This window comes from Candidatus Phyllobacterium onerii (assembly GCF_028331445.1).
GTDB classification, from domain to species: Bacteria; Pseudomonadota; Alphaproteobacteria; order Rhizobiales; family Rhizobiaceae; genus Phyllobacterium; species Phyllobacterium onerii.
Genome location: NZ_JAQMHX010000017.1, coordinates 56,433 through 98,404, shown reverse-complemented (window position 1 = coordinate 98,404; position 41,972 = coordinate 56,433). Strand labels below are relative to the sequence as shown.

The window sequence follows — 41,972 nt, the reverse complement described above, 5'->3', positions numbered from 1 at the left end:
CTCCCAAACCCCCCACCCCCGTTCCCCCCCCCCCCCGCGGCCCCGTTGCGGGCGCCGTAAAACTAAAACTCTCAGCCACACACCCCCCGCTAACCCGGCTAAAATCCCCCGGGCGGGCGGTTGCCCCCCCCACGACTGACCCTCATCGAATTGTAAACGGTTCGACTGCGGCATAGACCGCGTCCGGTACCCCCACCTTTAACAGTTCCATGTTCCGGGTGAGGCTCGAGGGCTTGGCCGTGCCGATCAGAACGTTGGCGACGACCGGCTCCCGCAACGGGAATTGCATTGCCGCAGCGGCGAGCGGAATTGAATTAGCTTCTGCAATTTTCTGCATGGCGCGAACGCGACCGAGAATATCGTCTGAGGCAGGACCATAGTCGAAATTCGCGCCCGGAACCGGCCCCGTTGCGAGAATGCCGGAATTGAAGACACCGCCGATCACCAGCGAAATCTGTTGTTTACGACAGACTTCGAGCAATCCACGCTCTGCGGAGCGATCCAACAGTGAATAACGGCCTGCAAGCAGGATGCAGTCAATCGGGTGCCTGGCGATCACGTCGAGACAGACTTCCACCTCGTTGACACCGAGACCACAAGCCGAGATCGCGCCTGATGATTTCAGTTCGTCCAGTGCGCGCATGCCGCTGTCCAGCAATTGCGCCAGATAGATCGTGTTCTTTTCTGCGCCGTGCGTATAGACGCCAATATCGTGAACATAGAGTATGTCGATCTTGTTCAGGCCAAGCCGTGCATAACTGAACTCAAACGAACGCATGATCCCGTCATAACTGTAATCGTAGTCAACCGTGAAGGGCAGCGGATTGACGTAGGAATAATCCGGAATCTGATCGTCCGGTACGGGGCGCAGAAGACGACCGACCTTAGTGGAAAGCACATAGGTCTGACGCGGCTTGCTGCGCAGAAAATCGCCGGTCCGCCGTTCGGATAGACCGAAGCCGTAAAAGGGCGCGGTGTCGAAATAACGCATTCCCGCATCCCACGCCGCCTGCAACGTTTCCATCGCGGCTTCCTGAGGACATTCCCGGTACAATCCGCCGATCGCCGCGCCACCAAATCCGAATTGCGTTACTGCGAGCGGCGTCTTGCCTATTGTGCAGATATCCACGGTTGTTCTCCTAGAATTTTTTCCAGCTATTTCTTGCGCAACGCGTCTGCCAGAGCTGCGCCGAAAGCGCCTTGTGGCGAAGGTTGCGCCTTCTGGCCGCCTGACGCTGGAGCAGGGGTGCGCGATGGCTTGTCGACGGGACGGGGACTGCGTGACGACTCGCTTCCCCCACCATCCTTGCGCATTGTCAGGCTGATGCGGTTGCGTTTGGGATCAACATCGACAACGCGTACTTTGACGACATCCCCAGCCTTGACGACTTCGTGTGCGTCTTTGACAAAGCGATCCGCCAGTTGCGACAAGTGAACAAGGCCGTCCTGGTGCACGCCGATATCGACGAACGCACCGAAGGCGGCAACATTGGTAACCGTTCCCTCCAAGAGCATTCCGGGCTTCAAATCCTTTATGTTGTCGATGCCGTCGGCAAACGACGCAGTTTTGAATTCCGGCCGGGGATCTCGGCCAGGCTTTTCCAGTTCTGCAATGATATCCCGCACTGTCGGCAGGCCAAAGCGCTCGTCGACAAAGACGCGGGGATCAAGCGCCTTCAATGCGCTGCTGTCGTTCATCAGTGACCTCACATCGCGGCCGCAAGCGCTGACGATCTTCTTGGCAACACCATAGGCCTCCGGATGCACCGCGGACGCATCCAGCGGTTCGGTGCCGTCGGGAATGCGCAGGAAGCCGGCGCATTGTTCAAAGGCGCGTGGCCCGAGGCGTGCGACTTTCAGGAGGTCGCGACGGGTTTTGAATGGGCCAACATCGTCGCGATAGGCGATAATCGCTTCAGCAAGTGACGTCCCGAGGCCGGAAATCCGCGCGAGCAAAGAAGCCGAAGCGGTGTTAAGATCAACACCCACGGCATTCACCGCATCTTCGACGACGCCTTCGAGCGAACGCGCAAGACGGTACTGGTCGACATCGTGCTGGTACTGGCCGACGCCGATGGATTTTGGCTCAATCTTGACGAGTTCCGCCAGCGGATCCTGCAAGCGGCGGGCAATGGAGACAGCACCGCGAAGCGACACGTCGAGCCCGGGGAATTCGGCAGCCGCAGTGGCCGATGCGGAATAGACCGAAGCTCCGGCTTCACTGACGATCACTTTCAGCGGTTTGGGCGCTGGCATGTCCGTCAACATATCGGCGACGAGACGTTCGGTCTCGCGGCTACCTGTACCGTTGCCAATCGCGATGAGTTCGATCTTGTGTTTGAAGACGAGCTTTGCCAGCTCGGCCTGTGTTCCGCGCACATCGTTGCGCGGAGGGAAGGGATAAACTGTTGCGGTATCCAGCAGTTTGCCTGTGCCGTCGATGACAGCAACCTTCACGCCTGTACGAATGCCTGGATCGAGACCCATTGTTGCGCGCGAGCCTGCAGGCGCCGCCAACAGCAAATCCTTCAGATTGCGGGCGAAGACGTGGATTGCTTCTTCCTCGGCACGTTCACGCAATGCAGTCATAAGATCGACGGAGAGATTGAGTGACAGGCGAATGCGCCATGTCCAGCGTACCACTTCCATCAACCAGTTGTCAGCCGCAGTGCCATTGGCGTGGACTGAATAGGCGTCGGCGATCATTCGCTCGACTGGTTTAGTCGCGGCGGTATCTTCAGCGTCGACCTCGAGGTCGAGCGACAGCACCTCTTCGTTGCGGCCCCGGAGCATAGCCAGAGCTCGGTGGCTCGGCACGATTGCCCAGCGCTCAAAGTGATTGAAGTAGTCGGAAAACTTCGCTCCGACCTCCTGTTTGCCGTCTACTACTTTGGCACGGAGAACCGCACGATCCTGCATGTACTTGCGCAAACGACCGACGAGTTCGGCATTCTCCGAAAAGGTCTCGACAAGAATATCCCGGGCCCCGTCGAGCGCGGCTTTCACATCGGGAACGTCGTCGTTCAGGAAACTCTTGGCCAGCTCGGAAGGAATGGTACGCCGGTCTGACAAGATTGTTTCTGCCAGTGGACCAAGCCCGCGTTCGCGGGCAATCTCGGCCTTTGTTCGCCGCTTGGGCTTGTAGGGCAGATAAATATCCTCCAGCTCCGCCTTGGTGACTGCGCCGGCAATCTTGCCTTCAAGATCGTCGGTCAGCTTGCCCTGGCTGCGGATGGACTCGATGATCGTGTCACGGCGCGCATCGAGTTCGCGCAGGTAGATGAGCCGTTCGTCGAGCGTGCGCAGCTGCGTATCGTCGAGCCCGCCCGTAACTTCCTTGCGATAGCGGGCAATGAAAGGGACGGTTGCTCCGCCATCGAGAAGTTCTATCGCCGCATTGGCTTGTTCGGGCCGCGCGTGTATCTCGGTGGCGATGAGACGAGCGATACGGGCGGTATTGGCGGCACTGACAGTCACGAGGCATTCCCATAAATCATGATCGGGCGGCGACCATAGGACCGCCCGCGCATGACCGCAATCGCTTCGAGGCTGAGAGTTACGTCTTTTTCAACAGCGATTTGGCTTCCTTGATACCGAGCGCCTCGGGCCGTGAGCAATCTGTCTTGATGTCGATGAACTTCTTCTCCTCACCGGAGCGGAGAATGGAGACCATCACATCGACCCCGTGCAAGGCACGCTCCAGCGAACAGCGTATGTCGCGCCCCTGCAGGATTGCGACGGCCATGTCGGCAAGTCCGGCTGTGCGGTAATTGGCCATCATGCCGGCGGGATGCTTTTGGTTGGGTGTACCGAAAGGATGCGCCCAGGGCTTGGCCGGTTTGGCCTTCTTTCCTGGCTTTGCCAACTTGACCTCTCCGCCGAAGAAGTTCGGATCTGGCAGGAAGATCGAGCCGTCAGTGCCGTAAAGCTCCATGTTGGGATGATGGTGAGCCCAGACATCCCAACTGGCTGACAGGGTCACCGAAGCGCCGCTTTCGAATTCAAGCAGAGCTTGGATTGTCGTTGGCGTCGTCACCTTTATTGTCTCGCCCCTGCGTGGTTCGCTGGAGATTGTGCGCGTTGGCGTGGCCATCGAAGTCAGGGCTGCGACGCGCCGCACCGGGCCGATGAGGTTGATCAGATTGGCGATGTAGTACGGACCGAGATCGAGGATGGGGCCGCCACCCGGACGGAAGAAAAAGTCAGGATTTGGATGCCAGTGCTCCATGCCGTGGCTCATAACGTGTGCCGTGCCCGAAGTGATGGTGCCGACCTGTCCATCATCGATCAGTTTGCGTGCCAATTGGTGCGCGCCGCCGAGATAAGTGTCGGGCGCGCAACCTGCTTTCAGGTTTTTCTTTGCGGCGAGCCTTTGCAATTCCAGCCCGTCCTTCAGCGATAGCGTTAGCGGCTTTTCTGAATAAAGATGTTTGCCGGCGGAGAGGATTTGCTTCGAGACGTCAAAGTGCGCGTCCGGTACGGTCAGGTTGACTACGAGATCGATATCGTCGCTGGAAAGCAGGCCATCAATAGTGCGCGCCTCGATTCCATATTCGGAAGCGCGAGCGGTGGCTGCAGTGTTGTTGATGTCGGCGATGGCGCGTATTTCAATACCCTTGAAGAGAGGGGCTAGTCGCAAATAGGTCGCTGAGATATTGCCGGCGCCAATGATGCCGATGCCTAATGTCTTGGCCATGTCGGTTTCTTTCTTCAGAACGCTTTCAGGGTACCGATGGAGCGGCGGGCGAATCGCTCATCGTCCGATGGATTGTCATGTTCCATGATGAAGTACTGCGCCGGCGTATCTCTGAGTGTTGATGTCAGCGCCTTCCAGTCGACAGTTCCATACCCTACGTCAGCCCAGCCATCCTCGTTGGTATTCTGGCCCGGAACAGCGATATCCTTGACATGCACGGCACTGATGCGTGAGCCATAGCTCTCGATCCACTGGAACGGATCGGCGCTGGCACGGATGATCCAGGCAATGTCAGCTTCCCATGAAATGCTGGGTGCTGCGTCGAAGATCAGTTTTTGCGGAATAGAGCCATCGGGCAGCGCCTTGAACTCGAAGTCGTGATTGTGCCAGCCGAAAATATATCCGGCTTTGCTGTAGGTGGCATATGCCGCTTCCAGCCGCTCGCCGAAGGTTGACCAGCCCGCCGCATCCTTTGGGCGAAGGTCCAAGGCGAGGTGCGGACAATAGATAGCCTTGATGCCAAGCGTACCTGCAATATCGAGGACCTTTTGCTGTTCTTTTTCCAGAAGGTCGATGCTGAAATGGCCCGAAGGCATTATCAGCCCATTGGCATCAAGTGCGGCTCTCGTTGCCTTAGGGTCGGCATAAACGCCGCCATAGCCTTCTACCTGCGCATAACCATTGCGTCTCAACATTTCGAGCGTCTGGTCGAGTGGTGGAAAATTGCGAGAGCTGTAGAGCTGATAGGAAAAGTCGGTCACTTCATTTCTCCATGATGCTTGGGAAGTTCAAAGGCGATTTTCTGTTCCGGCGTCGAAGAGCGAGGCCATGGCGGGATTGAATGTCAGGAATACCTTTTCACCGGGCTGGTAGCGCCTGCCGGAATCGACGCGAACCGAGATGGCTTTTCCTGCTACCTTCAACCAGACGAGGCTGTCGGCGCCCATTGGCTCATCGAGATCCACGACTGCCTCGCAGGAGCGGCCCGCGGGACCGGACTGGTCACTGATAGCGATGTGTTCCGGTCGGAAGCCGAAAATGACGGAATGGCCGGATGCGAGTTTGTCCTGTGCAGCGTAGTCGGCGAGTGACACCTTGAGATCGGCTGCCTTGAACACCGGTTTGCCGTTGTCGGTCGCAATCTCGCCTTTGACGAAGTTCATGGCGGGTGAGCCGATGAAGCTTGCGACAAAGAGGTTACGCGGCTTGTTATAGATCGTCAGCGGATCATCAAGCTGCTGGATCAGGCCACCCTTCATGACCGCAATGCGATCCGCCAAGGTCAAGGCCTCGATCTGGTCATGGGTGACGTAGATCATTGTATTGGCGAGTTTGTGGTGCAGCCGCTTGATCTCGACGCGGAGTTCCGAGCGCAACTTCGCATCAAGATTAGAAAGAGGCTCATCGAAAAGGAACACGTCGACATCGCGTACCAATGCGCGACCGATGGCAACGCGCTGCCGTTGGCCACCGGACAATTCGGCAGGCTTTCGTTGTAGCAGTGGCCCGATCTGCAGGATTTCAGCCGCATGCGCGATGCGTTTCTGGATTTCCGCAGCGGGCAGCCCAGCCACGCGCAACCCGAATGAAAGGTTCTTCTCGACAGTCATTTGCGGGTAGAGCGCATAGGACTGGAACACCATGCCTATACCGCGATCCTTGGGCTCCTCCCACGTCACATTTTTGCCCTTGATGAAAATTTGTCCGTCGGAGATTTCGAGCAGTCCGGCGATGCAATTCAGCAAAGTGGATTTTCCGCAACCGGACGGCCCGAGAAGCACGAGAAATTCGCCGTCTGCGACCTCGATATTGAGGTTTTTCAAAACGCTGATCGAGCCGAAATTGAGCGAGAGATCCTTGATTGAAACACTGTGCACTGAGGTCACCCTTTTACGGCGCCAGCGGCGATGCCTCTGACGAAATACTTGCCTGAAAAGAAATAAACGAGGAGCGGCACTGCACCGGTGAGAATGGTCGCGGCCATGTTGACGTTGTATTCCTTCACCCCTTGCGTCGAGTTGACGATGTTATTGAGCTGAACGGTCATCGGGAAATTCTTGGTGCCGGCAAAGATCACGCCGAAGAGGAAGTCGTTCCAGATGCCGGTCACCTGGAGGATCACTGCGACGACGAAAATCGGTAGGGACATCGGCAGCATGATCTGCAGGAAGATGCGCCAGAACCCGGCTCCGTCCACGCGTGCTGCCTTGAACAGCTCTGGCGGCAGGGAAACGAAATAATTGCGGAAGAGGAGGGTAAGGATCGGCATGCCGAAGATGGTATGGATGACGATGACACCCGTCAGAGTTCCGAAGATGCCGAGTTGTCGCGTGATGATGACGAGGGGATAGAGCATCACCTGATAGGGGATAAAGGCGCCGAAAATCAGCGCCGTGAAGAACAGCTCCGAGCCTTTGAAGCGCCAGTTGGAGAGGGCATAGCCATTCACCGAAGCGATGATGATCGAGAAGATCACACTTGGGACCAGGATCTTCATCGAGTTGAAGAAGCCGACCTTGATACCTTCGCAGTAAAGACCCGTGCAAGCACTGTTCCACGCCGTCGCCCAAGGTTGGAAGGTGACCTCGACCGGCGGCGAGAAGATGTTGCCCAGTCGTATCTCGGGCATACCCTTCAGTGAAGTCATGACCATCACATAGAGGGGAATGAGGTAGTAAATGGCTGCAACAAGGAGCGCTGAATAAATCATGATCGATGTCGGTGACAGGAAACGCTTGGGGCGACTTCCTCGCGGTTCGGTACTGGAGAGGCTTGAGCTCATTTCGAGACTTCTCCCTTGCGATACCGGGGTCGGAATTCCAGTAGCGCCCAAGGCACGAGGATAATCAGCACTGTGGTGAGCATTATCGTCGAGGCGGCGAGGCCCTGACCCAGATTGCCGCGCGAGAACATCAGGTCGTAGACGTATTTCGCGGGGACCTCCGACGATATGCCTGGCCCGCCATTTGTCAGGGCGACGACGAGATCATAGACCTTGACGATAGTCGCCGAAATGATGACGAGCGTGGTGATGAAGACAGGTCGCATCATCGGAATGACAATAAAAAGATAGGTCTTCCACGCCGGTATCCCGTCAACGCGCGCTGCTTTCCAGATTTCATCGTCAATGTTGCGCAGACCCGCGAGCATCAGTGCCATGACAAGGCCTGTGCCCTGCCACAGACCCGCAATCACAATGGCATAGATGGCAAAACGGCCATCAGTCAGGATAGGGAAATTGAAGGTTTCAAAACCGAGGTCTCGAACGACCTTTTGCACGCCATAGGCCGGAGTGAGTATCCACTGCCAGACAAGGCCGGTAACGATGAACGATAGAGCGTGCGGGTAGAGAAATATGGTGCGGAAGGTATTTTCGAAGCGGATTTTCTGATCCATCAGGGCGGCGAGGATAAATCCGAGTACCAGCGAAAAGCTCAAAGACAAAACACCAAAGATGGCAAGGTTCTTCAGGGAAACGGTCCAGCGCGACGTCCGGAAAAGCCGCACATATTGATCCATCCCGACGAAATCCAGCGTTGGCAGTGAACGCGAGGATGTGAAGGAATAAACGACGGTCCACAATGTGCAGCCGATGAAGACAACAAGCACCGTGACGATCATCGGCACCGCCGCGATTTTGGCATTCAGATTGCGTAAGGGGGCAAACGGGCGCCGGCTCCCAGCCATCGAAGTCTCCAGTCCTGTCACTGGATGCCGGACCCGAGAGACCGGCACCGCTGCTACGGTGGTTGTTCGCGCTATTTGGCTTCGCCGATGATCTCGACGTAGCGGGCCTGCGCATCCTCCACCGTCATGTTCTTGTCGGCGAAGAACTCCGTCGTCAGATCTTCGATCTGGCCTTGCGTATCGGAGGAGAAAGCCTGTTCGTATGAAGGCAGCACATTGTTGTTGTCCGCCAATATCTTGATGCCTTTCTGCATGCATGCATTGGCTGTTTGCATGTCGACGTCGCCACGGATGGGCAGGGAGCCCTTGGCGAGATTGAATGCAACCTGCGTCTCCTTGGAGACAAGCATGCTTGCAAGCTTCAGTTGGGCTTTTGTGATCTCGGGGTTCGCGTTTTTCGGGAAATAGAAGGCGTCGCCTCCAGTATCGAGGACGGGATGAACACCGAGGCCCGGGAGGCAGTCATAGTCTGTGCCCGCAACCTTTCCGGCCACACCGAATTCGCCCTGTGCCCAATCGCCCATGATTTGGCCGGCGGCTTTTCCCGTTAGAACGAGAGACGTCGCTTCGTTCCACTGCCGTCCGACGTAGCCGGGGTCAGCAAGGTCTCGCGCGTCGGCAAAAGCCTGCCAAACGGCTTTCATTTCGGGACTGCCGGCGGCTTCGGTGCTCTTTTCATCCATGATCTTGAGATAAAGGTCCTTGCCGCCAAGGTTGGCCAGCATCACGCGGAATACGCCGTCGATCTGCCACGCATCACCGGTCGCAAGCGGGATGATGCCTTTTTCCTTCAGCTTGGGTGCTGCAGCGACGAATTCGTTCCAGTTTGTGGGGACCACGGCGCCGGCTTCCTTGAACGCGTTGGGATTGATCCACATCCATTGCCAGGAGTGTATATTGACCGGAACGCAATAAATCTTGCCCTCATATTTGCAGGCATCGAGCAGCTTGGCGGGGCGAATGAAATCGGCCCAACCTTCTTTGGTAGCAAGCTCGGTCAGGTCCGTCATCAAGCCGGCCTTGACCAGATCTTCGGCATCGCGGCCGGTATTCAACTGGGTGGCACCCATTGGATTTCCGCCAAGAATGCGACTGACGATGATTGGGCGGGCTGTGCTGCCGCTGCCGGCGATCGCGCCGTCCACCCATTTGTCGCCGCCCAATTTGTCATAGGATTCGGCTAGAACCTTGGCAGCTGCCGCTTCACCGCCAGAAGTCCACCAGTGGGTGACTTCCAAGTCAGCGGCACCAGCCTGGCTAGCTGCGAAAAGAAATGTCGACGTGGCAAGAGCGGTCAAGACAGAACGGTAACGCATCGTATCCTCCCAAATCTGAAACGTTACAGGTAGGCTAATGTAAAGAGCCATCAAGTGCAATCGCCGAAAGCCAATTTTTTCGAGATTGATGTTGCGGATTTGTTGATTGGCCAAATAATGCTGCAAATTCAGAGTAGTAAACAATTGTGACTACGCTGTGCGATTGCCAAGTGGCGGCAATATCGTCTAGGATCACGTTGTGCCACCAGTCAAAAAATTTCGGACTGCAGTATTTTTTGTAAAACGATACAGATACCGTCAAAGGAAGGCTTGGATAGCCGATTGAATATGAAGACGACAGAAGGCGATCAGAAACCGGTAAGCGGTATGGCCGAACCCGTTGAGGGCGAGAGGCCGACGTTGAAGACGATTGCCTTCATGGCAGGCCTTGGTGTCACCACTGTTTCGCGTGCGCTGAAGGATGCGCCGGAAATTGGCCAGGCGACCAAGAACCGGGTTCAGCTGATCGCCAAGCAGATTGGATACCGGCCCAACCGTGCCGGTGTGCGTCTTCGCACCGGCAAGACCAATGTCATCAGCCTCGTGCTCAATGCTCAGTCGGAGATCATGGGACTTACCTCCAACATGGTCTATGGAATTTCCGAAGTGCTTTCGGAGACGCCCTACCATCTGACCGTCACGCCCTATTCGGTGAAAAATGACCCAATGCAGCCGATACGCTACATCGTCGAAACAGGCTCGGCGGACGGGATCATCATGTCACGTACGGAGCCGAATGACGCGCGCGTCCGCTACCTCACCGAACATGGCATTCCGTTCGCTACACATGGTCGAACAGAGATGGGCATTGAGCATCCGTTCCACGATTTCGACAACGAGACCTTCGCCTATCTCTCGGTGAAGAGCTTGTTGGCGAGGGGACGTCGCAGGATCGCCATGCTTGCGGGCCCGTCGCCTTCGGTCACTTACTACCGGCATCTCCATCGGGGTTTCTCGCGTGCGGTGGAGGAGGGAGGCGCGAGTACGGTTGCTGTGTCCGATATTGATGTCGATACCTCGCTGGGCCGTATGCGGAACCGGATGGAGGAGATCATGTCGGCCTCAAACGGCCCCGACGGCATTGTCTGCTGTAGTGGCAGCGCGGCCATTGCGCTGGTTGCAGGTATTGAAGCCGCTGGACTGAAGATTGGCGGCGATGTCGACCTTGTCTCGAAGCAGTCGACCGATGTGCTGCAATGGTTCCGCCCGCAAATCATCGTGTTCAATGAGGATGTTCGCCATGCCGGGCGTGAACTGGCGCGAGCAGTGTTGCGAAGGATAGCCGGGGTCGATGCGCGGGAACTGCAGAGTCTCAGTTACCCTGATGAACACGATCTGCGCTCGTGAAGTGTCACCGATCGTTCAGGCTTCTTCCAGGCATAGCTCGAATGTGATGCAGACGGGGTTTTCACCGCGAAGGAGCTCCCCGCGTGTGACATTGCCCTCGGTGTCGACCATAACGATATCAACACGTGTTCGGGTTGACTGGTGTGTTACGAAGCCCTGGGTAACGAAGACTTCGGTTGCGATATCGTCTACTCTTGAACCATCCGCATAGCGTGCGCCGATGAGGCTGCCTATGCCACCGCGCAATATTGCTGCTGCGAAGCCATGTTTCCGGCAGATAGCCTCCAGGGCAAGGATGATGTCCTCATTTGGACCAACACGCGCGATCACCGTGCGCGGACCATTGTTGGCGGTAATTGCCGTTTTTAAAGGTACCGGATGAAAGAGCGTGAAGGCGGTCTCTTCATCGGGCTCCGAAACCATTCGCACCTCTTCGACACCCCAGGCAATTGCATGCATGGGCCGGCTGATGATCGTTTCCTGCGGTAGGACATGCCCAGCACCGCGCCTGCCGTCTTGTTCGGTCCAGATGGCATGGCAATGGATAAAGGCGGCACCGTCACGCTCGCCAAAGGTGACATTACCATTCTCAAATCGCGTTTCGCCAGCCGGTGAGAATATGTCGCTGTACCAGGCAGCGTGATGCTCGTCAGTCGCAAGAGCCGGCATAAGATAGTGGAATGGATTGAAAGCCCCGCCGGTAAGAACAAGTGAAGCCGCTGTAACGCCGGCCGCCCGAAGCGGCCTGGCAATGGCGTCATTAATGCTTTGGCCAGGTTCAAGAGTGAATTCCAGGCGTCGGCCGACGCCCTCAAAACTCTCGAAGCGGGTAAATTTTGGAGGCCCAGGTTGCCGTAAAGATCGTTCAGACACCGGTCACCGCCGAAGGCCATCGCAGGATGAGTAGCATATTAATTCCAAATTCCGTTCACAGGGTGCCAAGTTGTGGCATAGTTCCACAAACGAATAAAATGATCCACAATATGGATCAATAAGAGGAATTGGGATGGAGCAAGAGGTCAGACCGATAACAGGTCTCAATGGTTCGCAAAGCGTCGACAGGGCGCTCGGTCTCTTGAGCCTTGTCAGCTATTCCGGCGATGACGGCAGCACCCTGACTGATATCGTGGAACAAAGCGGCCTCAACAAACCAACTGCGCGTCGTTTACTTCTGGCGCTCATACGCTCGGGCCTGCTGGAACAGGACACTTTGACCCGACGATACTATCTTGGTCAGGAAGCTTACGTACTTGGCACCCTCGCGACACGGCGTTACGGCCTTTTACAGATATCCCGCGACAGCCTTGGTTTTCTGTCGGCGAAAACGCAGGACACCAGCTTCCTTTCCATCCAGCGCGATAGCTACGCCGTTTGTCTGCATCGCGAGGAAGGCACCTATCCGATTCGCACCCATGCATTGCAGGCTGGCTATCGCCACCCCTTGGGTGTGGGCGCCGGGTCACTGGCGATCCTGGCTGCGATGCCGGATGACGAGGTTGAAGCAATTTTAGCCGTGAACGAAGCCACCCTCCTGGCCGACTATCCAAATCTTTATCCCGACCGCATTCGCGCTGACGTTGCAGCGGCGCGGGAAAACGGCTTTGCCCTCAATCCCGGGCTTATTCTCACCAATTCCTGGGGCATCGGCCTCGCCATTCGCTATCCGGATGGGCGACCAGCCGGCGCCCTTAGCATTGCGGCGATCGACAGCCGCATGCAGCCTGCACGTCAAGCGGAGCTCGCTGTTTTTATGGAAGGTGAGACCAGAAAAATCGAAGCGAGACTGGCCCATCTCCAACCTCCCAATGATCGGCCAAAACGGCCTTACGCTTCGAAGGTGGCGCCATGACTGCGAAACATGGATTGGTTGTCGAACCCATGTCCAAGCGGGTGATGAATCTCTACGGATTTCTCGCCCAATCGGCACACCGCTTTCCGAAGGAGATTGCACTTGTCTGGGGCGAAAAAAAATGGACATGGGCGCAACTGCAGCGCCGTGTCAACGCCATGGCCGCAGCGTTGCAAAAAGAATTCGGCGTGGTCAAGGGCGACCGGATTCTCATTCAATCACAGAATTGCAACCAGATGTTCGAATCCATGTTCGCCTGTTTCCAACTTGGAGCGGTGTGGGTTCCGACTAATTTCAGGCAGACATCCGATGAAGTGGCCTATCTGGCGGCAACAAGCGGCGCAAAAGGTATGATTTGCGAGCGTTCATTTCCAGCGCATGTCGAAGCCTGCCGGCAAACGTGCGGGGAGATGGAATTCGTCATCGCGATCGGAAAAACCGATTTTGCTGAGGATTACGACGATATCGTAGATCGGTTCGATAGTGAAACGGCGCCAGCTGCCCCTGTGGATCATGATGATCCGTGCTGGTTCTTTTTCACCTCTGGCACCACTGGCCGGCCAAAGGCTGCCGTGCTGACCCACGGTCAGATGGCATTCGTCGTAACCAATCATTTGTGCGACTTGATGCCGGGCACGACACATCACGATGCCTCGCTCGTGGTCGCCCCCTTGTCTCACGGCGCGGGGATTCATCAGCTGACGCAGGTTGCTAGAGGTGCAAAAACTATTCTGCTGCCAACAGAGAAGCTTGATGTTGCCGAAGCCTGGCGGCTTGTCGCAAAATGGCGCGTGAGCAACATGTTTACCGTGCCGACGATCCTTAAAATGCTGATCGAACATCCCGCTGTACAGGAGCAGGATCATTCGTCATTGCGTTATGTAATCTATGCGGGCGCACCCATGTACCGGACCGATCAGATCAATGCCCTGAAGACGCTGGGGCGGGTGATCGTGCAGTATTTTGGACTGGGAGAGGTGACCGGCAATATTACTGTGTTACCGGCCGCCGAGCACCACTTGGAACACAGCGAAGATACGCGCCCGGGCACCTGCGGTTATGCGCGCACCGCAATGCAAATATCGATCCAGGATGATAACGGAAATGAAGTTCCGTCCGGCGTAACCGGCGAGATTTGCGTGATCGGTCCAGCCGTTTTCGCCGGCTACTACAATAATCCGGAGGCCAATGCGAAAGCGTTTCGCAATGGCTGGTTCCGCACCGGCGATCTCGGACACATGGATGAGACGGGATTTCTCTTCATCACGGGACGGGCCTCGGACATGTATATTTCTGGCGGCTCCAACATTTATCCGCGGGAGATCGAGGAGAAGATGTTGACGCATCCGGACATCCGCGAAGTGGCGTTACTGGGTATTCCGGATCCGGTGTGGGGCGAGGTCGGTCTTGCTGTCTGTGTTGCTCGCCCCGGTACTGCGCCGGAATCCGAAGAGATCATTGCCTGGCTTGGCGACAAGATAGCTCGCTACAAAATACCGAAGCGGCTCGTGTTCTGGCCGGAGATGCCGAAATCCGCCTATGGCAAGGTCGCCAAGAAACTGATCCGGGAAGAGCTCATCAAGCGCCGCGAACTCGATGAACCGGCGGAACAGTAATCAGCAGAGCGTATTTTTCCTTTAGGAACCATCGATTTTATTGCGTTGCAGCAAATTGGTTGCATTGCAACAAAACTTCCGTACTCTTGCAAGGATCGGGAGGAGCCACTGTTTGCAAAGGATGCCAGCATGCTCCAGGTTGTAATTCTCATATGCTCAACAAGTCTGTCGCCGATGGATTGCCAATCGAACACGGCGCTGGATGTGATTTACGGGCCACAGACCAGCAACGCCATGATGTGCGGGATGCAGGGACAGGCTTTCGTGGCACGCACAGCCATTGTCGGACGTTCGCCTAACGAGTTCATCAAAATCAGATGCTCCCCGTTGAAGCCAATCAAAGCTGCTCTGCGACAATAGCATTCGATGCGCGTGCCTCAGCCGGTGTCCCTGTTGACGTTGAGGATTTCGCGCTTGCCGACATGATTGGCAGGGCCAACCAGCCCTTCCTTTTCCATCCGCTCGACCAGGGAAGCGGCGCGATTGTAGCCGATCTGCAGCCGTCTCTGGATGTATGAGGTCGAGCATTTTTTGTCACGCAGGATGACCTTGACCGCCTGATCGTAGAGCTCGTTACCATCTTCTGCGGCCATGGCGCCCTTGTCGAAGACTGCGCTATCGTCAGTATCCGCGTCGTCTTCCTCGCTTTCGTCGGCCGTCACGGTATCGAGATAGTCAGGCTGCCCTTGAGTCTTCAGATGCGCAACGACCTTTTCGACTTCTTCGTCTGAAACGAAAGGCCCATGGACGCGCGAAATACGGCCGCCACCGACCATATGCAACATGTCGCCCTGGCCAAGCAGCTGCTCAGCACCCTGCTCGCCGAGAATGGTGCGACTGTCGATCTTGGATGTGACCTGAAACGAGATGCGGGTCGGGAAGTTCGCCTTGATGGTTCCGGTGATCACATCGACCGATGGACGTTGAGTCGCCATGATGAGATGGATGCCGGCGGCACGCGCCATCTGGGCGAGGCGCTGGATCGCTCCTTCGATATCCTTGCCTGCCACCATCATCAGGTCGGCCATTTCATCGACAATGATGACGATATACGGCATCGGCGTGAGGTCCATCGCCTCCTGCTGGTATTGCGCTTCGCCGGTCCCCTTGTCGAAGCCGGTTTGCACGGTGCACATCACCGTCTCGCCCTTCTCCTTCGCGCTGACAATGCGGGCGTTGAAACCATCGATGTTACGCACGCCGAGCTTTGACATTTTTCTGTAGCGGTCTTCCATCTCGCGCACAGCCCATTTTAGAGCCATGACTGCCTTCTTTGGATCAGTGACGACCGGGGTAAGAAGATGCGGGATGCCGTCATAGATGGACAGTTCAAGCATTTTTGGGTCGACCATGATCAGACGGCACTCGTCCGGAGTCAGTCGGTAGAGCAGCGATAGAATCATCGTATTGATGGCGACTGATTTCCCGGAGCCGGTCGTACCGGCTACGAGCAGATGCGGCATCTTGGCGAGTTCGGCAATCACAGGCTCACCACCAATGGTCTTGCCAAGGCAAAGTGCGAGTTTGAATCTGGTCTTGTCGAAATTCTCGGATGCGACCATCTCGCGAAGGTAGACTGTCTCTCGCGTCGTATTGGGCAATTCGATACCGATGACGTTGCGTCCGGGAACAACAGCCACACGAGCGGACAGCGCCGACATGGAGCGGGCGATATCGTCGGCAAGACCGATAACACGCGAGGATTTCACACCCGGTGCCGGTTCGAATTCATAGAGCGTGACGACAGGGCCGGGACGCACATGGATGATCTCGCCGCGAATGCCGAAATCTTCCAGTACGCTTTCAAGAAGCCCGGCGTTCTGCTCGAGCGTTTCCTGCGAAATGGTAACGACATCATGCGTGACCGTTTCTTGCAACAGGGCTATCGGAGGCTTTTCGTAAGTGCCGCGCGGGACCGGAAAAATGCGTGGTTTAACGGGATTCGCTATCGCAATCTGCCGTGGAGGGAGCGGGGCTTGGACCGGGGCAATTTCTCGGCGTCTGGTGATGGTGAGCTGGGGAGTGACAGCGGGAACAGGTTCGGGAATTGCGTTCAAACCTGCATCAACGGTATCGCTCTCCCCCAGTCGCTGTTCAGGCGTCGGCGCCGCATGGTGGTTCACCTCCACGCGCACTGCGTCGAGTGGTGGCGACATGAGCGGCGGTTTTAGTGTCGTAAAGGGCTCCACCACGCGGAAGCGGGCCGTGACTTCGTCTGGGCTGAATCTGGGCATTGGTCTGACAGGGGAAGCAGCTGCAACTAATGCAATCCCCCCTATAAAGTCAGCGGATTCGAAGAAAGCGTAGTCCGACACATAAGCCAATGGCGAGCGTTCGGGCGCCGGAGTTTTGATGTTCGTGTGGGCCTCGGCAACAGTGGGGCCTTGCGGCACGACAACCGCGAGAGGTTGAGCTGGTATTAGCGTCTGGCCGAAGAGGAGGGACCCTCCGGACTCAGGGTCGCGAACACGCGGGGGTACGACGATTGCTTCCACGTTCCTTGCCGGTTTTGCAGAAGCCGGACGTTTCGCATCCGCCTTCGGTGCCATAGTAACTTCTGTCGGTGCCGGGCCCTTGTTTTTCAAGAGTTCGCTGTCGGGTGTCCGGGTGAAACGGACATTCTCGGATAGTGAAAACATACGCTTCGAAATCGGCGCAAACGATGCGCCTGCATCAAATCCGCCTGGCGGTACTGGTACCGGCGTTGCCGCCGACGCTGACCCGGGTGTCGCAGGAGCGATCGGCCGTTTGACCGTAACGCTCTCATAAAGGGTGCCTGAATTTGCGTTGGTAAGGTCTACCGGACGCGACGGTGGAAGCGGCACGTGGACCAACCCTTCACCGCCGCTGTTTTCAAACTCATATTCATCTGCTTTTACTGGAAAATTTGTTCTGGGGATACGCATGATGCCTGCAGCGGAACGATGTGAGATTACCCAAGGGGTGCTCATCTGAATAGAAAACCAAGGTTAACAACTTGCTACTTTTGGCGAGAGCGTCTCGATTTCATGCGCAAATTGTCTGCCATTCATGCTAGGAACTTACATTCTGTAGTTCACGCAAATTTCACATCAGAAAGCAGTTTGTAATGGCGATCAAATTCGCATTGAAAGATACCACTTCGAAGTCCCCGACCGAGACAAAATCCATCGCATCAAAATCAGCAGAAATGCAGGCATCGGATACCAAGGATGCACCCGATAGCGATCTGTTCGAGCCCAAGCCGGCCGACCAAAAACGCAAAAAGAAGAAGTGGTAAAATAGTGCGGTTGCCCCAATAAATTGGTTAAATTGCGTTAACTATAAAGTTCTTGACGCGACTCGGTCCTTCCCTCAATTTGGTTACGGTTTTTGAGGGTAACAGGCCAAATAGGCGTTACACAGATTTTGCGGTGTTAGTATCGAGCTGCAGCGTTAAATTGTTGTCCAGCGTTACCCTTTTGGTTTTTCTGTCGAATCGGCGCATCATCCCAGAGCGCGGTCAGGCAGTCTATTAACAGGCGCACAGGATCAACACGTGACTTTATTGAATACAGCGCAGACAAACCGGACTGTTGATGCCCAGTTACAAGGCGTTTCATCCCTGCCTGTCGCCTTGCCGGCCGACCGCGCGATCGCGGCGGATGCCGAGATGCTCTCAGCGCAGTTACAGGCGATGCGCAATCGGTTGTTTCCGCCGACTGCCCAGAAGACTTTGCGTAAGTTCACCAGTGGCGAGGCTGCGAAGCTGATTGGTGTATCCGACGGTTATCTGCGGCAGCTCTCGATTGCGGGCGAGGGGCCACAGCCGGAAACTGGAAGCGGCGGTCGCCGGCTTTATACGCTTGCCGAGATCAATGCGCTGCGCCGGCATCTTGCCGAGGCTGGCGGTGCCAAGGCGAAAACGTATCTTCCCCATCGCGATCCAAGCGCAAACGAGCATATGCAGGTTATCGCGGTCACCAATTTCAAGGGCGGCTCTGGCAAGACAACGACGAGTGCACATCTTGCGCAACATCTGGCCATGGCCGGGTTTCGGGTGCTGGCTGTTGATCTTGATCCACAGGCATCGATGTCGGCGCTTTTCGGTTACCAGCCGGAACTCGACCTCACCGGCAATGATACGCTCTATGGCGCAATTCGTTATGATGGCGAACGCAGGCTGCTGCGCGATATCATCTGCAAGACCTATTTCGATGGTCTCGATCTTATCCCTGGTAATCTCGAACTACAGGAATTCGAACACACGACACCGCAAATGCTGGCGGATCGGCAGCATGGCACGCAGAGTGTCGAGCAGCAATTGTTCTTCGCGCGTGTTCAGGCCGCGCTGGATACGGTGGCGGATGATTATGATGTCGTCGTCATCGACTGTCCCCCGCAGCTCGGGTTCCTGACGCTTTCGGCGCTTTGTGCGGCTACATCGGTGCTGGTGACGGTTCATCCGCAGATGCTTGATGTTGCCTCTATGAGCCAGTTCCTGTTCATGACAGCGGATCTTCTCGCCGTCGTGCGCGAAGCGGGCGGCGACCTAAACTTCGATTTCATGCGCTATCTCATTACGCGCTTTGAGCCCAATGATGCGCCTCAGCAACAAATCGCAGGTTTCCTGCGCTCCTTGTTCGGCGAGCGCGTGCTGACGAACTCGGTTGTCAAATCGACGGCTTTCTCGGATGCGGGCCTGACCAAGCAGACGCTTTATGAGGTTTCTCGCGACAGCTTCACTCGCGCTACCTATGACCGCGCGTTTGAATCGCTGACTTCCGTCAACTCTGAAATCCAGGGCCTGATCTTCAAGGCCTGGAACCGGCCGGGGTGAGGGCGCGATGATGGCCGACAAAAACCGTAGGGATCAGCTCAAGGCGCTGTTTGAGACAGTAGAGACTAATTCGGCGCCCGAGCAGCAGCCAGCCGAGCTCGCCCCAACGCGGCAGAGCGCTTCGGTCGAGCCGTTGAAGCCGCGTGCCGCTTCTGGTGCGATCAAGGCGATGGGCCTGTCGCTGGGTGGAATATCGAAGGAGATCGAGGATGCACGACGACTGAAGGAGAGCTTCGAGGGTAGCGAGCGCGTCGTCGAGCTCGATCCGGCGCTTGTGGAGAGCTCATTTATCGAAGATCGGCTCAGCCACGATTCCGGATCGGATGACAGTTTCGAGGAGCTGGTCGAAAGTATCCGGCAGAATGGACAGCAGGTTCCTATCCTTGTTCGCCCGCATCCGGAAAAGCAGGGCCATTACCAGACAGCTTATGGCCATCGCCGCCTGCGCGCTGCTCGACGTGTCGCTAAGCCCGTGCAGGCGATTGTCCGCAATCTCACCGATGTGCAGCTTGTCCTGGCGCAGGGCAAGGAAAACACCGAGCGGCGCGATCTATCCTTCATCGAACGTGCTTTCTTTGCCCGCAATCTTGTCGAGCGGGGCTTCGAGCGCGGCCTTGTGCAGGATGCACTATCCCTGGATAAGGCAGAGATGACGCGGTTTCTTCAGGTCGCGGCAGCTGTACCAGCACTGGTGGTTCGCGCTATCGGACCCGCGCCAAAGATCGGCCGCCCACGCTGGGTCCGGTTTGCTGAATTGCTCAAATCCGGTGACGCGCAGGCTGCTGCACTGAATGAAATCGCGCTGGAGCCGTTCAGTGCCGCTGACAGCAACGCACGCTTCAACCGCGTCTTCGAGCGGCTCCTGAAAAACGTCGAGCCTGTCGCACTGGCGCCGCGCAATACGCCGTCGGTCGTTGGCAATAAAACCTCAAGCCCCAGCGCAATCGCGCAGTTGAATTCAGACAAAGGAAGACAAGTTCTGACCTTTGCCGATCATATTCCGCAAGATTTTGCGGTATTCGTAACAGGAGAGCTCGAGACTTTGCTTGCCCGCTACAATAGCCGGTCACGTGATAAATAGCGCTGCGACTTCAGTCGCTACAAGGCCGGTTGGTTGAGTAAGCACTAGCCCAAAACCGGATTGCGGTTCTGGACAGTTTAAAAGGACGAGAGAGAAGGAAACAACGGCAAGAAAAAAGGCCCCCAGAACGTTACCGCCCCGGAAGCCCTCTTCAATGTAGCAATTTTAGAGAATCACTTCCACCCAGACTTGTCAAGAGTCGGACGCGTTTCGGCACGCCTTTTCATTGCCTCAACTTGAGGTAAAGGACCATGACTGATCGTTTTGCAACGACGCCATTTGGCGGTCGTTCGTTGTCGCACGCCATGTTTGCTGTGCAAGAAAAGACAGCACGGGCTCGCGAAAAACTGGCGGGTACGGACAGAAACCACCCGGAGAAGTGGGCGCTGTTGCGGTCATTGACCGAGGCTCGTACCGCGTTTTTCCTTTCGGACCGCACAATTGCGGTTCTCGAAGCATTGCTGAGCTTCTATCCCGAGACACTGCTGGACGGCAGTGCAGCACTGATTGTCTTTCCGTCCAATGCGGAGCTTTCCATGCGGACCCGCGGCATGTCCTCCGCGACAATTCGCAGGCACCTTTCAGCACTCGTCGAGACCGGCCTGATCATTCGTCGTGACAGTCCCAATGGCAAACGTTATGCGCGGCGCGGCGAAACCGGCGAGATCGAACATGCTTTTGGCTTTGACCTCTCACCATTGGCGCTACGAGCGGGCGAAATCGAAGCTCATGCGGTTCAGGCAAGGGACCTGGCGCGAGCCGTTCATCGTGTACGCAGCGAAATCACCATCCATCTTCGAGATGTATCCAAGACCATCGATGCCGGGCTCAGCGAGGAACGTGCGGGTGACTGGGAAACATACGCTGATGAGCTGGCAGCGCTTTCGGGACGAGTAAGCAGGCATCTGCCACTGGAGACGCTTCGGGTGCGATGCGATGCCCTTGCAAGCTTGAGAGAGAGAGTTGAGAAAACTTACCTGGCATCGCTTTCAGACAAAGAGATGAGCGCCAGTGACTCTTCTTTTGAGCACCATATTCAGAATTCAAATATAGACCACCAATTTGAAAGGGCCCCCGAAACAGGCCAGAAGCAATCCGACGAGCTACAACCCCAAAACAACGCGCCCGGGCGGATAGTTGCGCTGAGCAAAATGAGAAATCGCTTGGAAGCGGCGCGGCGAAATAGAAACCGTGGTGACGGCGGTTTGACCGGTGACAGGCCGAACCTTGAAACGAGATCGGTGCCAATGTCACTGGAGGCAGTGTTGAGTGCTTGCCCGCAGATCATCGATTATTCCCGTGACGGTATCGAGGACTGGCGCGAGCTTGTGAATACGGCGGGACTGGTTCGCTCGATGCTCGGTGTATCACCCGATGCCTGGCAAAGGGCGCGCGATACCATGGGTGATATCAACGCGTCGATCACGATTGCTGCCATTCTTGAACGTATCGGTGATATCCGTTCGCCCGGAGGCTATCTCAGGGCACTGACCGATCGCGCCGAAATCGGCCAATATTCAGTGCTTCCGGTGATCAAGGCGTTGGATGGAGAAAAGCGGGCGTGAGTGGCTTCTCTACCTTGCCAGCCGCCCGCCAGTCGCACCGTTGGCAAAGACGTTGCAATTCAGCCTTGCAAAAGGGGTTGTTGTCGAGAATGGGAATGGCGGTTTTGCCGCTTCGGATGGCTCTATTCTGAGGTCAATATGCTGGCCGGAATATTAGCCTCACCATCTCAAGTCGCATCCATTTTTGAACATTGCGACTGTGATGATGGATATGGTCAACTGAGGCTCTGGCTGCGTCGCGTTGCCTTCATTTTTTGTACTTGTAATTACTACCGGTTGCCCGCTCTTATCGTTGATTTCGACGTCGATACTTTATGAATTTTTAGAAGCGTTCCATGGATGTTATGGGCCCGAAAATATCTGAGAAGCTTGGTCCGGATGAAGACAAACTTGGCATTCCCGTTATTGCCATCATCGGTCTCCCGCTTCCAGCTCTGTTGATTGTGCCGTTTTTGTGACTTGGCTTTGCTTTGCAGCGTCAGCAGGCCGACTTGACCAAAACGTATTCCGAACACACAGCCGAGTTTCTCGCCCGGGACCTGGCCGATTGGGACAATTGCTACCTGCGGCTGGACTTATGGGATGGCACCATGGTTCGGGAATGCGGCTTCAGAGCAAGAGTTTCTGGATGCTTATGCGCAGGACGCTGCGCTGCCTGCCGTGCCCGGCAATGGGTTGACGGCCTGAAGAAACCCGTCCTTGCGGCCCGCGCGCTTAATCGACGCGGCCCCGTGCGGCGACAGGCTCAATCTCAACCACTTCGTTGCCTGAAATCAGCATGACCTGATCGAACAGGTTCGAGACGACACAGGCGTGATTGGGAATGATACGAAGCCGATCTCCGATCCGGGGCTTCTCCTCACAGGCTGAAAAATCGATCGCGCCATGTTCCTCGCTGAGCGAGGTAATCACTGCATCCGGATAGCCAACAATATACCCGAACCCATCCATTCCAAACGTATCGCTGGTAAGGGCTTTAGAACCGGCATCGACAATTACTCGATTCTCCGTTGGGCGGCTGACCACCGTCGTGAGTACTGTAAGCGCGCAATCATCCCATGTGCCGACCCCTTTCGCGACCTGAAAGCGGTCCATGTAGATATACGTGCCAGGCCGATGTTCCGTTGCGCTCGTGACTTCGTGTGCCCGCCACATATCCGGAGAACCGCCATTGGAAATGATGCGCGGATCAAGTCCGGCGGCAATGGCCTTTTGTTTGGCGGCAGACAGGAAAGCTTCATTTTCGACAATCGCACCGGTCTTCGGATAAGTCATGAAGCCTGCGAAACGCAGGCCCCTGGCCACATCGATCAGTTTTGCCAGCGCAACAGCTTCATCAGGCGATTGTACGCCGCAACGTCCCATGCCGGTGTCGCATTCTACCAGTACGGTGAGCGGCTTTGCCGCATCGTTGAACGTTTCGGAAAGCCCGCGGATGGTAACTTCACTGTCAGCGGTGACAGCGAGCGTGACGCGTTTATTCAGCGCCATCAGCCTGCCGAGTTTCGCTTCGCCAATGATGTTATAGGGCAGAAAGATATCCGTCAGTCCTGCATCGGCCATGACTTCTGCCTCACCAAGTTTCTGGCAGGTTATCCCGACTGCGCCCAACTCGACCTGGCGCTTGGCAAAACGCGGCAATTTATGCGTCTTGATGTGCGGACGCACCGCCAGTTTATGTTTGTCGGCATAGGCTTGGAAGCGCTGCATGTTGGTCTCGGCGCGATCGATATCAATGAGGACGGCCGGTGTGTCGATTTCGGACAGTTTCATTTCAATCTCCAAGCACGTCGTTGATGAAACGCAGATTTCCGGCGGTTAGTCCGCCATCGACGTTAAGTGTAGCACCTGTGATACCCGATGCAGCACTCGAGCTGAGGAATACTGCTGCCTGCGCCACTTCCTCCGGTGTCACCATTCGCCCAAGTGGATAGTGCGGCAGAACTTTTGCCAGAAGCTCGGGCTCCCTTTGCAGCCGGTGATCCCATGCCGGTGTTCGTACGGAACCTGGACAGACTGCATTTGCTCGTATGCCAAATCGCCCACGCTCGACAGCAAGCGCTTTCATATAGGAGATCAATCCCGCCTTGGCCGCCGAATAGGCCGGATTGCCGTAGTGGCCGAGCGCATTGACCGACGAGATAAATACGATATTGCCGCTGCCGCGTTTGTTCATGTTAGCGACGATGGGGGCCGTGACGTGGAATACGCCGTTCAGATTGGTGGCGATTTCCTGTTCCCATACATCGGCATCGACTTGATCGAGCGTTTCGCCGCGGGTGAAACCGGCATTGTTGATCAATACATCCGGAACGCCATGATCTGCGATGAAAACATCGATCGCCTTGGATGTAGCCGCTTTGTCATTGAGATCGAAAACCAGACGGTTTGAGAGAGGAAGGCTTTCAATCAGACTTCGTTGCTGATCGGCGCCGGACACAATAGCGCCCAAGTCATTGTAAGCTTCGATAAGTGCTTGGCCGATACCCCCACCGGCGCCGGTGATGAGCACGTGTTTGCCTTTGAGGCCAGGTTCACCATGCGATGTTGGAGAAGTCATGGGCGTCGCATCCAGTTGATTTTTTGCTCATTAATGGCTGCAGGTGGAAAAAAGCAATATCGAGTTTCGCCATTGTAACCAAGACAACCACCCGCGTCCTTTCGTTTGCGGCCGGTGCTGTACCGTGGATTGGCACTATGGTATGGCCGAGCCTTCGCCGTATTTCGAGTCTGGCTACAATGAGCAGTCTGGACACAGGATAGGATTACGATCATGACCAAACAACATTTCGGCCATGCACATGTGCCGTTGTCGCCCGCAGTGCGCGCTGGGGATTTCATCTATATTTCAGGGCAGGTTCCGGTGGGCGCTGACGGCACGGTCATCGTCGGCGGTATCGAAGCCCAGACGCGACAGGTGATGGAGAACGTCAAATCCGCTTTGGCACTCGCGGGCGCAGACCTTTCCGACGTGGTCAAGACCTTCGTCATTCTCGAAGACGCCCGCGAATTCGGGGCATTCAACAAGACCTACGCCACATACTTTCCCGCGAATCCGCCTGCTCGCACCACCATCGAATCCCGGCTGATGATCGACATCAAGATTGAAATAGAAGCCATCGCCTATAAGCCTCTCTGAGATCACATTCATGCGCATTTTTACCGCGTCGCTCGCGACGGAAACCAACACTTTTTCCCCTGTGCCAACAGACCGTGCCAGCTTTGAAATGGCGTTCTATGCGGGTCCGGGTGAACATCCGGAGACGCCCACCTTGTGCTCGGCGCCAATGGTGGTTTTACGGCGCAAGGCGCGCAAGGAAGGGTTCACCCTGATCGAAGGAACCGCGACCTGGGCCGAGCCCGGAGGATTGTTGCAGCGGCAGGCCTATGAGGGTCTGCGTGATGAAATCCTTGACCAGCTCAAGGCTGCGCTGCCCGTCGATGGGGTCATCCTTGGCTTGCATGGTGCCATGGTTGCGCAGGGCTATGATGACTGCGAGGGCGATCTTCTCGAGCAAATTCGCAATCTCGTCGGGCCGGATGTGCTTATCGCATCTGAACTCGATCCGCACAGCCACCTCACGACGAAGCGCGTTGCCAATGCAAATATACTTGCTGCCTTCCTCGAGTTTCCGCACACGGACTTCTACGAACGCGGCGAGCATGTAGTCGACCTTGCCATGCGCGCGCTGCGCGGCGAGATCAAGCCGGTCATTTCTACCTTCGATTGCCGTATGATCGGCGTTTATCCGACCAGCCGCGAGCCGATGCGTTCTTATGTCGATCGTCTGAAGGCCCTGCAGGGCCGCGATGGCATCCTGTCTGTCTCGCTCATTCATGGCTTCATGGCTGGAGATGTCCCCGAGCTCGGCACTCAGCTTATGGTTATCACCGATAATGAGCCGGCAAAGGGTGCGGCGCTTGCAAAGAAATTGGGTATGGAGCTGTTCGCGATGCGTGGAACGACGGCAATGCCCATGTTCGACACGGAAGCCGGCCTGAACAAGGCCATTTCGCTCGTTGCGCAGAAGCCGGATAAGCCGGTCGTCGTTGCAGACGTCTGGGATAATCCAGGGGGCGGGGTTGCCGGAGATGGCACACTGGTTCTGCGAAGGATCATCGAACGCGGTATTGGCAACGTCGCCGTGGCGACGATCTGGGATCCGATCGCAGTGACCTTCTGTCTGGCAGCAGGCGAGGGAGCGCACATCCAGTTGCGCTTTGGCGGCAAGGCCGGGCCGGATGGCGGAGCTCCAATCGATGCGCGTGTCGAAGTGCTCAAGGCCGTGCACGAAGGCTGGCAGAGTTTCGGCAAGAGCCGGGTTACGCTTGGACCCGCAGCAGTCATTCGCCTCGAGGGCACGGATATCGAGATCATCCTCAACACCAACCGGACGCAAACCTTCGAGCCGGACATTTTCTCCAATCTCGGTATCGACCCCGGGTCGAAGGACATTCTGCTCGTCAAGTCGACGAATCATTTTCACGCGGGTTTCGAGCCTGTGGCTGCGGAAATTATTTATATCGATGCGGGCGCGCCCTATCCCTCCAATCCCAGAAAGACCGACTATCGCAAACTTTCGCGTGAAATCTGGCCTCGGGTGGAGATGCCGTTCTGAATCGAACCGGGTGTGGATTTCCCTTGCCACGCCCGCTTTCGCGTCTGGCCATTGCTTGCATGCTGGGAAGACGGGCGGTCGTCGAAGCGCGTCTTTGTAGATAAGTAATGCGATCCGAAGACCGCCCGTCCGGCGTTTTTTGATCCCGTCCGTTCCGCTTGGGAGGCCTTCCGCTTTGGGTGAATTGCTTCGCCCGCTGCCGAAAGCCCCTTTCGAACTGCTCGTCCAGCATACGCCAGTCGTAGTACCGGCAGGGGAACCCCTTGGACAGAACTTCCCCGGACAGCGGGCCCGTTACCCGCCATCGGAGGCGCCGATCCTCTCCCCACTTCGAACGGCTCCGGAAGCAGTTCCCGTGGAAAGGACGGGGATAGAATAACCGAGGTTTGGAGGTGTTGGATAAGTTTGTGGGATTTTGTTTGGAGTGGTCTTTCGGAAGCCGTCGCCAGGTAGTTCGCCAGCCAGTGCAACGCCGCTTTTCCATACTGGTAGAGTCAGCTTGCATTTACTAGACGACTGGTCTATTATCTACGATATGAGTAAAATGGATACACGAGCAGTTTTGATCGACGAGGGCCTGAAAGCGCTTCTTTCCCACGGTTATGAAGGGGCGGGCATCGGCCCGATTCTTAAATCGGCGGGCGTGCCGAAGGGTTCGTTCTATCACTTCTTCGCAAGCAAGGAAGAGTTCGCTTCTGCGGTACTCGCTTCCTATTGTAACAACAACCAGAAGGTGCGAACGCAACTTCTGTTGGAGGACAAGACGAGATCGCCGCTGCGGCGTCTGCGCGACTATTTCGAATATTATGAAAAGGAATACGGGTCGGGCGATCCAACCTGTGGTTGCCTTTTGGGCAATCTATCCCAATCCATTGCGGCACATAGCGAGGTGCTCCAGCGTGAGTTGCATCGCTCGTTCACCGCTTGGCAGGATGATTTCAGGGCGGTGCTGCGCGAAGCGCGTGATGCCGGGGAATTGCCGGAATATCTTGATCCGGATGAAACCGCTGCCTTTTTGATCGACGCCTATGAGGGCGCGCTGGTCAGGATGAAGGCAGAGGGAAGCATCAAGCCCCTTCAACGGTTCAGCACCATGACACTTGATGGCCTGCTGGCACAGAAAGCATAGGAGCCGATATTATGACATATTCAGAGACGACTGGTCTACTAGAAATCCGTCGCCATCGTCAGGGCCGGAGCTCTTCTGCCAGGGACGTTGGCACGCCACCCGATCTTCTAGAGCGTCTGTTGGGCCTCATCCGCAAGGTCTTTGCTTCTGGCCTACACGCCGAACCGACGGGTGATCCGCTGACAAAGCTGAGTGATCGCCTGCTTCAGGATATCGGGCTGACACGAGCCGAGGCAATTGAACTTGATAAGCGACGGCAGGCGTGAAATCCGGGCCGCCGGCGCCGTAGGTATTCGACAAGGCAACGTCTGTGCCGAATGGCGTGAGACCATTTTCGCAGCGGTGAAGATCCAGGCAATGCGAGGAAGAAATTGCCAGACGGATCTCCAGGTCCTGCAATCAGAATGATTTTGGAAAGACTCCTGGGAGCATTTGACTCCTCCTTCCATTCATGCTGAATTGGCACAATGGTCCAACCAATTCAGGTGATGCTTCGTTGATCAGTCCGATCCTTTCCCCGGTTCATACCGCATCCCGCGATGACGCGGTGTTGCATGCGCTGGTGGATTTCGTGACGGGAGAGGGCTTGAAGCCGGGAGACCGCTTACCGACCGAGCGTTTGCTTGCAGAACACCTGAGAGTCAGCCGTACAACCGTGCGTGAGGCGCTGACCCGCTGGCAAGAACTCGGCCTTGTCGAGAGGCGCCAGGGCAGTGGCACCTATCTGAAGGCTGCCGTTACGCCCAATATGCTGCATATGCCGCTGACGCTGCCCTCCGGCAATGATTTCAACAGTCTGATGCACACACTGGAAATTCGCCGTGGTCTCGAGGCGGAAGCCGCCGTTCTCTGTGCGGAGCGCGCTACCGATGCCGATATTGCCCTGATCGAGCAGAAGCTGATCATCATGGAAGAGGCGTTCCACGTACACCACGGCATGTCTGCCGATGAAGATTGGGACTTTCATCTTGCTGTGTTCCGCACCTCGGGCAATCCGCTGTTCGAACAGATCATTGCAGCCATGTACGAGATGTTCCACCGGTTCTGGGAGCATCCGCTGGGGGTGCGGGATTTTGGCCACGCCAGCTTTCCCTACCATCGGACCCTTTTCAATGCGATCGCCGCGCGCGACCCGATTGCCGCACGCGGCGAGGCATTGAAGCTGATTGCCACCGTCGAGGATGACCTCAAGCGCGGGGCGGCAAACCTGAAAAAGCAGAACAAGAAGAGCCAAGCATGAGCGACAACCCGTATTTTCACGACCAGGATATGATGGCGCAAGCTGCAACACTGCTCGCGCATGACGAGCCTTTCCCAGGCGGTTCCGTCGTTCCCCCGATCTACCAGACGTCGCTTTTCACCTTCGATAATTATGCGGCGATGGCCGATGCATTCGCCGGACGCAAGCGCCAACCGATGTATTCGCGTGGTGACAACCCGACCGTCATGGAGTTTGAGGCCAAGATTGCTGCACTTGAAGGGGCGGAGGCCGCGCGAGCCTTTTCCAGTGGCATGGGCGCCATCAGCGCCATGGTCCTTGCCTTTGTCGGCGCAGGCGATCGTATCGTCGCGGTGCGCAATTGCTATGGCGATGCTTATCGTTTGTTCGAACGGCTGTTACCGCATCTCGGCATCAAGGTCGACTATGTGGACGGCTCCGATCCCGATGCAGTGGCTGCCGCCTTGCCGGGGGCCAAACTGCTCTATCTCGAAAGCCCAAGTTCGATGATGTTCGAGCTGCAGGACATCGCGCATTATGCGAAGCTTGCCAAGCAACAGGGCATTGTAACCACGATTGACAATTCCTGGGCGACGCCGCTGTTCCAGCAGCCGATTGCCCACGGCATCGATCTGGTCATGCATTCTGCTTCGAAATATCTCGGAGGGCATAGTGACACTGTTGCCGGTGTCGTCGCCGGATCGCGCGAAATGATCGAACGGATCAATGGCCGCACCTATTCTTACCTCGGCGCCAAGCTATCGCCGTTCGAGGCATGGCTTCTGCTGCGCGGTCTGCGAACGCTGACCCTCCGGCTGCCACATCACATGAAAAGCGGCCTCACCATAGCCGAACGCCTCAAGGCGCATGGTGATGTGGAGCGCGTGATGCACCCGGTCTATTCCAATCATCCGGGCAAGGCGACGCTCAGCGGCTATTCGGGCCTGTTTTCCTTCGAAGTTACCGAGGACATCGACGTGCCGACCTTTGTCGACGCGCTGCAGCTGTTCCGCATCGGCGTCAGCTGGGGCGGTCACGAAAGTCTCGTTGTTCCGGCGCTTGCCTCGCTGCAGCAGACGCCGGACGCAAATTCGATCGGGCGCTTCGGTGTCAGCCCCCGGACGATCCGCCTTCACGTGGGACTCGAAAGTGTAGAGGAGCTTTGGGCGGACCTCGTGAACGCACTGACAAAAGCCAAACGCTGAACTTAAAAAATGGGAGCTTTATAATGCAAAAACGAATGGGAACATTTCTGGCGGGCATCGCAGCCCTGTCGATGACCGTTTCGGCGGCTTTCGCCGATACGACGATCAAGATGGTGGAGGTGATCACCAGCCCGCCGCGCACGGAACTGCTCAAAAAGCAGATCGCCAGTTTCGAACAGGCCAATCCCGGTACCAAGGTCGAGCTCGTCTCGCTGCCATGGGGGCAGGCTTTCGAGAAATTCCTGACCATGGTGCAGGCAGGCGACACGCCAGACATCGTAGAGATGCCGGAGCGCTGGATGGGTCTCTATGCGACCAACGGTCAGCTCGAGGATCTCGGGCCCTATATGGCCAAGTGGAAGGACGCCGGAACACTCGGCGACCGGGCAAAGCAGTTCGGCTCAGTGGTCGACAACAAGCAATACATGATTCCTTATGGCTACTATATCCGGGCCATGTTCTGGAACAAGAAGCTCTTCGCGGAAGCCGGTCTGAAAGAAGCGCCGAAGACTCTCGACGAGTTCATGGAAGCCAACAAGAAGATCTCGGCGATCCAGGGCAAGTATGGCTATTGCCTGCGCGGCGGTCCTGGCGGCTTCAATGGCGTGCAGATGTTCATGAACATCGCCAATGGCAAGGGCGGCTATTTCAATGCAGATGGCACCGCGACCTTGAACGAGCCGGGCGCTGTCAAGGGCCTCGAGATGCTGGCCGATATCTACAAGAACGGTTATGCGCCGAAGGACAGCGTCAGCTGGGGTTTCAACGAGGTGGTGACCGGTTTCTATTCCGGTACCTGCGCCATGCTCGATCAGGATCCCGATGCGCTGATTGGCATTGCCGAGAAAATGAAAGCGGAAGACTTTGGCGTTGCGCCGCTGCCGACCGGACCGAACGGCAAGTCCTATCCGACGCTCGGCTATGCCGGCTGGGCCATGTTTGCCAATTCGAAGGTCAAGGACGATGCCTTCAAGTTGATGGGCACATTGTTGTCACCGGAGGACAATCTCGAATTCGCCAAGAACGTCGGTGTTATCCCTATCCACAACGGCGCTGACAAGGATCCGTATTTTGGCGCTGACAGCTTCAAGGGCTGGTTCGAAGAAATGAATGACCCGAAGACATTCGAGTTCGTCACACCACCGACCTATCTCGAAAACCTCGGCAATTTCTACGACTCCGTTTCAGTCAAGAATTTCCAGGAAGTGTTGCTCGGCCAAAAGACGCCGAAGGCCGTCGCCGACGAGTGGGCTGCGTTCCTCACCGAACAGCAGCAGGCCTGGATGGCCAAGAACAAGAAATAACAAGCAATGAAAAGATGCTCCGGTGCCCATGTGCCGGAGCATATTCTTTTTGCGCACGACCCGTTGTTTGCCGGTCGAGTGTGAGAGGAGCCGACTAATGAGGGGCCGATAGAATGGTGATGCAATCGACGACGGCGGGCCTGCCGCACAACAGGGAAAAGGCCGGCAAGCGCAGTTTTGCCACGGCTTTCGAACCATGGCTTTATTTGAGCCCTGCCATGGTTTTGCTCATGCTGGTGCTGGTGGTACCGCTGATCTTCGGCATCAGCTACTCCTTCCGCAAATTTTCGGCTTTCAAATCCGAATATGTCGGCCTCGCGCAATATCAGGCCTTGCTGCACGATCCAAATCTCGGACAGGCGCTGATGAATACCCTCTGGTGGACAGTCGCCAGCCTGTTTTTTCAATTCTTTCTTGGCCTCGGACTTGCTCTGCTGCTCGACAGGGAATTCGCAGGCAAGAAAATCGTGCAGGCAATCGTCTTTCTGCCCTGGGCCGTGCCGTCCTTTCTTTCGGGGCTGACATGGGCATGGCTGTTCAACCCGATCGTCGGACCTTTGCCGCACTGGCTTTATGCGCTTGGTATCCAGTCCGCCCCAACCAACATTCTCTCCAATCCCGCCACCGCGATGTGGGGGCCGATCATCGCCAATGTCTGGTTCGGCGTGCCTTTCTTTGCGATCACGCTGCTGGCTGCACTGAAATCCATTCCTGGAGAACTGCACGAGGCGGCTGCGATTGACGGCGCCAATCCGTGGCAACGCTTCACCAAGGTGACGCTGCCATTCCTCGCGCCGACCATCGCGATCACCGTGATGCTTCGGACGATCTGGATCGCAACCTTTGCCGATCTGATCTACGTGATGACCGAGGGCGGTCCTGCCGGCGCGACCAACACAGTCGCAACCTACATCTATGTCAGCGCCTTCAAGACGCTCGACAAGGGCTATGCCTCCGCCGTTGCGGTGCTGTTGCTGGCGCTTCTCATATTATACGCCATCGTTTTGATCCGCATCCGCAAGTCACTTGTGAGGGCGTCATGATCGCAGGACGCTCTCGCAACGCCCGTATTCTCGGCGGTATCGGCCTTTACGCCGCGGTCGGTGCCTACGTCATTTTTGCTCTGTTTCCTCTGTTCTGGACGCTGAAGATTTCGGTCACGCCGCAGTCATTGCTCTATTCAGAGGGCATAACCTTGTGGCCTTCCATCTCGACGTGGGAGAACTACAAGACCGTATTGCGAGCCACGGATTTCCCGCGTTATTTCATGAACAGCGTGATTGTTTCGGTGATTACGGCCGTACTCGTCACGATCGTCGCTTCCACAGCCGGCTATGCCATGTCCCGGTTTTCCTTCCGGGGCAAAACCACTGTCGCGGTAACGCTGCTTTTAACCCAGACCTTCCCGTTGGTCATGGTGATCCCGCCGATCTATCGCATCATGGGTCAGTTGGGGCTTACCAATAGCCTGACGGGCCTCATCATCATCTACATCGCTTTCAACATCGCCTTTGCGACCTTCCTGATGCAGTCATTCTTCGATGGCATTCCGAAGGACCTGGAAGAGGCCGCGATGATCGATGGTTGCAGCCGTTCACAGGCGCTGCGCAAGGTCATCATCCCGCTGACATTGCCTGGGATGGGCGCGACGCTCGGCTTCGTCTTCACCGCCGCGTGGAGCGAATTGCTTTTCGCACTGATGCTTATCAGCAGCGACAGCCAGAAGACCTTCGCCGTCGGGCTTTTGACCTTCATCGGCAAATTTGCGGTCGACTGGGGTCAGATGATGGCGGCTTCAGTGCTGGCACTCATCCCCGCATGCCTGTTCTTCGCCTTCCTGCAACGATATCTCGTCACCGGTCTGACCGCTGGCGCAGTCAAGGGATAACAAATCGATGGCCTCCGTCACAATCTCCAATGTCCAGAAAAACTATGGCGCCATGAATGTGCTGTCGGCAGTGGACCTCTCGATCGCCGATGGCGAGTTCGTCGTTCTCGTCGGACCCTCCGGCTGTGGCAAGTCCACTCTTTTGCGTATGATCGCCGGGCTTGAGGAAATTTCGGCTGGGGAGATCAAAATTGGCGAGCGTGTCGTCAATGACGTGGCGCCAAAGGATCGCGATATCGCCATGGTGTTCCAGTCCTATGCGCTTTACCCGCATATGGATGTGGCGTCGAATATGGGCTTCAGCCTGCTGCTGCGCAAGACGGCAAAGGAACTCGTCATGAACCGCGTCGGCAGTGCAGCCAAGCGTCTGGGACTTGACGTATTGCTGCAGCGCCTTCCACGTCAGCTTTCCGGCGGCCAGCGCCAGCGTGTCGCCATGGGCCGTGCCATCGTGCGCGATCCGAAGGTGTTCCTGTTCGACGAGCCCCTGTCGAACCTCGATGCCAAGCTCCGCGTCCATATGCGGACAGAAATCAAGGCTTTGCATCAGCAGTTGAAGACCACATCGGTCTACGTCACGCACGATCAGGTGGAAGCCATGACGATGGCCGATCGCATCGTCGTCATGCATGACGGTGTCATCCAGCAGGTTGGAACCCCACTCGAACTTTATGATCATCCGGCTAACCTGTTCGTGGCCGGGTTCATCGGTTCGCCAGGTATGAACTTCCTTCCCGCCGTTGTCAGCCGTGAGGGGAAGAAGGTTGCAGCAGAGCTCACCGACGGTCAGATGATCGCCTTGCGTCCTGAACTCAAGGTGGAGGATGGCGACCGGGTGACCGTTGGCATACGCCCGGAAAATATCGAGGTCGGTGGTGAGGGGCTGAAGGCGAAGATCGAGGTGATAGAGCCGCTCGGTCTCTCGACGCAGTTTTATACCAAACTCGCCGATAAGCAGGTCTGCATCTTCGCCATGGGCCGCACGGATCGTGGCCCTGGGGACGCGATTGGGCTCGGTATCAAAGCCGCAGATGTGCATCTCTTCCACGGCGTGACCGGCTTGCGGATCGCATAGAAGAATCCGGATAATTGTTCGCGACTTCCGACGGAATAAAATTCCTGCATTGAACCGAAATCTGGTATAAATTTGCCGGTCTGCTCCTGGCGGCGGCGTCGAATGCCTATACAGCGCCACGGCAAAGTGGCACTTTCCGATCACGCCCAAAGCAAATTACAAACGGATGGAAACACAATGAACTGGTTGAAATCACTTCTCGTCGTCAGTGCCCTCGCAATCGTGCCTGCCCAGGCACAAGGCGCGTCCAATCTTGAGCAGATCAAGGCGGCAGGCGTTCTCAAGATCGGCACGGAAGGCACCTACGCGCCGTTCACCTATCATGATGCCTCGGGCAAGCTCGTCGGTTTCGATGTGGAGATCGGTGAGGCGATTGCCAAAAATCTCGGCGTCAAGCCCGAGTTCCTCGAAGGCAAATGGGATGGCCTGATCGCCGGTCTCGACGCCAACCGCTATGACACGGTCATCAATCAGGTTGGCATCACCGAGGCGCGGAAGCAAAAGTATGATTTCTCCGAGCCTTATATCGCTTCAAAGGCCGTTTTGATCGTCAAGAGCGACAATGAGGAGATCAAGGGCTTTGCTGATTTAAAGGGCAAGAAGTCTGCGCAATCGCTCTCCAGCAATTTCGGCAAGATCGCCCAGGAAGCCGGTGCAGAGCTGGTTGGAACAGACGGTTTCGACCAGTCGATCCAGTTGGTCCTCAATGGCCGTGCCGACGCGACAATCAATGACAGCCTATCCTTTCTCGATTTCAAGAAACATAAGCCTGACGCCAATGTGAAGATTGCTGCGCAGCAGGAGAATGCCGATTTCTCCGGCATCATCATCCGCAAGGGTGAACCGGATCTGCTCGCTGCCATTAACAAGGCTCTGGAAGCGATCAAAGCTGACGGCACATACAAGCAGATTGCCGACAAATATTTCGGCCAGGACGTTTCGCAGTAACTCCAGTCATTTACGACTGACACGATATACGCTCTAAAAGGGCAGGGGGCTCTCGTTCCCTGCCTTTGTTGTTGGGGAGAACGATTTTGACACATTGGTTGTCATTGATGCTCGAATCGCTTCCGTCGCTATTGTGGGCGGGTTTGATTTTCACCATTCCGCTGACGCTGTTGTCATTCGCGCTTGGGCTTACCGTCGGTCTTATAGCTGCGCTTGTTCGGCTTTTCGCACCAACTCCGTTTGCCGCGATCGTCAAGTTCTACGTGTGGATCATTCGGGGCACGCCGCTGCTGGTGCAACTTTTCCTGATATTCTACGGCCTGCCGAGCGTCGGTATTGTGCTTGACGCGTTCACGGCAGCGCTAATCGGGTTCACCTTGAACATCGGTGCCTATACATCCGAAATTCTCCGGGCCGTCATATCGTCGGTGCCCAAGGGCCAGTGGGAGGCTGCATACTCGATCGGCATGAACTGGCGCCAGGCAATGCAGCGGACTATTTTGCCCCAAGCAGCGCGCGTGGCTGTTCCACCGCTATCGAACACCTTTATTTCTCTCGTCAAAGACACTTCACTTGCGGCGGCCATCACTGTGCCGGAGCTCTTCCAAGCGGCGCAGCGCATTGTTGCTACCACGTATGAACCGCTCATTCTGTATGTTGAAGCGGCACTTATTTATCTCGCCTTGAGTTCGGTCCTGTCGTCGCTGCAAGCGCGGCTTGAGACACGCCTCAATCGCTACGGTGGCTTCCTGGAGGCAGGGTCATGATGGTCGAACTAAAAAATATCGAGAAGCGGTTTGGCGACCACACAGTGCTTGATAATGTTTCCTTGAGCGTGGCCGAAGGCTCGGTCATGGCGCTTGTCGGCCCTTCCGGGGGTGGCAAGAGCACGCTTCTGCGCTGCATAAACCTTCTGGAGATACCGACATCTGGATCGGTTGAAATCGCTGGCGACCGGCTGGAATTTCAACCCGGTGTTCGAAAGGGCATAAAGCAGATTCAACTGCTGCGCCGTCATACCGGAATGGTATTTCAAAACTTCCAGTTGTTTCCGCATCGTACGGTTATCGAGAACGTCACGGAAGGGCTGACCACAGTCCTCAAATGGCCGAAGGACCAAGCGAAGGAGCGGGCAATGGCATTGCTTGAGAAGGTTGGCCTTGCGCATAAGGCGGAGGTCTGGCCATCGACGCTCTCCGGCGGACAGCAGCAGCGTGTGGCAATCGCCCGGGCGCTGGCCCCTTCACCCAAAGTTCTTCTATGTGATGAGCCGACGTCAGCGCTGGATCCTGAGCTCTCAGGGGAGGTGGTCGATGTGCTTGCGCAGCTGGCGCGTGAAGGTACGACGATGGTCATGGCGACGCACGATCTTCGACTGGCCTCACGGATTGCCAATGAGGTGATCGTGTTGGATGGTGGCGTGGTCGTTGAAACCGGTTCCTCGCGGGATATCTTCACCAAACCGAAACGAGAGCGCACCAAGCGCTTCATTGCTACGCTGACACATGAAGGCCACACGCATGGCGAGGGCATTTGACAGTGCATATACTCTAGTGTGCTTCAACACCTCGTTGGTCAACCCTCACGGAAGGCGCGCTTTGCCTGATCTATCATTGGCTTGATGAAATAGGATGCGATGCTCCTGTCGCCAGTCTTGATAAATGTTTCGACGGGCATTCCCGGTACAAGTTTGATTGCGCCAAGTCGTGCGACCTCGGCGGGAGTGATGGTCACGCGGACGGTGTAATGGCTGAGGCCAGTGCGGGTGTCCGTTGTCACATCTGCGGGAACAGTAGAAACTCGTCATTAAAGTTATCCGAATATTCCTTGGTCTACAGGGAGTGTCTACATTATTGCGCGCGAAATGACACGCGGCTCATCATTCCCGGATGAAGATGACGGCGTTCTCATCGGAATACGCACGTCGCCAGCCGGTTAATTCGTTGAAGAAAGGGATGCGGCTGTCGCCAGTTGCCAGCAATGCCCAACCGATTGCATAGGTCTTCATCTGTTCTTCTAAAATCGGTTTTCCACCACTGTTGCCCGCTGACATAGTTTTCTTCATGAAGCCATTCAGAAAGAGCTGATCGGTACGGCCGTCGATGAATGTCTTGATTCCATGAAAAATCAGAGTGCCGCCAAAATTGTAGGAATTGAGGACGTTCCCGGACAGATTGTGCTGCTGGGCAAATGCGAGCGCACCTTTTGCCGATGTCTTCGGGCTTGGTTCGACCCCTGAAACCGAGGAGAATATTGCAGCCGTAGACACGATCAATATGCCGATCGCTGCTGAAATCGAGTGAAAATGGCCGGCAAGAAATTGCTCCAGGCGGTCGAGATGCCCCTTGGCCCATTTGTGGGCCGAGACCCAAGAGAATTGTTCACCGATTTCTGCCGCAAGAACGAGCGGTACCAGCAGAACAAACAGATAGGCAAAGCGCTGATGCGTGAGGAGGAGATGCAGATTGAAGAGGAGAAATAGTGCTTTTGGCCATCCGATTTGCACTCGAGAGACGAGCAGCCCGAGAAGAGCTACCAGGAGGAACGCCTCCATAAGGTAAGAATCCGAGGCGTTGAAGGGCTGCCATTCGTCGATATAGGCCACGGCCTCGTTGCCGTAGGCAACTGAAAAGGTCGCGAGGATGGCCTTGATGCCGTAAGGGTTGAGCAAGGTCACGACGGGGCAAAGCATCCCAAAGGCCACCCATCTGCCGAGGAGACCCGGCTTCGTCAGGCGAGTCCGCGCCAGAAAATCCAGGCCCGCGAATGCCGCGATAATGAATCCGAATGTGAATGTTGCGTGGAGATTCGCCCAAAGGCATAGGAGCGGCAGCAACCACAATGGTGGTGCTTGCTCCCTGCGCGAAGCCTGGAAAAGCTCCGCAGTCCAGATGATGATGATGGGAAGTGTGAAGACGAGCGGACGTGCTGTCAGGATCGGATTGATGAGGAGCGAGAGGAGGAATGTCAGGCCGAACGCTACCGTCGGTTTAAAGGAGGCGCTGAGATACCATGCAAGGAGGAAAACTGTTAACGTGATCATGGCGAGGGTCAATAATGTGACCCCGTTCCAGCCATTCAGCGAATAGGCAAGCGCAAACAGTATCTGCCCAAGCCATTCCTTTGCTATCCAGGGACTGCCGGCAAAAGTATAGGAATAAGTGTCGACCGTGGGAACCGTGCCGCTTGACAGCATGTCCAAACCGACCCGCACGTGCCACCAATTATCAGGATCCTGCAAAAGCCCGCCAGCGGCGTAAATCAGCGTTGCCGCTTTGAAAATTGCGACAACCAAACAGAAGAGCAGCCTGACGCGCTGGTCGTCGGCGATCGAGGAGCCTGAAACGGCTGGCGCTCGGGTGCTGTAGGTGTCTTCGACCATCTATCGGGGCTCACTTCTTCCGTTGATTGCATGCCGATTTATAATCGAAATTGGTGTGTTTTCTGCAAACACGAAATAGACTGATCCCAGGTAGAAAAGGATTGTATAGGCACAAATGCCCAGCAGATGAATCACCGGGCCGTCCATCAGTCCTGTTGAACGCGCCGCGAGAACAATTCCAAGATTGACCGCATAGGCCACCAGAAACGTTGCGACGTATCTTGCGATGACGTTTGGCGACGCATTTTGTTTGTTCCCGAAGGTCCACCGGTTGTTGAGGCCAAAACTCAAGACAAGACCTGCAGCGTAGCCGATCAAGTTCGAAACGACGTCGCCATTTCCAAGCCAAAGGGCAAACAGAATTATAGTGTATCCGAACGCGGTGTTCAGAACGCCAACGGACGCGAAACGCACGATCTGCAAATAGTCAAATGGACGATTTGACCGCGTGAACATAATACTGCGCTCCGATCGGAACTTTGGCGAAATGGCGCTCGAGCGACCGCAGCCGTGCCAACAGACGCGGAAAAAAGATGCGGTAAACGATGCGTGATCTGGAGAGGCCCGCTTCGGCGATCTCTGCGCGCATATCTTTCGCCTTGATAAGAACTGCGTTCTCGTCGAACGGACAATTGCGCACAGCATGCAAGGTGAGCGGGTTCCACGGATTGTGCTCGAAGAGAAAGAAGTTTCCGCCCGTCGTCAAAACCCTGCTGATTTCCTGGAGAAGGCCTAAATGGAGATCACCGGGGATATGGTGAAAAACGCACGCAACAAATACCAGGTCGAAATGTCCATTGTCATACGGGATCGTTCTGCCATCGAATTGCTGGAAGTGCGCTTGGCCGGGAAACCGCTTCTGAGCGATATCGAGGGATTGCGAAGAGGGGTCCAGCAACACTATTTCGCTCTCGGGAAACGCAGCTTTGAGATAGCCCAGTGCATTGCCCACACCGCCGCCGAAATCGAGTATGCGTCGTGGTTTGACACCCGCGGCTGCGAGTACGGCAGCAACGTCGTCAATCTTGTACTTGGCAAAGAAATCCGGAGTTTCACCGCTCAGACGAATGCTGGCGGCGTGTTGCGGGTGATACTCCGACGCGAACTGGTCAAATTCAGCCTCGAGCATGGACGACCTCCTTCACTCGTTCCTGCAGACGATGGATGGGTAGATCTTGGCGAGCGCTAACCGCGTCGTAAGAGACGATCTCATTGACGAGGTAAAGTGGACGCCGTTTCGTCTCCATGTACATCCGCCCGAGATACTCGCCAAAAATACCGAGCACCAGAAGCTGAACGCTGCCAAGTATGAGGACTATGGCTGCCAGACTGGTCCAGCCAGGCAAAACGTTCCCGGCAATCCAGGAACAGAAAGTGTAACCCAACGCGAAAAGTCCAAGGATCCCGAAGATCATGCCGAGATGAGACGCGAAGCGAAGCGGAGCGATGGAAAAGCTCGTCATTGCGTCCATTGCCAGCAAGAGCATTTTCTTGAAGGGATAATGTGTGGTGCCTGCAAAGCGCCGGCACCTTTCATAGGGGAATGCGACTTGCTTCAAGCCAATCCAGCTGACCATTCCGCGAATGAAGCGATAGCGCTCCGGCATCGAATTCAGATGATTAAGGGTCCTGCGGCTCATCAGGCGGAAATCGCCGGTGTCGGGAGCAATATCCACGTCGACCATCTTGCGCAACAACCGATAAAACATCGCCGCCGAAGCGAGTTTGAACCAGCTTTCTCCCTCTCGTTTCAGGCGTTGGCCATAGACGACATCATAGCCCTCATCCATCTTGGCCATCATTTGGCCGACAAGTTCCGGGGGATCCTGCAGATCGGCATCGAGAATAAGAATTCTTTGGCCACGACAGATATCCAGGCCGGCGCTGAGCGCAATTTGATGGCCATAATTGCGGGCAAGATCGACTGCAACGAGGTGAGGGTCTGTTGCGGCCAAACTGAAGACCGCCTGGCGGGTGCCGTCTGTCGCACCATCGATGACGAGGACAATCTCGTAGGACTGGCCAACTTGTTGCTGACACGCCGCGGTCACGCGTCGATAGAGCTCATCGATGCCGTCCACTTCATTGTAGCAAGGAATAACGGCAGAGAGCGCAATATTCTGTGGTTGATTTAACTTTGTCTTTGGCAACGCCCTTACCCCAAATTTTTACGATATTCATACTAGTTCGGGTAGAGATTAGGTATCTGACTTCGTTGCCTGATTGCCCGCACCAAAGGTCGTATGGACAGGGTGCTTGGCAAGAAAAGGTTGCCAGTCTGGTCACTCGATCAAACGATGTTCTGGATTGCCGCGAACATTGATGATCGGGACAAGGCGAACTCGGGTAAACCCGGTTACAAAGATGTGGTATTTGGTAGGAGCTGCCCGTGATCGGGCAGCTCCACCAAATAATTTTAGTTAACTACAACACCGTTCATCTTGGTGCCGAGCTTGTTGAATACGCTGTTGAGGCCGTTGCCGAGCGTGCCTGCACCGGCAATGATACCGACGGAGATAAGGGCAGCAATCAGGCCATATTCGATGGCAGTTGCGCCGGATTCGTCTTTAAGGAAGCGTGCGAAGAGAGTGTTCATTTGATTGCCTATCCTGTTGTTGTGCATGGTTTCGTTGAACCGTCATCAACATAGATTTCCAGCAATTTCAGTTTCCCTAACATAGATGGTTACCGAAAAGTGACTGAATTTGTTGCTTAAATTAGTTTTACGGAAGTTGATTAAATTCGGTTAAATAATTAGGTACTTGCAATTCCAACTATATCTGGCCGCTTGCTGTCCGTAGATATTCGCAAATCTTAAGGTCGCTTCTATCCGGGTCGAAATAGCTTCATTTTACGCAAGTTTTAGTCGAATTTATCTGCCTGTTGAAAGTAAAAATTAACCACGAACAACAGTCCCTTTTGCCAAATTACTCAATGAGGAGGACGATTCAACGGGACTTTGAAAGGAGAGGCGAACAATGACAAAGCTCTTCGCGCGCTTCCTCAAGGACGAAACCGGCGCAAGTGCCGTTGAATACGCACTGATTGTTGCTCTGATAGCAGTTGCCATCATCGGCGCTACCAGCAAGCTTGGCACCAGCATTAAAGATATGTTCGAGAAGCCCAGCCCATAGGTTAGACAGGACGCAATTTACCCGCGTGATAGTCCCAGACCTTTTGCAAAAGGTTGGGCTTCCAGAGATTGCCTGCGATCCTGGCGATCTGCTCGGGTGTCAGAACCGTTGGTG

Annotated in this window: 40 protein-coding genes and 1 pseudogene (1 of these 41 only partly in view); 22 read left to right on the top strand and 19 right to left on the bottom strand. The window is 55.9% G+C overall.

Annotated features, from left to right (window positions below):
- Window positions 1-142: 142 nt before the first annotated feature.
- From PHA01_RS25715 to PHA01_RS25680, 8 genes are all read right to left on the bottom strand, one after another.
- Window positions 143-1,129, bottom strand: coding sequence for an aldo/keto reductase (locus tag PHA01_RS25715; protein ID WP_271899122.1), 987 nt, complete (start codon window positions 1,127-1,129; stop codon window positions 143-145).
- Window positions 1,130-1,155: 26 nt separating this feature from the next.
- Window positions 1,156-3,477, bottom strand: coding sequence for a Tex family protein (locus tag PHA01_RS25710; protein WP_271899121.1), 2,322 nt, complete (start codon window positions 3,475-3,477; stop codon window positions 1,156-1,158).
- A gap of 79 nt (window positions 3,478-3,556) precedes the next feature.
- A complete protein-coding gene (locus tag PHA01_RS25705; RefSeq protein ID WP_271899120.1) occupies window positions 3,557-4,696 on the bottom strand; it encodes a Gfo/Idh/MocA family protein in 1,140 nt (379 codons plus the stop codon).
- 14 nt (window positions 4,697-4,710) lie between these two features.
- On the bottom strand, window positions 4,711-5,457 hold the full coding sequence (locus PHA01_RS25700; protein WP_271899119.1) for a sugar phosphate isomerase/epimerase family protein: 747 nt from the start codon (window positions 5,455-5,457) through the stop codon (window positions 4,711-4,713).
- A gap of 27 nt (window positions 5,458-5,484) precedes the next feature.
- Complete coding sequence (locus PHA01_RS25695; RefSeq protein ID WP_271899118.1) at window positions 5,485-6,582, bottom strand: ABC transporter ATP-binding protein; 1,098 nt, start codon at window positions 6,580-6,582, stop codon at window positions 5,485-5,487.
- On the bottom strand, window positions 6,579-7,478 hold the full coding sequence (locus PHA01_RS25690) for a carbohydrate ABC transporter permease (protein ID WP_271899117.1): 900 nt from the start codon (window positions 7,476-7,478) through the stop codon (window positions 6,579-6,581). Before PHA01_RS25690 ends, PHA01_RS25695 begins: the two co-directional genes overlap by 4 nt.
- The gene (locus PHA01_RS25685; RefSeq protein WP_271899116.1) at window positions 7,475-8,383 is read right to left on the bottom strand and encodes a carbohydrate ABC transporter permease; all 909 of its coding nucleotides are present in this window, start codon (window positions 8,381-8,383) and stop codon (window positions 7,475-7,477) included. The genes PHA01_RS25690 and PHA01_RS25685 overlap by 4 nt, the downstream gene beginning before the upstream one ends.
- Before the next feature lie 71 nt (window positions 8,384-8,454).
- Complete coding sequence (locus PHA01_RS25680) at window positions 8,455-9,699, bottom strand: ABC transporter substrate-binding protein (protein WP_271899115.1); 1,245 nt, start codon at window positions 9,697-9,699, stop codon at window positions 8,455-8,457.
- 288 nt (window positions 9,700-9,987) lie between these two features.
- Here PHA01_RS25680 and PHA01_RS25675 point away from each other — a divergent pair, with 288 nt between their 5' ends.
- A complete protein-coding gene (locus tag PHA01_RS25675) occupies window positions 9,988-11,046 on the top strand; it encodes a LacI family transcriptional regulator (protein WP_271899114.1) in 1,059 nt (352 codons plus the stop codon).
- Window positions 11,047-11,061: 15 nt separating this feature from the next.
- Here the strand turns inward: PHA01_RS25675 and PHA01_RS25670 are convergent, their stop codons facing one another.
- Window positions 11,062-11,919, bottom strand: coding sequence for a PCC domain-containing protein (locus tag PHA01_RS25670; protein ID WP_271899113.1), 858 nt, complete (start codon window positions 11,917-11,919; stop codon window positions 11,062-11,064).
- Window positions 11,920-12,052: 133 nt separating this feature from the next.
- Between PHA01_RS25670 and PHA01_RS25665 the strand changes: the two genes are divergently transcribed.
- Together PHA01_RS25665 and PHA01_RS25660 are read left to right on the top strand one after the other, a co-directional pair.
- Window positions 12,053-12,895, top strand: a complete 843-nt coding sequence (locus tag PHA01_RS25665) for an IclR family transcriptional regulator (RefSeq protein WP_271899112.1) — start codon at window positions 12,053-12,055, stop codon at window positions 12,893-12,895.
- Window positions 12,892-14,511, top strand: coding sequence for an acyl-CoA synthetase (locus PHA01_RS25660; RefSeq protein ID WP_271899111.1), 1,620 nt, complete (start codon window positions 12,892-12,894; stop codon window positions 14,509-14,511). Before PHA01_RS25665 ends, PHA01_RS25660 begins: the two co-directional genes overlap by 4 nt.
- A 377-nt stretch (window positions 14,512-14,888) precedes the next feature.
- On the opposite strand, the gene PHA01_RS25655 is transcribed toward PHA01_RS25660, so the two are convergent.
- Window positions 14,889-17,417: a DNA translocase FtsK gene (locus tag PHA01_RS25655; protein ID WP_271899110.1), complete on the bottom strand. Its 2,529-nt coding sequence runs from the start codon at window positions 17,415-17,417 to the stop codon at window positions 14,889-14,891.
- Between the two features lie 182 nt (window positions 17,418-17,599).
- Here PHA01_RS25655 and PHA01_RS25650 point away from each other — a divergent pair, with 182 nt between their 5' ends.
- The 5 genes from PHA01_RS25650 to PHA01_RS25630 all read left to right on the top strand — a co-directional run bounded on the left by PHA01_RS25650 (window position 17,600) and on the right by PHA01_RS25630 (window position 22,413).
- Window positions 17,600-17,770, top strand: a complete 171-nt coding sequence (locus PHA01_RS25650; protein ID WP_271899109.1) for a hypothetical protein — start codon at window positions 17,600-17,602, stop codon at window positions 17,768-17,770.
- A gap of 324 nt (window positions 17,771-18,094) precedes the next feature.
- A complete protein-coding gene (gene repA / locus PHA01_RS25645) occupies window positions 18,095-19,309 on the top strand; it encodes a plasmid partitioning protein RepA (protein ID WP_271899129.1) in 1,215 nt (404 codons plus the stop codon).
- A 7-nt stretch (window positions 19,310-19,316) separates the two neighbouring features.
- On the top strand, window positions 19,317-20,390 hold the full coding sequence (gene repB, locus PHA01_RS25640) for a plasmid partitioning protein RepB (protein WP_271899108.1): 1,074 nt from the start codon (window positions 19,317-19,319) through the stop codon (window positions 20,388-20,390).
- A gap of 251 nt (window positions 20,391-20,641) precedes the next feature.
- Entirely contained in the window at window positions 20,642-21,955 is a 1,314-nt protein-coding gene (repC, locus tag PHA01_RS25635) for a plasmid replication protein RepC (RefSeq protein ID WP_271899107.1), read from the top strand.
- A 335-nt stretch (window positions 21,956-22,290) separates the two neighbouring features.
- Complete coding sequence (locus PHA01_RS25630) at window positions 22,291-22,413, top strand: hypothetical protein (protein WP_271899106.1); 123 nt, start codon at window positions 22,291-22,293, stop codon at window positions 22,411-22,413.
- Window positions 22,414-22,669: 256 nt separating this feature from the next.
- On the opposite strand, the gene PHA01_RS25625 is transcribed toward PHA01_RS25630, so the two are convergent.
- The gene (locus PHA01_RS25625) at window positions 22,670-23,728 is read right to left on the bottom strand and encodes a D-TA family PLP-dependent enzyme (protein WP_271899105.1); all 1,059 of its coding nucleotides are present in this window, start codon (window positions 23,726-23,728) and stop codon (window positions 22,670-22,672) included.
- A 1-nt stretch (window position 23,729) separates the two neighbouring features.
- Window positions 23,730-24,515, bottom strand: a complete 786-nt coding sequence (locus tag PHA01_RS25620; RefSeq protein ID WP_271899104.1) for an SDR family oxidoreductase — start codon at window positions 24,513-24,515, stop codon at window positions 23,730-23,732.
- A gap of 210 nt (window positions 24,516-24,725) precedes the next feature.
- On the opposite strand from PHA01_RS25620, the gene PHA01_RS25615 reads away from it, so the two are divergent.
- From PHA01_RS25615 to PHA01_RS25555, 13 genes are all read left to right on the top strand, one after another.
- Complete coding sequence (locus PHA01_RS25615) at window positions 24,726-25,094, top strand: RidA family protein (RefSeq protein WP_271899128.1); 369 nt, start codon at window positions 24,726-24,728, stop codon at window positions 25,092-25,094.
- Between the two features lie 10 nt (window positions 25,095-25,104).
- On the top strand, window positions 25,105-26,574 hold the full coding sequence (locus PHA01_RS25610) for a M81 family metallopeptidase (protein WP_271899103.1): 1,470 nt from the start codon (window positions 25,105-25,107) through the stop codon (window positions 26,572-26,574).
- Between the two features lie 544 nt (window positions 26,575-27,118).
- The gene (locus PHA01_RS25605) at window positions 27,119-27,703 is read left to right on the top strand and encodes a TetR/AcrR family transcriptional regulator (protein ID WP_271899102.1); all 585 of its coding nucleotides are present in this window, start codon (window positions 27,119-27,121) and stop codon (window positions 27,701-27,703) included.
- Between the two features lie 11 nt (window positions 27,704-27,714).
- Window positions 27,715-27,969, top strand: a complete 255-nt coding sequence (locus tag PHA01_RS25600) for a YjiS-like domain-containing protein (RefSeq protein WP_271899101.1) — start codon at window positions 27,715-27,717, stop codon at window positions 27,967-27,969.
- Between the two features lie 230 nt (window positions 27,970-28,199).
- Window positions 28,200-28,943, top strand: a complete 744-nt coding sequence (locus PHA01_RS25595) for a FadR/GntR family transcriptional regulator (RefSeq protein WP_417021037.1) — start codon at window positions 28,200-28,202, stop codon at window positions 28,941-28,943.
- Window positions 28,940-30,127, top strand: coding sequence for a PLP-dependent transferase (locus PHA01_RS25590; protein WP_271899100.1), 1,188 nt, complete (start codon window positions 28,940-28,942; stop codon window positions 30,125-30,127). Before PHA01_RS25595 ends, PHA01_RS25590 begins: the two co-directional genes overlap by 4 nt.
- 35 nt (window positions 30,128-30,162) lie before the next feature.
- Entirely contained in the window at window positions 30,163-31,431 is a 1,269-nt protein-coding gene (locus tag PHA01_RS25585) for an ABC transporter substrate-binding protein (protein WP_271899126.1), read from the top strand.
- Window positions 31,432-31,544: 113 nt separating this feature from the next.
- Window positions 31,545-32,474, top strand: coding sequence for a carbohydrate ABC transporter permease (locus PHA01_RS25580; RefSeq protein ID WP_271899099.1), 930 nt, complete (start codon window positions 31,545-31,547; stop codon window positions 32,472-32,474).
- Window positions 32,471-33,319: a carbohydrate ABC transporter permease gene (locus PHA01_RS25575; RefSeq protein WP_271899098.1), complete on the top strand. Its 849-nt coding sequence runs from the start codon at window positions 32,471-32,473 to the stop codon at window positions 33,317-33,319. Before PHA01_RS25580 ends, PHA01_RS25575 begins: the two co-directional genes overlap by 4 nt.
- 7 nt (window positions 33,320-33,326) lie before the next feature.
- Entirely contained in the window at window positions 33,327-34,394 is a 1,068-nt protein-coding gene (locus tag PHA01_RS25570) for an ABC transporter ATP-binding protein (RefSeq protein WP_271899097.1), read from the top strand.
- 177 nt (window positions 34,395-34,571) lie between these two features.
- Window positions 34,572-35,342: an amino acid ABC transporter substrate-binding protein gene (locus tag PHA01_RS25565; RefSeq protein ID WP_271899096.1), complete on the top strand. Its 771-nt coding sequence runs from the start codon at window positions 34,572-34,574 to the stop codon at window positions 35,340-35,342.
- 86 nt (window positions 35,343-35,428) lie between these two features.
- Window positions 35,429-36,109 carry an amino acid ABC transporter permease gene (locus tag PHA01_RS25560; protein ID WP_271899095.1) on the top strand — a complete coding sequence of 227 codons (681 nt, stop codon included), beginning with the start codon at window positions 35,429-35,431 and terminating at the stop codon, window positions 36,107-36,109.
- The gene (locus tag PHA01_RS25555; RefSeq protein ID WP_271899125.1) at window positions 36,109-36,879 is read left to right on the top strand and encodes an amino acid ABC transporter ATP-binding protein; all 771 of its coding nucleotides are present in this window, start codon (window positions 36,109-36,111) and stop codon (window positions 36,877-36,879) included. The genes PHA01_RS25560 and PHA01_RS25555 overlap by 1 nt, the downstream gene beginning before the upstream one ends.
- 38 nt (window positions 36,880-36,917) lie before the next feature.
- Here PHA01_RS25555 and PHA01_RS25550 read toward each other — a convergent pair.
- The 6 genes and pseudogenes from PHA01_RS25550 to PHA01_RS25525 form a co-directional block, all read right to left on the bottom strand.
- Window positions 36,918-37,142: pseudogene (locus PHA01_RS25550) on the bottom strand (HlyD family type I secretion periplasmic adaptor subunit); the annotation flags it as partial.
- Window positions 37,143-37,221: 79 nt separating this feature from the next.
- Complete coding sequence (locus tag PHA01_RS25545) at window positions 37,222-38,724, bottom strand: hypothetical protein (RefSeq protein WP_271899094.1); 1,503 nt, start codon at window positions 38,722-38,724, stop codon at window positions 37,222-37,224.
- On the bottom strand, window positions 38,725-39,180 hold the full coding sequence (locus PHA01_RS25540; protein WP_271899093.1) for a GtrA family protein: 456 nt from the start codon (window positions 39,178-39,180) through the stop codon (window positions 38,725-38,727).
- Window positions 39,152-39,853, bottom strand: coding sequence for a class I SAM-dependent methyltransferase (locus tag PHA01_RS25535; protein WP_271899092.1), 702 nt, complete (start codon window positions 39,851-39,853; stop codon window positions 39,152-39,154). Before PHA01_RS25535 ends, PHA01_RS25540 begins: the two co-directional genes overlap by 29 nt.
- Window positions 39,840-40,874, bottom strand: coding sequence for a glycosyltransferase family 2 protein (locus tag PHA01_RS25530; protein WP_271899091.1), 1,035 nt, complete (start codon window positions 40,872-40,874; stop codon window positions 39,840-39,842). Before PHA01_RS25530 ends, PHA01_RS25535 begins: the two co-directional genes overlap by 14 nt.
- A 266-nt stretch (window positions 40,875-41,140) precedes the next feature.
- A complete protein-coding gene (locus PHA01_RS25525) occupies window positions 41,141-41,320 on the bottom strand; it encodes a Flp family type IVb pilin (protein ID WP_112531618.1) in 180 nt (59 codons plus the stop codon).
- A 382-nt stretch (window positions 41,321-41,702) separates the two neighbouring features.
- Between PHA01_RS25525 and PHA01_RS25520 the strand changes: the two genes are divergently transcribed.
- A complete protein-coding gene (locus PHA01_RS25520; RefSeq protein WP_183663084.1) occupies window positions 41,703-41,858 on the top strand; it encodes a Flp family type IVb pilin in 156 nt (51 codons plus the stop codon).
- A 1-nt stretch (window position 41,859) separates the two neighbouring features.
- Here the strand turns inward: PHA01_RS25520 and PHA01_RS25515 are convergent, their stop codons facing one another.
- Window positions 41,860-41,972 carry the 3' portion of a class II aldolase/adducin family protein gene (locus PHA01_RS25515; protein ID WP_271899090.1) on the bottom strand. The gene runs 571 nt beyond the window's last position, so only the last 113 of its 684 coding nucleotides appear in the window; its start codon lies beyond the right edge, outside the window — the gene reads right to left on this strand; the stop codon is at window positions 41,860-41,862.

Coding starts and splice junctions, on each gene's coding strand:
- PHA01_RS25705 (WP_271899120.1), bottom strand. CDS start 4,696: ATGGCCAAGACATTAGGCATCGGCATCATTGGCGCCGGCAATATCTCA.
- PHA01_RS25690 (WP_271899117.1), bottom strand. CDS start 7,478: ATGAGCTCAAGCCTCTCCAGTACCGAACCGCGAGGAAGTCGCCCCAAG.
- PHA01_RS25685 (WP_271899116.1), bottom strand. CDS start 8,383: ATGGCTGGGAGCCGGCGCCCGTTTGCCCCCTTACGCAATCTGAATGCC.
- PHA01_RS25680 (WP_271899115.1), bottom strand. CDS start 9,699: ATGCGTTACCGTTCTGTCTTGACCGCTCTTGCCACGTCGACATTTCTT.
- PHA01_RS25675 (WP_271899114.1), top strand. CDS start 9,988: ATGAAGACGACAGAAGGCGATCAGAAACCGGTAAGCGGTATGGCCGAA.
- PHA01_RS25665 (WP_271899112.1), top strand. CDS start 12,053: ATGGAGCAAGAGGTCAGACCGATAACAGGTCTCAATGGTTCGCAAAGC.
- PHA01_RS25660 (WP_271899111.1), top strand. CDS start 12,892: ATGACTGCGAAACATGGATTGGTTGTCGAACCCATGTCCAAGCGGGTG.
- PHA01_RS25655 (WP_271899110.1), bottom strand. CDS start 17,417: ATGCGTATCCCCAGAACAAATTTTCCAGTAAAAGCAGATGAATATGAG.
- PHA01_RS25650 (WP_271899109.1), top strand. CDS start 17,600: ATGGCGATCAAATTCGCATTGAAAGATACCACTTCGAAGTCCCCGACC.
- repB (WP_271899108.1), top strand. CDS start 19,317: ATGATGGCCGACAAAAACCGTAGGGATCAGCTCAAGGCGCTGTTTGAG.
- repC (WP_271899107.1), top strand. CDS start 20,642: ATGACTGATCGTTTTGCAACGACGCCATTTGGCGGTCGTTCGTTGTCG.
- PHA01_RS25630 (WP_271899106.1), top strand. CDS start 22,291: ATGGATGTTATGGGCCCGAAAATATCTGAGAAGCTTGGTCCGGATGAA.
- PHA01_RS25625 (WP_271899105.1), bottom strand. CDS start 23,728: ATGAAACTGTCCGAAATCGACACACCGGCCGTCCTCATTGATATCGAT.
- PHA01_RS25620 (WP_271899104.1), bottom strand. CDS start 24,515: ATGACTTCTCCAACATCGCATGGTGAACCTGGCCTCAAAGGCAAACAC.
- PHA01_RS25610 (WP_271899103.1), top strand. CDS start 25,105: ATGCGCATTTTTACCGCGTCGCTCGCGACGGAAACCAACACTTTTTCC.
- PHA01_RS25605 (WP_271899102.1), top strand. CDS start 27,119: ATGGATACACGAGCAGTTTTGATCGACGAGGGCCTGAAAGCGCTTCTT.
- PHA01_RS25600 (WP_271899101.1), top strand. CDS start 27,715: ATGACATATTCAGAGACGACTGGTCTACTAGAAATCCGTCGCCATCGT.
- PHA01_RS25590 (WP_271899100.1), top strand. CDS start 28,940: ATGAGCGACAACCCGTATTTTCACGACCAGGATATGATGGCGCAAGCT.
- PHA01_RS25585 (WP_271899126.1), top strand. CDS start 30,163: ATGGGAACATTTCTGGCGGGCATCGCAGCCCTGTCGATGACCGTTTCG.
- PHA01_RS25580 (WP_271899099.1), top strand. CDS start 31,545: ATGGTGATGCAATCGACGACGGCGGGCCTGCCGCACAACAGGGAAAAG.
- PHA01_RS25575 (WP_271899098.1), top strand. CDS start 32,471: ATGATCGCAGGACGCTCTCGCAACGCCCGTATTCTCGGCGGTATCGGC.
- PHA01_RS25570 (WP_271899097.1), top strand. CDS start 33,327: ATGGCCTCCGTCACAATCTCCAATGTCCAGAAAAACTATGGCGCCATG.
- PHA01_RS25565 (WP_271899096.1), top strand. CDS start 34,572: ATGAACTGGTTGAAATCACTTCTCGTCGTCAGTGCCCTCGCAATCGTG.
- PHA01_RS25555 (WP_271899125.1), top strand. CDS start 36,109: ATGGTCGAACTAAAAAATATCGAGAAGCGGTTTGGCGACCACACAGTG.
- PHA01_RS25545 (WP_271899094.1), bottom strand. CDS start 38,724: ATGGTCGAAGACACCTACAGCACCCGAGCGCCAGCCGTTTCAGGCTCC.
- PHA01_RS25540 (WP_271899093.1), bottom strand. CDS start 39,180: ATGTTCACGCGGTCAAATCGTCCATTTGACTATTTGCAGATCGTGCGT.
- PHA01_RS25535 (WP_271899092.1), bottom strand. CDS start 39,853: ATGCTCGAGGCTGAATTTGACCAGTTCGCGTCGGAGTATCACCCGCAA.
- PHA01_RS25525 (WP_112531618.1), bottom strand. CDS start 41,320: ATGAACACTCTCTTCGCACGCTTCCTTAAAGACGAATCCGGCGCAACT.
- PHA01_RS25520 (WP_183663084.1), top strand. CDS start 41,703: ATGACAAAGCTCTTCGCGCGCTTCCTCAAGGACGAAACCGGCGCAAGT.